We start from the raw sequence: 57,671 nt of genomic DNA, 5'->3' as shown, positions 1-57,671 counted from the left end.
CCCTTGCCGATGCGCCGAAGAAATGCGATCACCAGCGGAAAAAGTTCGCCGTAATCACTGAAGGACACGGTCTCCTTGAGGTAGCGGTCGTGGACGCCGCACCCCCCGAGGGCCATCAGCTCATCACAAGGTTTAGTTATCAGATCTTCCACATGCGAAGGATATCGTTCGCCGCTGACACGCCCGGCACCACTGCCGAGGCCGCAGGATCGTACGGACCACCGAGGCGGCGGTCCGGTGCATTTGGCGACAAACCCCGGCTCGCTCGCCGCCGGACGCCGCGCCCGGGGGCGGCGCCCGGCAGGTCGTCAGCAGTCGAACAACAGCAGCTGCTCCGGTTCCTCCTCCTCCGGATCATCCTCCAGACTGACCGCCTCCTGCCGGTCCGGGTCCGGATCCACGGCCCCGTCCCGCCCATCGTCCAACGGGTCAGGCGCGGTCTCCGCCTCCTCCAGTAGCGACTCCGCCGCTGCCCTGGTCGGCAGTACATACTCCTGCCCGAGCCCCGCCAAGTGCAGCGGCAACGGATGGGCGAGCGCCTGCGGATAGTCCGGCGGTTGACGCAGCAGATGGGCCGCGAGGGCCAACGCCTGCGGGTCGTCCCCGTCCTCCCGGTGGCAGCCGAGCACGGCGAGCTCCACCAACGCCGGCATCCAGCCGGGGATGCCGGTGTCGATCGTGGCCTCGCCCTTTCGCTTCCCCTGAGTCAGCGGCCGGGTCGCCAGCTTGTCGGCCTGGACTGCGGAGCTCTGGAACTGAACCGGCTTCGGCGTCGTGCTGTAGAAGACCCGGCCGGATGCTGAACCCTCCGGGATCCACAGGTGCGCGGCGATACCGTTGGGACCGTCGCCCGGGTTGACCCCCCACCATTGCGGGGTCTCTCGTCCCCTGCCGGTCCGCACGCGCACCAGCCGCAGGTCGGGGTGGAGAGGACGGGCTGGAGCATGGCCGTCGCGGATCCGATCCGGTTCCGTCCGTCCGTCCTGCCACCAGGTCCAGTGCGATCGGGCGTTGACCGCATCGACCAGCAGCACCGTCGGCTCCCGTCGTAGGGATGCTCGGACCTGCTGCAGCCACTCCTCCGCCTTCCGCCGCTGCTCGTCCCGGTTCACCCGCCAACTCGGCCGTCGGGCCGCGTCGCCCTCTTCCCGCGGCTCGGGCACGATCGGGGTGATCTCCGCCTGCCGGGTCAGTCGGATCAGCATCGTCGGATACGGGACCCAGTCCCCGACACCGCCATCGGCCTCCGGGTCCCATCCCTGAACCCTGGCGAGCCCACTGCCGGGGCGCTCCGGCGTGACCAACACCGCGACCGGTACGTGCGCCGGCCACTTCGTCCTCGACGAGCGGTTCTTGCGCACCATCCAGACCGCCGCCCACCGCATCCCGGCTGGTACCCCTTCGGCCAGGCCGTGCTCGGGATGCACGCGGGCACCCAGCTGTCGCAGTCCGTCATCCCAGGCCATCAGGGCTCGGTGCGGCAGGTTGGTTACCGAGTTGTAGCCCTTGACCTTCAGCGGCGAGGCGATGAACTGGGTGACGTAGCCCGCGTCCGCGCACCCGAGGCGCAGTGCGAACTTGGGGTCGCGGTCGCGGGCGAAGTCCTCGGGTCGCGCAATCTCGACCAGCGTGAGCCCGGCCTCCTTCCCCGTTCGATCCGCCGACAACCATTCGCCGGTCTGCCGACGACGCGCCCGGATCGCCGCGTCCACCGCTTCGCGGGTGTGCCGGCGCCCCTCCGGAAGATCCAGACCTGCGGTGAGCGAGATGCCGTTCCGCTCGTCGGTCCGGATCACCGGGCGAAGGCAACGGACCCGAACGACCAGCTCCGGGGCCTGCCACTCGTGGACCACGGGACTTCCCGGACCTGCCGCCTCGTACGAGGTCTCGCTGAACGAGCCCCCGTCACCCTTCAGGCCGAGCCGTAGGCACAGCGCCTTCAACGCCGCTTCCCGAAGGTCCGCCGACTGCCACAGCAACCGGGCCTCCAGTACCGGCCGGTCGTCCGCTCCCGCCCCGCCGAGACCGGCAACGGCGTACGCGACCGCCGTCCTCCGCTCCGTGCAGCGGCGGGCCTCTTCCTCCTCCTTGGCCGTCTTCCGCACAGCGGCGGGCGGGGCGTTCGTCGGCTTCGGCCCGGCCAGCGACGTGGGCACCAGCTGATGGGCGACCCTCAACTCCTCGGGTAGCGCCGCCACCGCCCACTCGGTGAGCTGGGAACACTGGTGAGGCATGAGCCCCGCCTTGACCTCGTGCCGCCCCATTCCGTTGCGGTAGACGACGGCCGCACGGGCGTCGCGGGTGAGCCAGCCCTCCGGGTCGGTCAGCAGCTGCTCGGGGCCGGGGAAGGGCTCGCCCACCGCGAGGCCCTCCAGCAGACGTGCCGGCCCACCGTTCGCCCAGCCGTCGACGTACTCCTCCCGCTCGCGATCGTATCCGCGCGCGAGCTGCGCGACCGCGAAGCGTTCGCTCAACGGCACTCCCGGCAGCACCGGGACCGTCGGCCGCAACAGGACGGTGGTGTTCGATCCGGACGGGATCCACAGTCGGCCGGTCGTCTGCGTGGTCCGGGTCGCCCAGCGGCGGATCGACCAGTGCAGGTGGAACCTCGGCAGCGGCTCGAACGGAATCGTCTGCAGGGTGATGTTCAGGACCACCGAGAACCACCAGGTGCCCTTGCCGGGCTCGGGCTCGAACGGGAGAGGCTGGGAGACCAGTTCGGCACCCTTGTCACGCGGGCCACGGGGCATGGCCCGGAACCGCAAGTGTCCGCCCTCGAAGGAGTACGGTTCGAGGGCCAGGACCCGCCGGGCCAGCCAGTCGGTGGTGAGGGTGAACTGATGGAAGTCGGGCGCCGCCGTGCCACCAGACGTGGCCCCGGTCGACAACAGCTCGCGGGTCACCGGCTCCCAGGTCGGCGGATGGGCACGCAGTTCGGCCCGGACGTCACGCAGTAGCGCCCGGTGTTCCGGCTCCGGTCGCAACTCGCCCAGCCATCGGTCGAGCAAGGTGGTCAGGACGGGAGCGGGCAGGGGGTCGGGGCTGTCCTCCACCGCGTACAACCAGCGGGCGGGAGTGCCCTCGGCCCGGTCGTGGAAGGGCCTCGGCATCGCCAGCACGTCCGGCGCGTACGCCTGCAGCACCTGCTCGAGTCGACGGGTCGGTACCGTGCGCCACGGCTCGGCATCGACGCCGCGGCCCGCGTTGCACAGGTCGAGGATCGCGTCGCGCCACTCCTCGGGGAAGGGCAACGCCCGGTAGCGGGCGATGTGGGAGACCTCGGTGTCGCGGGGCGCCCAGGCAGTGGTGTGCACCGCGCGGTAGTTGACCGGCATGGTGTGGTTCCTCTCGGAGGCTCGGTGGTTCAGTGGTGGGAGAGGCCGCACAAGGCTTTGTAGAACGGCTCGTACAACAGCCGCGCCAGTTCGGCGTCGGCCGGATCGGCGGTGGGAGAACCGGCGAAGTACGGGGCGAGGACGGCACCCAGTGCCTTCAGCAGGCCGTCCACCTCGGGCATGGTGATCGCCTGGTCTCCCGGCGACAGCGCACGTGCCAGCCTCGGTGCGAAGGCCGCGTCCACGAAGACCACCCGGGCCGGCACTCCGCCTCGCACCAGGCGGCCGATGACCTGCCACATGGTGACAAGCTGGTCCCAGGCGAAGGCCCGCTTCTCCCAGGCGGGCAGGAAGGAGTACACGTACCGGCGGGAGAGCAACCGCCGCCACTCCTCACGGCCTTCGTGCCGCAACAACTGCCCGGCTTCGGCCAACGAGGCCGCCTCTGCGACCAGCTTCGAGAAGGTGGCGGGCCCGCGACGGTTGTCCGACCTCGGCAGGTCCCGGACGAAGCGGGTGATCCAGTCGTTGATCGCGAAGATCGACAGGGCCAGGTCATCGGGGCGCGGGTGCGGGCGGACGAGGAACAACGTAGTTCCGAACGCGGCCTTGCCCTGCGAGTTGAGGATATTGTGACCGCGTTCCACTGCCAGTAGCGGTGCCACCAGGACCTCCGCCTCTGTGTCGTCGGCGAACAGCGACAAGTCCCCCCGACGCAACACGGCCGACTCCTCGCCTTCCGTGGCCAGGCCGGTTCCGTACAGGGAGAGGGCAAGGTCGGCGTCGTCCGGCACCAACACCCGAACTCGGCCACGCCACCGCTCCTCGGACTCCAGCGTGTCCGCGACCGCGTACGCCTCCCGGTAACTGCCGACCAGGAGCAGCGCCCTCTTGCGGAGGTTGTCGGGTACGCGAGCCAGCTCCTGGTCCAACGGACTGCCCAGGCCGGGGACATGCCCGGCGAGCTTCGCCGCCATGGCCCGTGCCTGCGCCAGGCGGTCCTTGGGCCGGGTGCCGGAGAGGCTCATGGGTTTGCCATCGTCGTACAGGAAGTGCGTGCTGAAGCGGCTCTCAGCCACGGCTGCCAACGACTTCGGGGACGGTTTGAGGACGGCACCCACCGGCGCGAGAACGTGGGCGCGCGTCGACTCACCGGCCCAACTGGTGCCCGACATCAGGATCACGTGGGGTCCGCCGCGGCCGACGGCGGGGTTCGCACCGAAGTCCTGGAGCCGCAGGAGCAGCTCACGGCCGACTCCGGCGCACCGGAAGAACCGCAGTGTCCCACCCGACCGTCCGTCGAGGTCCTGCTCCTGCTCATCGGGGAGGTACTGAAACCCCAGGACGTTGCCCATCGGGGCCTCGGGCACCACTGGCGCGTAGTCCAACGGAGCACGGCGGGCGAGTTCCTTGCCCTGGGCATCGAGCCGAAGAGCCGCCTCCACCTGCGGCCACAGGATGGTGAGGCGGTCCAGGCGTTGGTGCAGGGCGCTGAGCAGCAACATGAAGCCGACCCGGCGGCAGGTGGTGTCCCACCACTCCTCGTCGCGGTCACCCGGTGAGGAGGGTTCGGGTGTGTAGGCGAGAAGTCGACTCACGGTCACGCGAAGCCGGTCCCGGGTGTGCGTGGGCAACAGGCTGTGAAGGAGGTCCCGGGCGGTGTCGATCAGGGAGTCGGTGAGCGTGCCGTACGGCCCTCGGTCACCGAACGGGTCGTCACGGAAGGCGTCGAGGAGCGCGGTCAGTTCGGTGCGACGCGGGTCCGTGACGGACTCGGGTGCATCGCCCACACCGCCGGCCTCGCCCTCGACGTCGTCGTACCCCGCGTACAACTCCGTCTCATCGTCCTCGGCGTCGGCCGTCCCGACGCCGAACCACTCGTCCAGCAGCTTCTGCTGAAGCGTCCACGGACTGAAGTAGTCGATGTCGGCCCAATCCCGGATGTCGGTCTCGGTGATCAGCTGGCGGCAGAGCGGATCCACGGCCATGGTGACCCCACCGAGGGCCGTGTTCCACTGCTGGACCTGGCGGTCGGTCAACGGCAGCCGAGCCTTCCGGCACAACTCCTCGATCTTGTGGGTGTGCAGCCGATCGAGCCAGGACTCCAGGTCGGGCTGTACCAGGGTAGCCGACGGGGCGAAGATCTGGTCGAGTCGCATCTGCACGTTGTCGGCCTCGTCGACGAAGATGATGTCGCTCCGCAGACACGCCAGTTCCAGCTGCCGCAGGCGCTCGTCATTCAGGTGGGCAGCTACGGGACTCTGCACCAGGCTCGCCGGGTTCGCCACCCAGACCAGCGCGTCGACCTGTGCCCGTGCCGCGTTGTGGCGGGGACAACGTGCCCACACCGGACAACCGTTGGGGGTGCCGTGCGGCTCCTCCTCGGCCCTCGACGGAGCGGGGGCCACTGGCAGCGGCTCCCGCAGCACCTCCAGGAGGTCGATCGGGTCCTGCTCCGTCTCGGGGACGACGCGTTCAGGGAAGAGCGTGGTGCACGGCGCGTCCGCGAAGCGAAGGGGTTCCGCGCTCTCGACCCCCCGCAGGCCGCTCACCACGCACACGGTGCTCAGCTCGTCGAAGGCCCGGTCGTCATGGTCCAGCAGGTTGTCCAGGCCACGCGACGCGAGGCGCCGGTGCAACCGCTGCACGTGTGTTTCCCGGGTGCTGGTGCCCAGGAGCGGCACCACCGACACCCCGAGGCCGGCGAAGACCTCGCACAATCGGAGCTGTTCGGCCGCGTCGCCGACCACGATGGTCGTCCGCAACGGAGTGGGCCGCAGCGCCCCCCAGACCGCCGTGACCGTCATCAGGGTGCTCTTCCCAGCACCCACCATTCCGACCATGTGGAGCAGCCCGTCCAGGGGAAGCTCGTCGCGGTCCTCGAAGGCGGATCCGTCCGTGTCTCGCAGGGCAATCGTCAGTTCGGCCATCCTGCGTTCCCAGTTCCCCGGTCGAGCCGCCCCGCTGTCCCGCTCGGCCTCGTCCATCCACCGGGCGATCTGGAGCAGTTCCGCCTTGCTCACGGTTCTGGGCTCCGACCTGCCTGCACGGAGGGCGTCCAGGTCATGACCGACGGGCCGTTCGAACACCAGGTCTTCAGGGATCTCCACGGAGGACGCCCGTCGCTGCTCACGGAACGTGCTGCGGCCGGCCGGTGCCAGCGACAGCGGACGCCGGACGAAGTCGGGCAGCCGTGCCAGGGCATCGTCGTAGCAGGAGATCCTGTCAGGGGCCACAACGGACAACAACGACTGTGGTGCCCCGGCTTCGGACGGTTCCGGCAGCCGGTAGGCGCGAACGTGCTCCGGCACCTGCCGGTACGTTTCCAGCGCCTGCCGCCAGGCGTGACCGCGCCGGTACGTCCACAGCAGATGGCGGGTCGTGGCCAACAGGGCCTCGTCCTTTGCCGTCGCGAATCCGGCGGCGCGCGCGAACGGGTAGCCCCCGAAGAGCGTGTAGGCCCCCTCGGCTCGCTCCCCCGGCGCGACGCGCTCCAGCACCCTGAGGCCGAGCTCGACCTGGCACACATGGGCCGGGGTCACCCCTTCCGGGACGCCCGGCAGACCGCCCCAGACCCGCGCCAACTCCCGGCTCACCGGCCGGTGCCAGCTGTTCCGGTCACGCACCACGTGTTCCTTTCACTCCTCCGAGGCGCCGCGCGGCACGCGCGACCAGCTCGGTGTCGGTCAGTAGCACCAGTTCGGCGGTGCTCTCCGCGCGCCCCCGCTCGAATGCCGCGAGATAATCGGGACGCCTGTCGACTCGGTGTCGGGGGACCACCCAGAACGCCTTGTCGTAGGACGGTTCCTGAGGAACCGCTCGGGCTTCCCTGCCAAGGAAGAACGGATTGGCCCGGTCCTTCACACCCACCGCCCACCGATGCCCGTCCGGGAAGGTGATCAAGAGATCGTAGGCGTCGCACCCGGGCCACATCTCGACATCGAGCCCCAGCGCGCGCAGGTCCCGCTCCAGCTCTACCTCGGCCCTGCCCGGCCCGGTCACGAACTGGCGCAGCGACCGCTCCAACTGCAGCACGACACCCACGTCCGCGGCCTCGAGCACCTGCCCAGACGGTGGCGTGCCCAGCCCCCGGCACCGGTCCCGTTCGCACCACCACTCATCCGCTCCCAGCGGCACCAACAACGTCAGACAGCGCCCGCAGGCCCGGTAGGAACCGTCCCGCTGGTACGCCTCCGGAGCAGGTCGGTAGATGAGCCGGACGAGCTCGTGGACCGGCTCCAGAACCATGTTCCCGAGTACCTCGAACATCCCGGCAGCGGTCAGGACCGGCTGCCGCACCAGCAGGCTTCGGAAGGCGGTGTAGGCCTGCTCCTCGCCGTACTGCCGGCAGAGGCCCAACGCGGCGCCGATCACCTGGCGATCCCGATGCCGCAACGCCGGATCCGGCGCCCGGTCGACCCACTCGTGACAGAGCTCGCTGGGCCGCCCCGACTGCTCGTCCAGCAGGCGGTCCCCCGGACCCACCACGTCCGGTGGCAACCGCAACGGCCAGTCCTCCAGCGGGGTTTCACGGCAGCGCTCCACCAGTTCCGTGAGGGAGGCGGGCGGGACCTCGCCGTGCAACAGGCAGACGACGGCCGTGCGGTCCAGGGCGTGCTGAGCAACCGCCGGATAGGGCAGCTTGAAGCGGTCGAGATCCCCCTGACGCTCCAGCTCGCACATGGCACGGGCCAGTGTCCTCAGCAACGGCACACCGTCGTACGCGGTCCACGACAGGAGGGATTCCGGCAACGCTGCACCGGCACGGTCACTCATTCTCGGCCCCCTCGGTGCGAGCGCGGCCCGTGGCGCACCAGCGCAGCGCCTCGCACTCCCCACAGTCGAAGCCCGCACGCGGTGCCGCCGCGTAGGCGGTGTCCGCCGCCCAAGCAGCCGTGTAGGACTCCAGCACCGCACGCGCCGCCGAGACGTGTCCAGGATCGGCCGGGCTCAGCTCCTCCTCGGAGGCGCCGTCGGTCCGGAGGACCTCCAATTCCACGCGCGAGCGCCGCAGGTCGCCGCCGAGAGCTCCCGACTCCATCAGCAGGACTCCGAGGGCGAGCTGGGGGTAGCGTTCCAAGAGCGTCGGGCGGCCTCTAGGGGGCCGTGCCGAGGTCTTGGTCTCACGCAGCACCACACCGCCCCGTTCGGTGTGGAGGAGGTCGCAATCCGCGACCACGACGACATCGGCCTTCGGGTCGTACACCGTCAAACGCTTCTGCGGCACGCACCGCTCGCCCTGGTCGATCCGGTCGAACGGGCAGTGCCGCCGGTGCTGGCGGATCATCTCGCGGGCACCGTCCAGCTCGTGCTCGTCGAGCCCCGGCAGCGCGGTCGGCAGAGGGACACGGCGGCAGGGCACCCTGGCCGGGTCGGCATGCCGCTCGTTCAACCAGGCGTCCACCGCCCGGCCGCGCCGGATCGCCAGGCTCTCACGGCCTCCGGGACGGAGCTTGAGCACCCGGGTGAGGTAGTAGCGGGCCGGACAGTCGCGGTGGGTCCGGAGGTCGGAGACCGAGACCGTTCGCCGTTTACGGGGCTGGGCGGGCCTGCTCACACCCAGCAGACCGGGAGCTCGCCGCACGCTCGGGCAGGAGTGCAGCAGCTTGCACTTCACGCAGTCCTGGTTCGGACGGCGCCCCCGACCGTCCAACACCTCGGAGATGCGCGGACCGACATGCCGCTCGAACAGCCCACGGACCTCGTCGACGCTCCAGTCGGCAACGACGCCGGTGTCCCCGTCGCGAAGGAGGCGCACGCTTCCGTCCGCCAACCCCACGCCGAGCACCCGCACCCGGCCAGGCCGCCGGGGAATCGGCCGGCGAGGCCTCCACCTCTCGTAGTAGTAGTCGGCGTCCGTCGGGTCGCCCAGAGCCAGGACCGATGCCGCGGCCACGAGTTCGGACAACGGGCGGATGGGCCGGGCCGTGCCGAGGGACGGGATCCACAGCTCGCGAACGGCACCGTCGACGGACGCGTACTGCCTGCCCCATGCCGAGAGCTCGTACTGATCCACACCTCGGCCGTCAGGACGGTCACCACCGTTGAACGCGATCCAACGCGACATGACCGGGACCGTCTGCGGACAGGCCGCTGGATCGCGCCGGCGTTGCTCGGTCCCATGGGCGACCAGGTAGCCGGCGGCGGCCTCCACTGCCCACGCCCGGTGTGCCGGCAGACAGGACGCCAGTTGCCTTCCCGCGTATGTGCTCGCACCCGGCTCGACGCCCCCATGGAACTCAGCAGCGTCCACCAGGATCTCCCACGGCAGGAACGGGAAGTCCGGCAGCGGGCTGTGCGAACGCGGCGGCTTCGGGGATTCCGTCAGCAACACACGCGCCTGCAGGGCCCGTTGGGTCGGGCAGGCCTCGGCTTCATCCCGCAGCAGAGGCAACCCGAGACGGACAAGACCAGGGTCCCCGGCGACCCCGGGGGGATTCTCCCAAGACGACACGACCGCACCTCTCGTGACGACCAGTTATCTGACATCACAAGACTGGGGGAAGTTGTAAACGGAGTCAAGGCACGTGATGGAAGTGCCGCGCCTTCCAGTAGCCTGTGATCGGATGCGGACGCGAGACCGCGTCGAGGACGCGACGGCGGACAAAATGGAGGGTTCGGCGTGGAGCCGAGGGACGGGACACCCGAGGGGACAGCGTGGGTGTTGGACGACAGGTTCGAGATCAGCGGCTCCTCCCGCCGCGGCGGGATGGGCGCGGTCTACCGCGCGATCGACCGCGACACCGGCAAGGTCGTCGCGGTCAAGTTCCTCGCACCGGTCGACGAGGGCGACGCCGGGTTGACCCGTCGCAGGCCCACCATCAGCGAGCGGAAGCGCTTCCAGCGGGAGTGCACGATGTACGAGCTGTTGGGCGGTCAGGGTGTTCCCGCCCTGATCACCCAACAGCTGACTAGCCATCGGTCCTACCTGGCGACCGAGTTCATCGAGGGCGCCGATCTGAACCAGTTCCTCCAGACCAACCGCCCGCCCCTGGCCGCGACGGCCGCCATCGCCGTGCAGCTGCTGCGAGTGCTGGCACGTGTGCACTCCTGCGACGTGGTGCACCGCGACGTCAAGCCACACAACATCCTGATCGGCCACGACGGCAAGGTCTACCTCGTCGACTTCGGCATCGCCCTGCCCGTCGACCCGCTGGCGACTCGCCACACCGAAGGACGGACCCCGGGGAGCACCCACTACCAGGCACCGGAGATCATCCTGGGGGAACGCAATCCAGGGCCGGCCTCCGACGTGTACGGCGTGGGCTGCACCCTCTTCCAGCTCATCACCGGACACCTGGTCTTCGTCGGCAGCCAGGTCGACTACATCATCGAGCGCCACCACTGCGAGACACCCGCCCCGCTCGTTTCCAAGTTCGTCGACGGACTTCCCGACGAGGTGGTCAGGATCATCGCCCGGATGCTCGAGAAGGACCCGGCGCTGCGGCCTTCCCCCGAGGAGGCCGAGGCCGTCTTCGCCCCCCTGACCCCGCGCCCCGGCGATCCCGCGCCCAGTCCGTCCTGCCGCCCCGATCCCACTCTTCCGTTCCGCGACAACGGAGCCCCCGGCCCGGGACTCTCGGAACCAACCCGACGCGTTGGCAGGCCACGAGTGCGGCGCGCAGCGCCGAGCGGCCCGAGCCGCTCGGAGCTGCGCGAGCTCCACGCCCAGGCGGCCGAGGAGGTGGCACAGGGCACCCCAGGCACCCAGGTCAGGCGCCTCGCCCTGCTGCTTCCCGACGCCGAGCGGAAGTGGACGGAAACCGACCGCGACGTCCTGGCCGGCCGGATCATGTGTGCCAACGCGGCCCGGATCTCCGGCGACTGGATCACCGCGGGCACCCACTACCGGCGGGTCGCGCGACTGCTGGAGGCCGAGCCACCGCACACCCCCCTGTACGACCTCCTCGTCGAGGCGCGCCTCGGAGCCGCCGAATGCCTGCTCGAGGAGCGGCAGGACGACGCGGCCCTGAACCTCTGGGCCTGGGCGGCCGAGGTAGTCCTCCATAAACGCGCCACCGCACCGACCAGGCTTGTCGAGATGTGCCGCGAGGTCGGCGACTACCTCGCGGAGCTGGGGCACGTCGATGCGGTGAAGGACCTGCTCGTCCGGCTACCTGAGCACTGAGCCGAGGACGGCGTCCCGGATCAGGGGCGTCGCAGTCTTCCGTCAGCCAGAAGGGCGGCCAGAGTACCGCCCAGCTGCCGCCCCACCGAGCCCACGTCCTCCACAGCCTGCTCGAACTTCACCAGCTGCCGGTGCAGTTCACCCAATTGACGCTGCTCCTCCACGGGAAGGCGAAGCACGCGCAACCGCCGAACGTCGATGCGTGACGCGGTCGACGCATGGGTTCCGGCCCGGCGGGCGTTCGCACGCACCCTCAGGCACGCAGCGAGGAAGAACGGGTCGAGCAGGTTGCCGTCGACCCGCACGCGGTACAGGTGCTGTCCGAGGAGTCGCGGCGCGTCGGTCTCCACCCAGGCATCGAAGCCGAAGGCCGTTCCGACGACCACGACATCGCCGAACGCGGTCAGGACGGCCTCGCCTGCCCTCTCGAGCAGTTGGGCGGCGTCGAAGTCCACCCACTGCACCTCCCCCGACGGTTCGGCCGACGGGACGGCCACCACCACCTCGACGGCACCGTCGGGCCTCGTTCCACGGCGGACCTCCTCGGCCGGGGCTGCCACCCCGGCCGCCAGAGCAACCGCAGCGCTCTGTTCGAGCTCGGCGATGCTCACGTCGAGGGGCTCCGTCGGCCCGTTGGCCACGCCCAACGGGCGAAGCACGGCACCGCTGTCCCGCAGCGCCAGCAGGGCCGAGTCGAGGCCGGCCCAGCCCCGGCCGAGATCGACCGCGGTCGCGGCGGCCTCTGCCGGAACCTGACGGGCCGGCGTCAGATCCGTCTCGTCACCGATAAGATCGACCACCGGTACCACAGCCGTGCGCCTCACCGTAGCCCCACGCAGCGCGGACACCGTACGGTCACGCACGGAGTCCCAGTCAATGACCGTGCCTCGCGTACCCGAGGACGTGGTGCGACAGTCTGCCGCGTCCACGAACAGCACCGAGGACTCCGAAGAAGGCCGTCCCGGAGTACTCAGCATCCAGAGGTGCAGGCCCACCCCGTAGGGCGGAGCGGCGCCAGTGGGCAGTGCGACGACTCCTCGGACCAGTCCCGACCTCAGCAGCGCGGCCCTGATCCTGCGGCCAGCCCTTCGGGAGGCCACCGCCGGCGGCAACAATACGACTGCCACTCCGCCCTCCCCCAGCACGGACAGGATGTGCTGCACCCACGCCAACTCGGACTCGGTTCGCGGCGGCTGCCCGTGCTGCCAGCGGCGGTCGGTGGCGAGTTCCGCGTGCCCCCAGTCCCGCTCATTGGAGGGCGGGTTGCACAGGACCACGTCGGCGGGCCTGTCCAGCACCGGGTCTTCCCGCAGGGTGTCGGCCGTACGGACGGCGATGCGGGCGGCAGGGTGCTCCAACGTGAGCCTTGCCAGGGTCAACCGGGCCGAAACCGGGTCCGAGTCGACTGCGGTCAACCGCAGGTCTCCCCTTTCTTCCCAGCGTCGTGCGGCCGACTCGAGGAGATTGCCGACGCCACAAGCCGGGTCCACCACATGCCGGATTTCCGCTCCGTCACGCAGTTCGGCAGCGATCTCGACCATCGTGTCGGCGAGGGGGCGCGGCGTCGTGGTCACCTGACGCACGTGGGTAGACAGCCAGCGTTCGAGCAGGATCCGAAACCCCGCCCGGCCACTGTCCGGTTGCGCCAGTCGCAGCACCTCCGCCACCAGGCCCTGCTCGGTGTCCGTCAGCTCGACGTCGACGCGCCCGTCTCCTCGCGGCGTCCCCGCCAGCCGGAGACCACTCTCCGCCACGACGAAGCCCATGCGTTCGCGGTCGCCCAAGTCCTCGATCCTGGGCCACAACCGCTCCCAGCCGCCGGTGGATTCATCGACCTTTCCGTGCAGGCGCAACCAGCTCTCGATGTCGTCCAACGAGAACTGGGGGCTCGCGTCTGTCCCTCCGACGGGCACGGGGAAGTCCGCATTGCGGCGACGCCAGTTGCTGACCGCAGCCCGGCCCACACCAGCGAGCCGTGCGATCCCGGCAAGGGTGATTGTCACCGGATCGTCGCGCTCTGTCATTCTTCCTTCCCGAATGTGCGATTCGCCCGGCACGACCGGGTCATCGCGTCACAGTATTACGTCCTGCAGACACTTCGTGACCCGGGGCATGCCAAACATCGACTCAGTTCACAGTCACACCTTCACCGAACCGCGCCTCGGCTCCGAGCCTTCACTCAGGAGTCGTCACCGCTGGTCGGCAAACCCTTCCTTGGCAGATGACCAGTTGCTGTCACACCGTCACTCCCTGCCGATGACAGAACGTCGGACCCCACATCACCGACCACCAGAGCCACACACACCGCGGCGTCACTGTTCGTCCGAAGGCGGCTCGCCAACCCGATCAACTGTCATCCGACCGGCCGGATCCCGCAGATCGTCCCCACCGATGAGCAGCAGCTCGCCATTGGACTCCAACGGCTGCGCCCGGCCCGCTACTCCTCGGCGACCCGAGTACCCCTTTTGAACTGTTCCTCCTCCACCCACCACCAGGTATCCGCGACCGAGCAGAACCTGCTCCGATCGTGCTCGTCAGCAGTCCGCGCGGTCCACGGCGTGCGGCAGAGGAACTCGGCGCACGGAGTCGGCCACATGCTGCCGGCCCGGTCGGTCCCACGATTGAAGCGGGCCCCTAGCCCGTCCCTGTCCGAACTGTTCAGGCCGTGGACGATCAGCTCTGCATAGCGCCAACGACTCTCGTCGTCGAAGGCCTCGTACGACTCCGGACCCGGAAGCCACGCCAGCCGCCTGCCAACCGGCTGGCAGGTGACGGTCGATGACCGTACGTCGCTGCGGTTCCTCCAGCTCGCGACGGTGGCCCGCCAACGTCGGCGTGGCTCTGAAGTAGAAACGTAGGACCAGTATCGGGTGAAGCGATGTGGGGAGTTGAGCCGACCACCCCTGATACTCCCGTCGGTCCACCTACAGGCCGGACACAGACCTTGCCGAGCGCCCTGGTGTTTCCAGGAACCGCTGCAGGATCGACGGATCGAGATCGACACCTGCGCACAGCTCACCTGCCTACCGGACGCGTGCGTTCTCCGCCCGCTGAAGCAGGTGATCCAGTGGCCGGGTTCGGGCCAGGCAACAGACGAGCGTGGCATCGACTGTCGTGGTGCAGCCTCTCCGACCCGGGCCGAACACTGCCGACTTGGCCCCTGTCCAGCCTCCTCGGGCGAGTACCAGGAAAGCCGGGAGCCGCGGCCCACCGCCCCGTCCGGCCAGCAAGGCGGTACCGGCATGACAGGACCGGGTGGCCAGGGCGTTGCGGGCCCGACCGTGTACTGCGGCGTGGACACAGTGACACCTTCCACCTCGCGGTGGTCACCGACCGCGGCGACCACCTCGTCGGCGCCGGATTCCGCACCACCACCCCGGCCACAACACCGCGACCGCGTTCCTGAGCACCCCTGGCACCGTGACCACATCACCCGCCAGACCGGGGCCGACCGCACGAAGAAGGGAGATATCCGCCTCCTCAAGCGAGCCATCGCCCACGAGTTCCTCATTTGCCTGGCCACGACCGTCATGGCCCCCGAAATCGACGCCCTGAGACCGACACGCCAGGCCGAGATCATCACACTCACCGCCGTCGCCAACGGCTTCGGCGTCCGGCCCGCCGCCCTCCCGGCCCTCGAACGCGACGTCCGCCGAGACGACGACTTCGCCAATGCCTACCGCGCCTGGCTCACCGCTGCTTGACAGCCCAAAGGAGCATCGACCTGGTTTCGTGGCTCGGTTTCTCGGCTGCCTCGGGACGCCCCGAGTGCGGGCTGGTTGCCGGCACCCGAAGCGGCCCGAGCGGCTCCAGGGGCGACGACGCTCCGGGGCGTCACTGCTCAGCTGTGCGGGGGTCGGTCAGACGGCCGGCCCGGCCGTCATCAGCGCCGTGATCTCCTCGGCCAGCTCCGGGCCGAGCTCGCCCCAGCCTTCCTTGTAGCCGTACACGCCGGCCAGGGTGCGGGCCTCGTAGTCGCCGTTCAGGATCTCGATGTCGTCGGCGGTGATGAGCGCCGGGTGGGCGACGCCGACGGCCGACGAGACCTTCATCAGCTCCTTGCGCAGGGTGCGCAGGTAGGCGGCGGCCCGGTCGGCCTTCGACGTCGGGTCCAGGCCGCGGGCGAGCCACGCGTTCTGGGTCGCGATGCCGGTGGGGCACTTGTCGGTGTGGCACTTCTGCGCCTGGATGCAGCCGATCGACAGCATCGCCTCCCGGGCCACGTTGATCATGTCGGCGCCCAGGGCGAAGGCGACCGCGGCGTTCTCGGGCAGGCCGAGCTTGCCGGAGCCGATGAAGGTCAGGTCGTCGGTCAGCCCCAGCTCGGCGAAGGTGCCGTAGACCCGGGAGAAGCCCATCCGGAACGGCAGCGACACCGAGTCGGCGAACATCCGCGGCGCCGCGCCGGTGCCGCCCTCGCCGCCGTCGACCGTCACGAAGTCGACCCCGCGGTCGCCGCGGGCCATCAGCGTGGCGAGCTCCTGCCAGAAGCCCAGCTCCCCCACCGCGCTCTTGACCCCGACCGGCAGGCCGGTCTCGGTGGCGATCAGCTCGACGAAGTCCAGCATCGAGTCGACGTCGCCGAACGCGGTGTGCCGCGACGGGGAGGCGCAGTCCTGGCCGACCGGGATGCCGCGGATCCCGGCGATCTCCGGGGTCACCTTCGCGCCCGGCAGCATGCCGCCCAGCCCCGGCTTGGCGCCCTGGGAGAGCTTGATCTCTATCGCCTTGACGGGGGCGCCGGCGACCACCTCCTTGAGCTTGTCGAGGTTGAAGGCGCCGTTCTCGTCGCGGCAGCCGAAGTACGCCGTCCCGAGCTGGAGGACGAGGTCACCGCCGTTGCGGTGGTACGGCGAGAGGCCGCCCTCGCCGGTGTTGTGCATCGTGCCCGCCAGCGCCGCCCCCTTGTTGAGCGCCGTGACGGCCGCGCCGGAGAGCGATCCGAAGCTCATCGCCGAGATGTTCACCACGCTGGCCGGCCGGAAGGCCTTGGCGCGCCCGCGCGGCCCGCCCAGCACCTTGGCCGAGGGCAGCGGGGCCTGCGGGTCGTGGGCGTCGGGGAGGGCACCGGCGAAGGTGCGCTGCTTCAGGTAGGCGTGCCCCTGGACGTGCTCGACGTCGACCTCGGTGCCGAAGCCGAAGTAGTTGTTCTCCTCCTTCGCCGACGCGTAGATCCAGGTGCGCTGGTCACGGCTGAACGGGCGCTCCTCCTCGTTGGAGGTCACGATGTACTGCCGCAGCTCCGGCCCGATCGTCTCCAGGAGGTAGCGGGCGTGGCCGACGACCGGGAAGTTCCGGAGGAGCGCGTGCCTCTTCTGGACGAGGTCGCGGGCCGCCAGGACTGCCACCGCTGTCGCGGCGACCGCGCCGATCTTCCGGGCTTGCATGAACGTTCCTCCTAGATGCACGACTCCAGCGTCTGCGGTGGAGTCGTGGTGCCGTGTGGGTGTCGGACGGCGAGCCCCCCGGCCACAGCGGCCGAGCGGGCGGCACCGTCCGTCGGAGAATCCGACACGATGGTAAAAGGCCACCCGGACAGGCAAACGGCCAGGGGGTACGGCTGCCGCTCCGGCGGCGGGCCCACCGCCGGAGGTCGAGCGCCGCGGCGGAGCGAAGAACTCCGCCGCGAACGCCCCCGACTCCTCACCCGGACCTGCCGGTTCAGCCGGAGTCACACCGCCGGACACCCGCCGCGGCGGACGTCAGCCCGGACCCCGTACGGCACCCGGCAGGCGGTCTCAGTAGAACCAGACCGAGAGCCGGGCCGTGGTCGGGGCCACGTCGCAGAAGTAGCTGACCGCCTCCCCGCGGGCCACGTAGGCCCGGCCGGCGGCGTCGCACGCGGCGCCGCTCGGGTACATGCCGATGTAGGTGTATCCGGTCGTCCTCGTCGTGGACGCCTGGGCGGCGGGAGCGGCCGCCAGGCCACCCGCAACCGTCAGCAGTCCGGCCAGGGCCATGGTGGAAACCGCTGTGCGCAATGCCATCTCGGTGGATCCTCCCTCGGGCGAGAACGCCGGAGTCCGCTTCCCGGCGCTCGGCGGCGAGCCTTCCGGAATCCCGGATTCGGGGCAATGGTAGAGACCAATTTGGCAGAAAACAGCCCACCGGCACGGCCTGCACCGTCGCCGCTGCCGCACCACGACGGAGGGGCTGTCCCCGAGCGGGACAGCCCCCTCCGCGGGCACGGTCGTCAGCGGGCTGCTACCGGCCGGCCAGCGGGGCCAGAGAGCCGGGGTAGAGGTACTGCTGCGGGGGGATCGTCGTGCCGTGGGCCCAGGCGTCGAAGAAGCCCTTGAGGTCCTTGCCGGAGACCTTCGCGGCGAGGGCCTCGAACTGGGGGAAGGAGGCGTTGCCGTAGGCGTGGTCGGCGGTCCAGCGCTTGAGGGTGCCGAAGAACGCGTCGTCCCCGACGGTGCGCCGCAGGGCGTGCATCATCAGCGAGCCCTTGAAGTAGAGGGCCGGGGCGAGTTCCTTGCCCTGGCCCGGGTCGTACAGCTTGGTGGACCAGAACTCCGGCTTGTTCCGGTTCTCCTGGACGGTGGGGGCGTAGAAGCCGGTGTCGAGGTCGCTGCCCTGGTGTTCGTCCCACAGCTGGTTGGCGTACTGGGCGACGCATTCGGCGATGCAGCCGTCGCGCCAGTCGGTGAACGAGACGCTGTCGCCGAACCACTGGTGGGAGATCTCGTGGACCGCCGCGGCGTCCCAGAAGTAGTTGGTGTAGGTGGGCCGGCTCTGGGTCTCCAGGTCCGGCGCGCCGGTACCCGACTCCTTGGTCCAGCTGCGGACGATGGCGCCCGCGGAGGAGAACGGGTACGGGCCGAACCTGGAGGCCAGGAAGGCGATGATCTCCGGCTGCTGGGCCTCGGTCGCCTTGGCCACGTCGTCGATCGGCACGTCCGGGCCGTAGGCGGTGATGACCGGTGTCCCGTCGGCCAGTTCCGAGCGGTGGACGGTGAACTTGTCGATGGCGACGGTGCTGAGGTACGTCGCCATCGGCTTGTCCTCGCGCCAGCGGAAGGTCGTCGAGCCGTCCTTGCCGGTGGTCGGGCCGGGCCGGCCGTTGCCGATGGCCGTCCAGCCGTCGGGGACGGTCGCGGTGAGCGAGAAGGTGGCCTTGTCGGACGGGTGGTCGTTGGACGGGAACCAGGAGGTCGCGCCGTGCGGCTCGCCCATCGCGTTGACGCCGCCGGACACCAGCTGGTGCCAGCCCTCGGGGTCGGGCTTGCCCGCGTACACGACCCGTACGGCGAAGGTGGCACCGCCGGCCACCCGGCGGGCGGGCTCGATGTCCAGCTTGTGCTCGCCGGAGCGGGAGAACGACCTGGCCGGGGCGCCGTTCACGGTGACCGAGGCGACCTGGAAGCCCTTCAGGTCCAGGGAGAGGCGGTCGAGGGGGCGCAGGGCCCGGGCGGTGACGGTGGTGTCGCCGTCCAACCGGTCGGGGTGCGCCGGGTCGTAGGCGATCCGGACGTCGTAGTTCGCCACGTCGTAGCCGGTGTTGCCGTCCTCGGGGAAGTACGGGTCCCCGATGCCGGCCGCTCCCGCGGGGGCGGCGGTCAGGGCGACGCCGAGGGCGGCGGCAGCCGCGACCAGGGTGGCGGCCTTGCGGCGGTGGTGGCTCAGTGGTGCGCGCATCTGTGGCTCCTGGAGACGACGGGGAATCAGGGTCGGGCCGTGGCAGCGGAGGCGGCGTACTGCCACACCACGCCGATCAGCGCGTTGGTGCTGGTCGCCTGCGTCGCGGGGTCGACGTTGGCGAGGTCGTCGCACGCGCTGTGGAGGCAGTCCGAGACGCCGCTGCTGAAGCCGGACGTCGGGATGCCGGCCTTCCCGAACGACTCGGTGTCGGAGCTGTCCAGCGGGATGTCGAAGGTGGCGAAGCCCCGGCTGCCGAACCAGTTCTCGAAGGCCTTGAAGGCCGCGGCCCCGCCGTTCTTCTCGTCCTTCACCACGAGGTACTGCTGGAGGTTCTTGCTGCCCGCCTGGTCGAGGTTGAGGTACAGGTCGATGGCCTTGCGGTCGTCGGCGGACAGGTTCTTGACGTAGTCCGCCGAGCCGACCAGCCCCGCCTCCTCCGCTCCCCACCAGGCGAAGCGCAGGTGCCGTTCGGGCTTCAGCCCGGCCTTGGCGACCTGGAGGGCGGTGGTCAGGACGGCCGCCGAGCCGGAGCCGTTGTCGTTGATCCCCGGGCCCATCGGGACGCTGTCCAGGTGGGCGCCGGAGAGCAGCACGTGGTCCGGGTCGCCGCCCGGCCAGTCGGCGATCAGGTTGTAGCCGTCCTTGCCGTCGTGGGAGAAGCGGCGCAGCTGCGTCTGGAAGCCGGCCCGGTCCAGCGCCCGCTTCACGTACGCCACCGACTCCGCGTACCCCCGGGTGCCGTGCGCGCGGTTGCCGCCGTTGTGGTCCGCGATCCGTTGCAGGGCCTGGAGGTGCGGCATCACCTCCGCCGCCGTGACGGTCGGCGCGGCGGCGGGAACGGCCGTGGCGGCGACGGGGGAAGGCCCCTGGGTGGCGGCCGTCGCCGCGACGGCGGGGACGGTGGAGAGCAGCAGGGCCGCCCCGAGGGCGCGGGCGGTGAGGGACACCGGACGGGAGGAGGGCATCAGGCGGGCGCCTTTCGCAGCAGGGTCCGGGGCACGTGCCCCGGCGGATTCCCCTACCCTGGTCCGGAGATGTCAGGAACTTGTCGGGAGGCCGTCCCGAACCGGTGGGGGTGCCCTCCGACGGCGCTTTACGATCATGGTCATGTGCGCACACGTCGTGGTTGCCGAGGACGATCCCAAGCAGGCGGACCTGGTCCGGCTGTACCTGGAGCGGGAGGGTCATCACGTCGTCGTCGTCCACGACGGCCGCTCCGCGCTGGAGGAGGCCCGCCGAGGCCCGACCCAGCTCCTGGTCCTCGATGTGATGATGCCCGTCATGGACGGGCTCGACGTCTGCCGCGCCCTGCGCGTCGAATCCGCCGTCCCGGTGCTGATGCTGACCGCCCGCACCACCGAGGAGGACCTGCTGCTCGGCCTCGACCTCGGCGCCGACGACTACCTCACCAAGCCGTACAGCCCCCGGGAACTCGTCGCCCGGGTCCGCGCCCTGCTGCGCCGCGGCTCCCGGCCACTGCCCCAGTCCCTGCCCCCGGACTCCGCCACGCCCCCGGCCACGCCGACCGCGCCGCCGCCGGGCGTGCTGACCGCCGGGGCCCTCACCGTCGACCCGCTGCGCCACGAGATCACCGCCGACGGACGGCCCGTCAGCTGCACCCCCGGCGAGTTCCGGCTGCTGGAGGTGCTGGCCGCCCAGCCCGGCCGGGTCTTCACCCGCGCCCAGCTGCTGGAGCACCTGCACGGCATCGACCGGTACATCACCACCCGCACCGTCGACACCCACGTGATGAACCTGCGCCGCAAGATCGAGCCCCAACCACGCCGCCCCACCCGGCTCCTGACGGTCTACGGCATCGGCTACAAGCTCGCCGAGGAGCCGCACGGTGCGTCGTGACGCCCCTCCCCGCCGCACCCTGCTGCTCCGGCTGCTCGCCCTCTCCGCCCTGGTCTCCCTCTGTTCCATCGCCGCGACGGCCTGGCTGACGGCCCGCACCACGACGGGCGCGATCCGGCAGGAGCAGCACCAGGTCCTCACGGACCAGGTCCGGATCTACCACGAACTGCTCGGCTACGCCGCGACCCACCCCGACTGGACGGGCGCGGAGCCGACCGTCCGGAGGCTCGCGGCCGACACCGGGCAGCGCATCCTGCTGGCCACGCCGCGCTTCGAGCCGGTCGTCGACTCGGCGGCGGCCACACCCGCCGCTGCCCCCTCGGCCACCGCCGCCCCGGACACCGCCGCCCCGGACACCGCCACCGGCCGAACGAACCTGCCCCGTACGCCCACCACCACCGTCGACCCGCTCTCGGTCGACCTCGCGATGCTGCCCGACGCCCCCGCCGACCGGATCGACGCCCGCGCCGTGGGCCCGTTCCGGATGACGGCCGCCGAGCGCGCCGCCATGGAGGAGGCCGCCCGGGACCGCGCCGACTGCCTGCGGTCGGCCCTGGGCGTCGAGGCGACCGTCACCGACGACGCCGCCGGACACCCCGTGGTGAACGTCCCCGGCGGCCGGGCGGCCTCCGGTGTGCGCTGTGCGTCGCCGCAGGTGCTGGACGCCCCGACCGGAACCGAGAGCGCCGCTCTCGCCGACCTCACCGGGCTGGTCAACGCCTGCCTGGAGCGCCAGCGGATCCGGCCCGTCCAGCTGTCCCTGTCCCTGCGGTGGACCCCGTCCCTCGACCGGGAGCAGGAGCAGGTGGTCTCCGCCTGCCTCGCCAACTCCCGTCGCCAGCAGCTCGTCCGGTACGTGGCTCCGCCCGTGCTGCTGTTCGTCGGCGCGCCCTCCGGCACGGCGGAGCCGGCCCCCGTCCTGTCCGCGCCCCACCGCGGCCGGGTCGTGGAGGTCGCCGCGCTGGTGCTGGCCGTCACCGTGGCGATCACCACCGCGGTCGGCCTGCGGCTCTCCCGGCCGCTGAACGCCCTCACCCGGGCCGCCCGGCGGATGGCCGACGGGGACCTCTCCGCCCGGGTGACCGCGACCGGCCGGGACGAGATCGCCGGACTCGCCGCCGCCTTCAACGCCATGGCGGAGCGCCGCGAACAGCTGGAGGAGCTGCGCCGGGCGATGGTGGGCGACATCGCGCACGAGCTGCGGACCCCGCTGAGCAACATCCGCGGCTGGCTGGAGGCCGTCGAGGACGGCGTCGTCACCGCCGACGGCGCCCTGACGAGTTCGCTGCTGGAGGAGGCCCTGCTGCTCCAGCACCTGATCGACGACCTGCGGGACCTCGCCGCCGCCGACGCCGGCGAACTCGCCCTGCACCGCGAGCCCGTGGACGCCGAGGACCTGCTCACCCAGACCGCCACCGCGCACGGCGCCCTGGCGCAGGCGTCGGGTGTGACCCTGCTCGTCGACACGGACACCGCCACGGCCGGGTACGAGCTGTCCGCCGACCCGGTGCGCCTGCGCCAGATGGTCGGCAACCTGGTGGCCAACGCCGTCCGCCACACCCCGGCGGGCGGCACCGTCACCCTGCGGACCCGGCCGGAGGCCGACGCCCTGCTCATCGAGGTCGCCGACACCGGCAACGGCATCGCCCCGGCGGACCTGCCGCTGGTCTTCGAACGGTTCTGGCGGGCCGAGAAGTCCCGCAACCGCCAGAGCGGCGGCAGCGGCCTCGGCCTCGCCATCGTCCGCAAACTCGCCGAACTCCACGGCGGCGACGTCCACGCGGCCAGCACCCCCGGCACCGGCTCGGTGTTCACCGTACGCCTCCCCCTCACGGCGTCAGGGACGGGCAACGGCACGGTCTCCGAGGTCACCGGCCGCCCCGCCTGACGCCCCGCCCGGGTGGCGGCCGGCGGGTTCCGCTGTCCGGGTGACGATCGCCTTCGGACCCGTCGACCGCGCCTCCCCTGGTTGACCAGGCTCGACGGACGCACGCCAGGGGGTGACGCGGGAACACACCCGGTTGCGGCCGGCGTCCACCGGACCATCGCGCTCCGCGTGTGAATGAATACGGATCGTTCCGCTTCCTTCACCTCGGCTCCGATGAAAGGGCACAGCCATGCCTTCGGCCACGCGCAAGACGACGGGAACTCCAGTGGTACGGCGGCTGGTCGCCGCCGCGGCCGCGCTGGGCAGCTGCCTGGCGCTCGCCGGTCCGGCGGGCAGCGCCGGCGCGGCGTCCGCCGTCCCCGTACCGACCGTCTTCTTCGGCGACTCCTACACCGCCAACTACGGCATCGCCCCCCTGAACCACGAGGACAGCCCACAGGTCTTCTGCTTCCAGGCGAAGGAGAACTACCCCGCCGTCGCCACCAGGCGCCTCGCGGACAAGGGCGTCACGCTCGACGTCCAGTCGGACGTCTCCTGCGGAGGGGCCCTCGTCCGTCACTTCTGGGAGAAGCAGGAGCTGCCCTTCAACCTCGGCGAGGTCCCGCCGCAGCAGGACGCGCTCAAACCCGACACCCAGTTGGTCGTGGGCAGCCTGGGCGGCAACACGGTGGGCTTCAACCGCATCCTGAAGCAGTGTTCCGCCAAGCTCCGCGGCGATGAGGGGGTCCTGCTGCCGGGAACACCGGTGGACGAGGACGTGCCGGCCGCGACGTGCGGCGAGTTCTTCACGTCCGGGGACGGAAAGCAGTGGCTGGACCGGCAGTTCGAGGAAGTCGGGTGGGAGCTGGAGGAACTGCTCGACCGCATCGGCTACTTCTCCCCCGACGCGAAGCGCGTCCTGGTCGGCTACCCGAGGCTCGTGCCCGCGGACACCGCCAAGTGCCGGACCGCGGCACCCGGTCAGACGGAGCTGCCGTTCGCCGACATCCCGCAGGACGCCCTGCCGGTCCTGGACCAGATCCAGAAGCGGCTGGACGACGTCATGAAGAAGGCCGTCGCCGATGCTGAGGGCGGCGCCGACTTCGTGGACCTCTACGCCCACACCGGCGGCAACACGGCGTGCGACGGCGCCGACCGGGGCATCGGCGGCCTGCTGGAGCCCTCCCTGGTCAAGCTCGGCGACACGACGCTCCCGTGGTACCTGCACCCCAATGAGAAGGGCCGCGACATCCAGGCGACGCAGGTCGCCGACAAGGTCAAGGCGATCCTCAGCCGGTAAGGGGCACTCGACCCGAGGGCCTGGACGCACCGGTGGCGCCGGGAACCGTCATACCGGGGTAGCACAGCGGACTTGGCACCCCTGTATGACGGCGTCCGCCCCGCCTCGCCCGTACCGTCGCCCGTGTCGAAAGCGACGACGGAAACCGAACGAGGGGGAAACCACGATGAGCGGGCGAGGACGGGCCGTGGCGGCGGTGCTGCTGGCGGCGACGGTGACGTTGGGCGTGGTCGGCGCGCCGGGCGCGGTGGCGGCGCCGGGGCCGGGCACCGGGCAGCAGGCCAGGGCCTGGCTGCCGCAGCCCACCGGGCCGTACCCGGTCGGCACGACGTCCCTGCAGCTCACGGACGACCGCCGGGACGACCCCTGGAAGCCCGGGCAGCACCGCAAGCTGATGATCAGCCTCTGGTACCCGGCCACCCGGGCCGCCACCGGCGACGACCGCGCGCCGTACATGGTCCCCGCCGCCGCCGAGCACTTCGGCAGCGACGGGAGCGTCGGCCAGAGCGACTACCGCTTCGAGCCCGGCCGCACCGACTGGGCGGGCATCCGCACCCACGCCCGCGCCGACGCGCCCGCACTCCCCGGTGGCAAGCGGCCCGTCGTGCTGTACTCGGCGGGCTTCGGCGACCCGCGCACCTGGGGCACCGGCCTGGTGGAGGACCTCGCCTCGCGCGGCTACGTCGTCGTCACCGTCGACCACACCTACGAGGCCTCCGAGGTCGCCTTCCCCGACGGGGACCTCGCCACCTCCGTCTTCCCCGCGCTGCTGGCCCAGCCCGGCCTCGACATGAGCGCCCTCCTGCGCAGGATGCTGCAGAGCCGGGTCGACGACACCCGCTCCGTCCTGGACCGGCTCGCCGGGCTGCGCCACGACGAGCGGCTGCCGGCCGGCCTCGCCGCCTCCCTCGACCTCGACCGGATCGGCATGGTCGGCCACTCCGGTGGCGGCTCCGCGGCCCTCCAGACCATGCACGACGATCCGCGCCTCAAGGCCGGCGTCAACCTCGACGGCCAGCTGCACTTCTCCAACCCGGACGGCTCCGGGGTCCAACTGCCCCTGCCCACCGCCGCCGAGGACGGCCTCACCCGGCCCTTCCTGCTCATGGGCACCCAGGACCCCGAATCCGGCAGCTACCACCGGCAGCCCGGCTGGGACGCCCTGTGGCGGCACAGCACCGGCTGGCACGCCGACGTGACCCTCACCGGCTCCCGCCACGGCTCCTACACCGACGCGCAGTCCCTGCTGCCCCAGCTCGCCCGCCAGGGCGCGATCAGCGGGACGGACCTGACCGGCGCCGTCGGCGACGTTCCCCCGGACCGCGCGGTGCTGGCCACCCGCGCGTACGTCGCGTCGTTCTTCGACCGCTGGCTGCGCGGCCACGACGACCACCTCCTGGACGGCCCGTCGCCGCGCTTCCCCGAGATGGTCTACGAGCGGTAGCGGCCGCCCCGGGTGTCGGGGGCGGGCCGGTCAGAGCGCCTCCCGGAGCGCGGCCGCGAAGGCGGCGGCGTCCGGGAAGCCGATCGCCGGCTGCTCCCGCAGGGCCTGGTCGACCACCTCGGCGAGGCGGCGCGGGAGGTGCGGCGCCACCTCCCGCAGCGGGGTGGCCGGGGTCTGCAGGACGACCTGCCACGGGTCGGTGCCGGGCGGGAACGGGCGGGGGTAGCGGCCGGTCAGCATCCTGTAGAGGCAGGCGGCCAGCCCCCAGACGTCGACCTCCGGGGTGGCGTAGCGGAAGTTGACGATCTGTTGGCGGGGCATGCAGGAGGGCTTGCCGGCCGTGGTGCCGGTGCGGGTCAGGCCGCTGAGGCCCGCCTGGTCGAAGGCCTTGGCCAGGCCGAAGTCCGCCACCTTCGTCACCGGTCGGCCGTCCGGCCCGTGGTCGAGCAGCAGGTTGCCCGGGCTGAGGTCGCGGTGGACCACGCCGGCCGCGTGGGCGTGGGCCAGTCCGGCCAGCGCCTGGAGGGCGAGCGGTACTGCCTCGTCCGCCGGCAGTCGCCCGCCGCGTCGGCCCAGCAGGTCCTCCACGCTGCCGCCGCGGCAGTACTCGAGGGTGAAGAAGAAGGTGCCGCCGGCGAACCCGACCTCGTGCAGGGTGACGATGTTCGGGTGGTGCAGGGTCCGGGTGACGGCGACCTCGCGCAGGAACAGGGCCCGCGCCCGGGTGCTCGCCGCCACCTTGGGCAGCATCAGTTTCAGTGCCACCTCCCGGCCGGTCCCCCGGTGGCGGGCCAGGTGGACGGTGCCCATCCCGCCGCGGCCGAGCTGGGCCGACAGTTCGTAGTCGGCGAGCGAGGCGACGGCCCCGCCGCCCTGGCGGGCCAGCGCGAGCAGTTGCCGCAGCACCATGCCGGGCTCGGCGCGGCAGGTCGCGCAGACGTAGCTGCCGTCCCGGCCGTCGGTCTCGTCCGCCGTGTCCCGGCCGCAGGCGGCGCAGCGGGCCGGTCGCAGGCGCAGGGTGGGGGCGGACCGGCCGACCCGGAAGACGGTGTCGCCGATCCGGATCTCGTCGCCGTCGGCCAGGTCGTGCTCGGGGAGGTCGAGTGCCGCGCCCTCCTCCGGGCTCTGGTTCCGGGCGCGCTGGCCGATCTTCCTCCCGTTGACGTACGTCCCGTTGAGGCTGCCGAAGTCGCGGATCCGGATGTCGGGCGGGTTGATGTCGAGCAGGCAGTGGTGCCGGGAGACGGTGCGGTGGCGCTCGTCGTCCGGCAGCCGCGGCATGCACTCGGCGGCCCGGCCGAGCAGGCAGGTGGTGCGCTCGGTGAAGACGTGCTCGTCGCCGGTCCCAGGGCCGCCCACCTGGTGGAGGACGACCGTGGCCTCGCTCATGCGGGCCGCCCCGGGCCCTGCTCCGCCATGCGCGTCAGGTGCCGCTGCGCCTTCGCCGATCCCCGTCGGGCGGCCTGCCGGTACCACTCGGCGGCCCGCTCGGGCGAGCCGGCCTCCAGCAGTTCGCCGAGGTTGAGCATGCCCATCGGCTCGCCCGCCTCGGCCGAGCGACGGAACCACTCCTGGGCCTCGGCCACCCGGTCGCTGTAGCGCAGGACGGTGCCCAGGTTGTTCATCGCCTGCGGGTGCCCCTCGTCGGCGGCCCGCCGGTACCAGAGCTCGGCCTCGGGCTCGCGTCCGGCCTCCTGCACCAGGTACGCCAGCGAGTACATCGCCTCCGCGTTCCTCTTGTCGGCGGCGGCCCGCAGCCACCGCTCGGCCTCGGCGGTGCGGCCCGCCTCGGACAGCAGCACGCCCAGGATGTACGCGGCCTGGTCCTCGCCCTGGTCCGCCGCTCCGCGGAACCACCGCTCGGCGTCGGCCAGGCGGTTCTCGTCGACGGCGCGGAAGCCGGCGCCGACCATGGCGGGAGCGCAGTCGAGTTCGGCGGCGCGCTGCTGCCAGGACGCGGCCTCGGCGGCCCGGCCGGCCTTCCCCAGCACCACGGACAGGTTGTGCATGGCCAGCGGTTCGCCGAGCTCGGCGGCGCGGCGGAACTGCTGTTCGGCCTCGGCGTCACGGCCCTCGTCGAGCAGCCGGGCCCCCAGACGGATCAGGGCCTCGGCATCGCCGGACCGCGCCTGCCGTTCCTGCCGGGCGACCCGGCTGTCCAGCCCCGGGTCGCCGCTCAGCTCCATGATCGCCCGGGTCAGCGGCGCCAGGTCGCTCCCGGCCTTCCCGGACGCCTTCGCGGACGCCTTCTCGGACGCCTTCTTGTTGCGCTTACGGCCGAACCACACGACGGCCTCCCCTCTCTCCTCGACGCTCCCGTCATGATTGCCGACGGACCGCCAGCTCCCAGTCCAGGCACCAGAGTTGAACGGAACCGTCACCGCGGACGCACACCGCCGAGCCGCCGTCCGGGCCCGGTTCGACCCCGGAGAAGCCGGCCGGACGGCCGGCCAGCACCCGCAGGCAGCGGCCGGTGCCGAGCTCCCACACCCGCAGCGCGCCGTCGTCCTCGCCGAGCGACAGCACGAACCGCCCGTCCGGGCTCAGTCGGAGCGCCCCGGTGCCGCCCGGCTGGTCGTCGAGGACCCGCAGACAGGCCCCGGTGCGCAGGTCCCAGACCCGGATCGCGCGGTCCTGGCCGCAGCCGGAGAGCAGCAGTCCGCGGTCGGCGTCGACCAGCAGCTCGGTCACGGTGGCCGTGTGGCCGTGGAACTCCCGCAGGCGGCGGCCGGTGGGGACGTCCCAGAGCCCGATGGAGTGCTTCGGGCCCGCGGTGACGGCGGTGCGCCCGTGGGGGGAGAGCCAGAGCGCGGGCCCCCAGAGGTTGGGCCCCCGGCCGTGGTCGCCCTCCAGGGTCCGGCGGCGGGCGCCGGTGGCCGTCTCGAACAGCCGGATCCCGTCGTCGGCGCCACGGGCCAGGACGAACCGCCCGTCCGCGGTGAACGAGGCCGTCCCCGCGCCCAGGGCGAGCCGGGCCGAGCTGAGGCGGGCACCGGTCGCCGCGGACCAGGAGCCCAGGGTCCCGTCGCCGCCCGCGAACAGCACCGTCCGGCCGTCACCGGTGAAGCGGAGCCTGCCGTGCACCCGCGACAGGCCCTCGATCAGCGGCCCGCGCTCACCGGTCTCCGCAGCGAGCAGCTGGATGCCCCCGGACACCCGGACGGCCACCGTCCGGCCGTCCGGTGCCAGGGCCGGCGCGCCCCAGGCGCCGTCGTACAGCACCCGGGCGGGCCAGGCCGCCCGCAGTCCGGTGCGGGTCACCCGCCGGTCGCGGGCCAGCTCCTGCCAGGCGGTCAGCACCCGGGGATCGCGCTCGTGGCCGGGCAGGGCCCGGGCGCGGATGAGCAGGTCGAGGGCGGCGGCGCAGCGGCCGGCCGCGTGCTCCCGCCCGGCCCGCTCGACCAGCGCGGCCAGCCGGCTGCTCAGGTCGTCCAGTTCGGCGTGCCGACGGGGGCGGCTGAGCCGGGCCGCGGCCGGGTGGGGCTCGGGCAGCGGCCAGCGTCGGGCGGTGCCGTCCCGCCCGGCGGAGAGCAGGTGCCTGCCGTCGGCCAGGAACACCACGGCGTCGACGTGGCCCCGGTGCCCGCGGAAGGTGCGCAGGCACCGGCCGGTGTCCGGCTCCCAGAGGCGGACCGCGCCGTCCAGGCCCCCGCCGGCCAGCAGCCGCCCGTCGGGGCTCAGGGCGAGGCGGTGCCCGGCTCCGTGGCCGGCGGCGATCTCCGCGTCGGGGCCCGGGCCGTGCACCCGGAGCCCGTCGCCGACGGCGGCGGCCACGGTGCGGCCGTCCCGGCTGAGACAGCACGGTTCGTGCGCGTAGCGGCGTTCCAGCAGCGGGGTCTGTTCACCGGCGCCAGCTGGATCGCGCACCGCGACCACTCCCTCGGGGCCGTCGAAGACCAGCAGCCGGCCGTCCGCGGTCGCCTCTACGGTGCCGCCCGAGAAGCCGTCCAGGATGAAGCGGGCCCGGCCGGTCGTCAGCTCCCAGCCCAGGACCGTTCCGTCGCTGGTGCCGCCGACCACCAGGCCCGCCTCGGCGAGCAGCCGCAGCGAGCGGACGGTGGTGCTGCCGGACCGGTAGTACGGGGTGAAGACCCGCAGGCAGCGGCCGTCGCCGAGGTCGAACAGCCGGACCAGGCCGTCGGAGCCGACGCCCACGGCCCGCCGTGCCTCGGCGTCGAGGTCCACCGTGTGCCGCAGCTCGTCCAGCTCCCGCAGGCACCGGCCGGTGGCCACCTCCCAGAGCTTCACGGCGCCGTCGCAGGCCGTGAGCGCGAGCCGGCCGTCGGGGGTGGGCCGGATCTCGATGTCGGGTGCCGCCCGCCGGGTCCGGCCACCGTCCCAGGGCGAATCCGTCCAGCGCTCGTACTCGTACCAGGGCACGGTCCAGGTGGTCGGCTCGGCGGCGGGGCCGACGGCGCCGCGCTCGCGCTGCACCGCGTCGATCAGCGGCCCCAGCCGCGCGGCGCCGCCGTCCGCCCTGGCCGCGTCCAGGGCGGCGAGCAGGTCCTCGTCGGTGAGTCCGCCCTGCCGCCAGTGCATCAGCCCGGAGTTGTAGGTGGCCTCCGGGTGGCGCGGGTCGGCCGCGAGGGCCGCGCCGAAGGCGGCTTCGGCCTCCGGCACGCGGCCCAGGTCCAGCATCGAGACGGCCCGGTTGTTGAGCTCGTCGGCGCGCAGCTCGGCCTCGCGCGGCTCTCCGCGGTCGATCGCCCGGCCCGTCAACCGGTGGTGGATGTCGGCGAGTTCGTCGGCCACCTCGGCCATCGAGGCGGGCCGGTCGGCCGGCCGCTCGCGCAGGCAGCGGGCCAGCAGCTCGGCGACCGGCTCCGGCAGCGGCGGCGGGCCGTCCCCTTCCGGACGCCAGGTCGAGCCGGGCGTGAACCCGCGACCGCCACCCGACCGGTAGGAGGCCAGCGCCTCGCCGACCACCGGGCCCATCAGCCAGGTCACCTCGCCGGTGAACATCTCCACCACCGAGACCGCGAAGCTGTACAGGTCGGTGCGGTGGTCCAGCGGTTCGCGCCTGGCCTGCTCCGGCGAGGCGTACGCCATGGTCATCCCGCCGCCGGACACCCGTTCACCGCCCGTGGCCCGCGCCTGGGCCAGCCCGAAGTCGGTGACCTTGGCGGTGCCGTCCAGGTCCAGCAGGACGTTGGCGGGCTTGACGTCCTGGTGCACCAGGCCGCGTCCGTGCGCGTGCCGCAGCCCCCAGGCGGTCTCCACCGCCAGGCGCAGGATGCGGGCCGTGGACTCGGCGGGGCCGCCCGCGTAGAGCCGCCGGTCGTCGATCCACTCCCGCAGGCTGCCGCCCGGCAGGTACTCGGCGAAGACCCGTGGCAGCCCGTCCAGGACGCGGACGTAGTGGCAGCCGCAGACGTGCGGGTGCAGGCCGAGCGACACCCAGGTCTCGGCCTCGCGGACGAACCGCTCCTGCTGCTCCGGCGTGCCGAACAGCTCGGGGCGCGGGCACTTCACCGCCAGGTCGACGCCCCACTCCAGGTGCCGCACCCGGTAGACCACGCCCATGCCGCCCTCGGTGTGCACCCGCAGCACCCGGTACTGGTCGGCGACCACCTCGCCGACCGACCAGGGCGCCGGAACCCCGACGGCCGGTCCGGACACCTCAGGCGGCCCGGTACGGCGGCAGCGCGGCGAACGCCGGTGCCACCACGGCCGTCCGGCACACCGTCCGGGCCCAGGCCCGGGCCAGCGAGAGGGCGTGCCTCGGGAACATCGGGTCCCAGTCGGCGGCGTGGCTGCGCTCGTACGGCAGCTCCGGGTCGTACGGGTGGCCGCCGCTGTCCGTCCCCGCCGGGTCGAGCCTGAGGCGCACCATCGACTCGCGGACGCCGGTGACGCCCGACTCCTGGAACTGGCCGGTCAGGACGGCGGTGACGGTCGACCTGGCGATCAGGAACGAGCCCCGGAACCGGAAGCCGGTGCGGGAGCCGGGCAGCCGTTCGGACACCAGGGTGTAGAGCGCCGGAACACCGCCCAGCGACACCGCCGCCGCCTCCAGCAGCGAGCCGCCGGCCGCGGCGTGGCCGCGCGCCAGGGTCACCCGCAGCGCCTCGATCCCGTCCAGCCAGACGGGGGCGGGCGGCAGCGCCTCGCGCACGCTCAGCACCACCACGTCGTTCCAGGTGTCCGGGACGAACCACCGGCCCTCGTCGAACGGTTCGAGGCCGGCGGTGTCGAAGGCCAGCGGGAGCGGGAGCGGAGTTGATGGGGACACGATCGGAAGCTAACACGCGGCCCTGTCAACCGTCAGGCGTGCTCCGATTTCTGATACATCCTCAGATCCTCCCCGGTACGTATTCGTGACAGTGGCCCGATCCGGCACCGGACCTGGGCGAACCGCCCGCGCGCGGCCCTCCACGACCTATGATGCGAGCGATCCGGTTCGACACGTGTTGTCGCGTTGTCACGCCGTCGGGTACGTCGTGAACAAGCCAGGTGGGGGACGATGGTGGACATGTGGGAGGTGCTGGAGCCGGCCGTCGCCCGGGTCTGGCCGAAGGTGCCCGACAGCCTGTCCGAGGCCGAGCGCGAGCGTCTGGAGGCGGAGGTCCTGGTGGCGCTGCGCGCCCTGGAGAGCGCGCGCGGCGGTGCGCCGTCAGCCGGGACCGAAGGGGCCGACGGGGCCGATCCCGTCGAGGAGGCCGCCCAGGCGGTGGCCGCCGCCTTCGAGGCCTACCCGCCGCTGGGCGACCTCCTCGTCGCCGCGTTCGACGCGCTCGTCGAAGGCCAGGAGCGTTTCGGCCCGGACGCGCCCCCGCCCTCCTGGGGCACGGCGCTGCGCTCGCTGCTCGTCCCCGTCCTCTACGCCACCGACCGCGCACCGGCCGGCGGGAGCGGCACCAGCGCGGCCTACGGCGGCGACCGCGGCCAACTGTCGTACGGGGAAGCCGTGGTGAACGTCCCCGACGACCACCGCATCGGCGCCGTCGAGAAGCCCCGCTGGTGGCGGCTGCGGTTCCGCACCAACCCGGCCCGGGACACCCAGCTCGGCGACGTCAGCCCGCTCAGCGCCGCCGGGTTCGCCGAGCGCGCCCATGGCCACCACCTCCCCGGGGACGGCGAAACCCCCCGATCGGCACTGGTGTTCGTCCACGGCTACAACGTCTCCTTCGCGGACGCCGCCGTCCGCACCGCCCAGATCGCCTACGACCTGAACTTCACCGGCCTCCCCATGCTGTACAGCTGGCCGTCCAAGGCCTCCGTCACCGACTACGCGGCCGACGGCAACGCCGCCCGCCGGGCCGTCCCGTACTTCCAGGAGTTCCTGCGGCACGTGCTGACGGACACCGGCGTCGACGAACTGCACGTCGTCGCCCACAGCATGGGCAACCGGGTGGTCGTCGACGCGCTGGCCGACCTGGACACCACCGCGCTCCCCGAGGGCGCGGGCCGGCTCGGGCAGGTCGTCTTCACCGCGCCCGACGTCGACGCCGAGGTGTTCCGCCAGCTCGTGCCCCGGATCGTCAACCAGGCGCGCGGCTGCACCCTCTACGTCTCCGCCAACGACCGCGCGCTCGCCGCCTCCCGCCTCCTCGCCGAACACCCCCGGGCGGGCCAGGCCGGCCCGGGCGTGGTGGTCGCGCCCGGCCTGGACACCGTCGACGTCTCCGAGCTCGACACCGGCCTGACGGGCCACTCCTACCCGGGCGACCACCGGTCCGTCCTCTCCGACCTGTACGGGCTGCTGCGCCACGGCCACCGGCCGTCCCAGCGCTACGGGCTGGCCCGGGTCCCGCACCCGGACGGCGCGTACTGGGCCTTCCAGCCGTAACGATCCTCGCAGCACGACTTCCCCCTCTCCGACGAGCGAGCACACAGGGCATGGCGACGACGAACCCCGCACCGCGAACGACCCACTTCCTGGACAGCTACCCCTTCCGGTGGACCGACCCCGGTGCCGTCGAACTCCGCGACCTGCTCGCCTCCGTCCACTTCCGGGTCAACCCGGTGCTGGAGCTGGCCCAGCAGGCGGGCATCGCCCCGGCCGAGGTCAACTGGGACCAGCCGATGTCCCTCGTCTGGTTCGACCTCATCACCGTCGCCCGGAAACAGGAGAAGCTCCGACCGCTGCTCGACCGGATCGCCGCGGGCCCCGACCAGGCGCTCGCCGCCCGCGTCCGCGAACTGCTCGCCGCCCGGCCGGTGCTCCCCGCCCCCGAACCGGAGCTCCCGGCGAGCACCTGGGCCGCCTTCCGGGACCCGGACGAGCAGGAACGCCAGATCTTCCGCGCCTCCGGGTTCCAGGACGTCGCGTTCCTGCGCCGCGGCGCCGAACTCGCCACCGCCGTCTGCCGCCTGCTGGTCACCCACGCCGACGGCCAGGCCTGCTACGGCACCGCCTTCCGGATCGGGCCCGACCTCCTGCTGACCAACCACCACGTCCTGTACTCCGACGACCGGCCCGCCGAGGCGGTCGAGGCCTGGTTCGGCTACGAGCAGGACCTCGACGGGCGGGAGCTCAGGTACCGCACCGTCCGCTGCGACCCCGCCACCGCCGTCGGCCGGCCCGAGGGCGACTGGGCCGTGGTCCGCGCCGCCGAGCCCCTGCCCGAGGACGCCCTGGTGGTGCCGATCCCCGACCGGGCCACCGTCGCCGAGGGCGACCGGGTCTGCATCATCCAGCACCCGCACGGCCTGGTGAAGAAGCTCGCCGCCCGGCACAACGTCGTCCGGCACGTGGACGAGCAGGTCGTGCAGTACTGGACGGACACCGAGTACGGCTCCTCCGGCGCCCCCGTCTTCGACGAGCGCTGGCGGCTGGTCGCCCTGCACCGGGGCCACGTCCGCATCGGGCAGCGGCTCAGTGCCTCGGAGTTCCGCAACGAGGGCCTCCGGATCGAGCGGGTGGCCGAGGGCCTGGCCGCCGCCGGGGTGAGGTGAGCCGGTGGCACTGCTGGACCTGCGCGCGTTCCCGAACGAGGACCCCAGAGCCGGGGAACTGCTCAGGGCCCTCATGTACACGTACGGCCTCCCGCAGCCGGCCCGGCAGGTCGTCGCCCGCGCCGGCATCGCCGAGGCCGAGATCGCCTGGCAGGGGGCGATGCTCGACGTCTGGCCGGACATCGTCGAGAAGGCCGCGGCGACCGGACGGCTGCGCAGGCTCGTCGAGGTCGTCGCCGAGGACCCGAACTCCCGGGCCGCCTCACCGGTGTTCGCGTACCTGCTCGCCGAGCAGCGCACCTCGCAACCCGCCGAACAGACCACCGACCCGTTCGGCCACGGGCTGATCAACGACCGGCAGCGCGCCTTCTTCGACCGGACATCCCTCCGCTCCCGGCTGCGGGAGATGGTCCTCGACCGCGGCCACCGCGTGCTCACCGTCGAAGGCGGTCCGCGGACCGGCCGGACCTTCACCTGGTTCCTCATCCACCACGTGCTCGCGAGCCAGGGGATCCACCCGTGCCGGATCCGGATGAGCGAGTACACCGAGCCGGTCCGGGTGGCCGAACTCACCGGATTCCTCAACGACGAGTTCCGGGAGTGGAGCGTGCAGATCGACCACCACTCCTCCGAGGACCAGCAGGCCGACCGGCTGGTCAGCCAGCTCAGGGGCCGGATGCGGGAGGAGCGGCGGTCCGTCCCGGCGCAGCCCCGGCACTGGCTCGTCTTCGACGACTCGGAGTCCGTCCGCTTCACCGAACCCGCCCTGCGCGCCGTCGTCCGGCTGGTGCAGGCGGTGGTCGAGGAGGAGATGGCGGACCGGCTGCGGATCGTGCTGCTCGCCTACGACGGCTGGCTGCCGCCGGACGTCGAGGGGTACACCGCCCGGGAGCAGCTGGACCCGATCGGCATCGAGGACCTCCACGACTTCTTCCGGACGGTCGCGGCGGAAGCCGGCCGCCCGATCGACGCCGACACCGCCCGCGGCCTCGCCGCCAAGGTGCTGAGCGAGACCGGCCACGACGGCTGCCTCCCCGACGGCCCGCTCCCCCTGACCACCGCGATCCAGCACACGGCCGCCGGCCTCGGCCGAAGCCTCTACCAGGGATGTTGACGACGGTGACCGAGACCCTCGCCCCGATGCCCGACGCCGTCTACCGTGAACGGACCGTCCTGCTGGGCGCGTTCACCGCCGAGAGCCTGGCGGCCACCACCCCGGGCGCGGACGCGGCCGAACCCGGCGCGCTCCTGCGGGACTTCCTCACCCAGGACTGCGAACGGGTCACCACCCGGGACGGCCGCCGCTGGCGGCTCGCCCCCGAGGTCCGCAGCCACACCATCGAGACCCTGGGCCGTCCGGAACGCCTGCTGGCCACCCTCACCGCCGCCCCGCGTACGGAGGGCGACGCCGCACGCGACTGGGCCGAACGGTTCCTCGCCGCGCGGAACCCGCCGCTGGAGGCACAGGACTTCGACGAGCTGTACGCGGCCCTCACCGTGGTCGGCTGGTTCCGCGACGCCCCCCGCGCCCGGGCCGCCCTCGCCGACCACGGACTCGACCTGCCGTCCGCCGACGAGGTGCAGCACCACCTCAAGCGGGCCCGGCTGCTGCAACCGCTCCAGGCCCTCGCCGACGAGAGCTTCACCGGACGGGAGGACGAACTCGGCACGCTGACCGACTACGTCGACGCCAGGAACGGCTACTCCCCCTGGCTCCTGGTGCACGGGCCGGGCGGCGTCGGCAAGTCCACCCTGCTGTCGCGCTTCCTCCTGGACCGCGCCGGAGCGGAGTCGGTCGCCCATGTCTACCTGACCTTCGAGCGACCCGAGCTGGCGCCGGAACGCCCGCTCACCGTCCTGGCCGAAGCCGTCCGCCAGGTCGCCCTGCTGGCACCGGCCATGCGCGAGCCGGCCGACGCCCTGGAGCACTCCCTCCGCCGCACCGTCGCCGCCGACCTCCGGTCGGAGCGGGACCGCAGCTCCTCCTCCGGGCGCCGGACCTCACGCCGCCACGACACCGACGTACTGCTCCACCGGGTCGGCACCTTCCTGGCGGCCTTCGGGACCGACCACGGCGGCCGGGCGCCGCTGCTCGTCCTCGACACCTTCGAGCGGGTGCAGCGGCGCGGCCAGTACGCCCAGCGCCGCCTGCTACAGGCCCTGGACGACCTGCGGTGGAGCTGCCCGAACCTGCGCGTCATCGCCGCCGGCCGCGCACCCGTCGACGACCCCCGCTTCCGCTCCCTCCCGCTGGAAGGCTTCGACCCGCCGACGGCCCGCCGCTACCTGCGCCGCCAGGTCGCCGAACTCGCCGGGCGCACCGACGAGGAACTCGACTTGGTCACCGACACCGTCGGCCGGAGCCCGCTCAACCTCAAGCTGGCCGCCGCCCTGCTCCGCCGCGAGGCCGACGCCCTGCGGGACCCGGCGCTGCACGACCAGCTCCGGCGGAAACTGGAGGCCGAGACCGTCCAGGGCGTGCTGTACCGGCGCATCCTCGACCACCTGGAGGACCCGGACCTGCGCCGCATCGCCAGCCCCGGCCTGATCGTCCGGAAGGTCACACCGGAGGTCATCCGCCACGTCCTGGCCGAACCGTGCGGGCTCGGCGCCGTGGACGAGGATCGCGCGTGGGGCCTGTTCCACCGCTTCCGGGACGAGGTCTCCCTCGTCGAGGAGGTGCCGGGGCAGGACGCGGTCCTCCACCGGGCCGACGTGCGCGCCGTCATGCTGCCACTGCTCCGCCGCGACCACGCCGAGGTCGTGGAGCTGATCCACCGCCGGGCGGCCGCCCACTACGAGGACGCCGGCGACCGGGTCGAGGAGCTGTACCACCGGCTCGCCCTGGGCGAGCCGACCGCCACCCTGGACGCCCGGTGGGAGGAGGAGGCGGGCCGGCTCCTGGAGCCGGCCAACGACGAGCTGCCGCCCTGTTCGCAGGTGTACCTCGCCGAGCGGATGGGGAACATCGTCTCCGCGGAGCTCCGGGCGCAGGCCGACGACGAGACGTGGGCCCGGCAGGCAAGGCGCGCCGGAGACCAGTTCCTCCTGGACGACCGCCCGGAGGACGTGCTGACACTCCTCGGAGAGCGCCCTCACATCCGGATCGTCGGTCTGCGCATCTCGGCCCTCGCCACCCTGCAGCGTTGGGACGAGGTGGATGCCCTGGCCGACGACGTTCTCACCACCGAGCCCGACCCGACCACCGCGACGGGCATGTTCATGGCCCGCGCCCAAAGCGCCAGGAGTCAAGGAGACTTCGCCTCGGCCCACGAGCTGCTCAACCGGGCCCTCCTCGCGGCCGAGGCCATCGAGGACAGGGTGATCACTCTCGGAATCATGTCGGCACTCCTGCGCCTGCACCGGGACAGCGGGTCGCTCGACTCACCCGACGCCCGAAAGCTCCGCGCCCGTACACTCGCGCTCGTCAGTGATCTGGACCAGCGCGATGTCACCCAGAACCCCGAGATCATCCGACTCATCGCCGCCGAACTCGGCGACGGTGCGCCCGAGTTGGTCTCCTATACCACCCAGCATTCCGGCCTCGACCTCTCCGACGGAGGTGATGCCGCCCTGCTCGATTCCCTCACCCCGGAGGAGCTGCGCGACTTCACCAGGGCCACCGGCGTCAGCGTTCCACTGCCCGCGACCGACACCGACCCCTCAGGCCCCGCCCCCACCAGCGTGGACTTCGGCGACGCCGTCAACACCTACCTCGGCGCAGGAGGCAAGCACGCCGAGGCCCTGAACAACGCCGTGGTGGAGAACCTCCGGCACGAGGTGGACTTCGCCGCCCCCTCCGCCCCCGCCCGCGACACCACCCACGACGCCGTCGTCCTCCTCCCCGGCCACATGGGCAGTTCGCTCCTCGACACCGAGACCGGCCGCCACGTCTGGGGCGACCTCAGACCCACCACCCTCCTCCGGCTGAGCCTCACCGACGACTCCTCGCTGCGCGTCACCCCCGACGAGCGGGCGGGCCGGACCGGCCGCCTGCGCCCCGACGGCCTGCTGCGCGCCCCGGCCTGGCTCTCGGCGCTCGGCGGCCTGGAGACCTACCAGCCCCTGCTGGACGCCCTGCACGCCACCGTCCTCCACGAGGACGCCGTCCTGCCGTTCCCCTACGACTGGCGGCTCTCCGCCGAGGTGAACGCGCGTCTGCTGGCCGAGGCCGCCCACCGCCACCTGGCGGCCTGGCGCGCGAGCCCGCACCGCCGTCGGGCGGGGGTGCCCGACGAGGAACCCCGGCTGGTCTTCGTCGCCCACTCCACCGGCGGACTCGTCGCCCGGGCGGCGCTGGCGGCCGATTCCCGGCTGGCGGCGCTCACCCGCGACCTGGTCACCATCGCCACGCCCTTCCACGGCACCCCCGCGGTCGCCGAGATGCTGGGCGGCCGCCGCCGGTTTCTCCCGCGCCCGCTGTCCGGGCTGGCCGCCTCCCTGCCGGGGGTGTACGACCTGCTGCCGACCTTCCGCTGCGTCGAGACCGACGACGCGCTGCGCCGGCTGGACCTCGACGACGTCCGCCGCCTCGGCGGCGATCCGGAGCTCGCCGCCGCCGCCATGGCGGCGCGGGCGGCGGAGTCCCGCGCGGCCTTCCTCCCCCGCACCCGCGCCGTGGTCGGCATCGGCCAACCGACCGTGCAGGGCCTGCGGTTGGCCGGGGAAGGCCTCGAACCGGTGCTGACGGCACCGCGCGCCCACGACGACGGCCGCCCGTACCGGAGCGAGTCCGGTGAGGCCGTCCGCTGGGACCGCGGCGGGGACGGCCTCGTCCCGCGCGACGCCGCCGCGCCCTCCGTCTCGAACGCCGTGCTGTTCGTGTCCGGCCGGCACGGCACCCTCTGCTCCGATCCGCACGTCCTGGAACTCGTCCGGTCCGTCCTGACCGACCGGCGGCCGGCCGCCGTGCGGCCCCGCCCGGTCAGCCACGCCCTCCAGCGCCCGGGCCTCGGCCTGTCCCTTCCCGAGACGACCGTCCCGGGCCAGCCCTGGCCGCTCATGGTGCACGGCGCGTCACCGGACGACGCCGCCTGCCGCATCACCGACGAGGCCACCGGGGCGACCGTCGCCACACCCCGGCTGCTCCTCAGCGACGTGACCCTGGTCGCCGCCGTCACCCTCCCCCGCCCGGGCCTCTACCGGGTCACCGTCACCTCCGGCCCCGACCGCGTCAGCGACCTCCTCCTCACCACCGGCCCCGACTGACCCCACCACCGGACAGGCGGCCGGAGCCCGCAGCTCCAGCCGCCCGCTCCGCCGTTCCGCCTCCGACGGACGTCAGCCCGTCGAGGGGCGGCGGTCGGAGCGCAGGCGCTCGGCGCCGTCCGAGCCGGGGTCCTGGAGCGTGTCGTCGGTGCCCATGACCTCGGGCACGGCGACCAGGAGCTCGTAGAGGAAGTCGTGGAAGCCCTCCGGCGTCGGCGCCGTGTGGGTCAGCGGGTAGACCCCGAACTGCAGGTAGTGCAGGGTCTTGCGCATCATCTGGGCCGGCGAGCAGACCGAGACGAGCGTGCCGAACCCGCCGTCCCTGAAGTACGAGGCGGCGACGAAGCACTCGTCGGCGGAGCCGTAGACGCCGGCCTCGCCCTTGTACCGCTCGTTGAGGTCGTCGCCGCGCACGGCCGGGGCCGGCACGCCGAGCTTCTCCAGGAACTCCCCGCCGGCCCGGCTGAGGCTGTTCTCGTCCTCCACCCCGAGGTGCCGGTGGCGACTGCCCGGCACGTAGACCTCCACCGGCCGCCCGGCCTCCAGGTAGCCCCGGTAGAGCTCGTGGCCGCGCCGCAGCCGGGCCTCGAACTCCTCGCCCGGCACGGCCCGGTCGGCCAGCGGGTGCTGGGCCGCCACCTCGATCAGCACGCCCGGCAGGTGGCGCCGTGCCCGCATGAAGGCCTGGGCCGTGGAGAGCCGCTCGCGCCACCGCCCCGCTGTAGCAGGGGACAGGGCCGCCGTGTCACGTAAGTCCATCGCAGACCGCCTCACGATATCGTCCTCACTTCGCCGCGCTCCTCGACGATGGCCCAGGTCCGGTCGAAGTGCTTCCAGCAGGCGTCGATCAGACCGAAGTCCCGGGTCCCGCGCAGTTCCAGGGACGGGGTCTCCGGGGCCCGCGCCGGCGGCAGGGTCAGCGTGACCCATCCCCAGGTCCGGTCGCAGAGAATCATCGTGGACCGCAGGTGCGTGGTGAAGAACCCGATCTCGATCGATCCGGCGGCCGTGCTGCGCGCCCCGGCCTCGCGCACGATCGACCGCAGCCGGGCCTCCACCTCGCGCACCTCGGCCGCGATCGGCGAGCGCTGGTCCCACAGCGACTCGGACTCGTCGACGTCGGCGAGGAACTGCCCGTCGGGCGTCGGCACCAGGACGCGGATCCGGGAGCCGGCCGCGAGCGCCTTCGTCAGGTAGGGCGTCTGGATCTCGATCAGCCGCTTTCCGCTGGTGGACATGATCCCGATCGACGAGGCCTTCCCGAGGTTCTCGCTCAGGGCGTTGCCGGCCTGCCCGTCCACGCTGATCCGGGCCACACCGATCTGCGTCCCCGGGGCCACCAGGTTCTGCCATTCGGCGGAGAAGGTGTGCGCGATCGAATTGCCCTTGACCCAGCCGGGCTGGGGAGTGTGCCGGACCGCCAGCCGCAGCGCCCTGGTGACGTCGTTGCGCAGGTCGGCGACGGTGCGCCAGGACCTCCAGAGCCGCTCGCGCCGCACCTTCTCGCGGAAGACGGCCAGCCGCTGCGCGTCCTCCGGCGTCGGCTGCCAGCTGTCGGTGTGCAGTTCGACGGGGTCGGCGTGGACGAACACCAGGATGGGCTTGTCCAGCGAGCGGGCGTGGTCGTACTCCCGTTCCGTGAAGCTGACGGTCCCCGCGCCGACGTCCCCGTACCGCGCTCCGAGGATGAGGACGAGGTAGTCGCAGTCGTTGATCACCCGCTCGACGACCTCCCAGGCGCCCTCCGCCCGCGCGTCGAACAGTTCCATGCCGGAGGGGATGTACCCCTCCTTGACCAGCTCGTCGATGACGGCCTCGCGGTGCTGCTTCAGGTCCAGGCTGGTCGAGCTCACGAACACCTGGTAGCGGCGCTCGTCAGGGGCGGTGCCGGCCGGCGGCGCGGTGCCCGACGACGCCGGGGCGCCGGGGTGGGCGTCGGACTCCGCCGGCCCGTAGTAGTTGAAGTTGTTCGTCACCGAGCTGCGCGGGCCGATGGCGTTGCCGGCGACGTCGGCCCCGGCACCGACCCCGCCGCCCCGCACCTCCACGTGCTCGGCCGGCCGCTCGGGCTCTCCCGGGTCCTGCGGCCTGCGCCGCCGGAAGCGCGACCCCGGCATCAGCCGGCCACCTCGCCGCCCTCGCCCAGCGCGTTCCCGGCGACATCGCCCCCCGCGGCCACCGCTCCCTCGCCCTCGGCCGACACGGCCCGCCCCGGCCCGGACACCCCGCGCGGGGTCGGCAGCGCCCCCGTGACCCTGCTGTCGGCGCCGATCGCGTTGCCCGTCACGCTCCCCCCGGCGGCGACGGCACCGCGTCCGCCGGCCCGGACGGCGCCGCCGTCGTCCTGCCCGCCGCGACGCAGCGCGTACACCGAGGCGACGAGCCCGGCGAGTCCGACGACCGCCCCGACGACGGCGCTGGCCCGCTCGGCCCCGGCGGCGTCCCCGAGCACCGCCCACAGCGCGAGCGCGACCGCAACACCCGTACAGGCCGAGGCCGTTGACCAAAACAGCAGGCGCATGTGCGATGCCCTCCATCACAGCGACAACCCGGTGAGACCGTAGTACCCGGCCCCCGCTCGCACCACGCTCCGGAAGAGCCCCGAACCGGGTCGCGCATCCGGCGACGGATACCGCCGCGCCGTCGGGACCGGCTCCCGGTGCGCCGGGTGGCCCGTACGGGGTGCCCGGAAAGGAGGGTGCGCCGGGCGGCCGGGATCGGCGCGCCCGGCGTCTTCACACCATTCGGTCCGCCCCGCTCGCCGACGACTGGTACACCCAGTGGAAGGACACCACGGCCGATCCCGACGCGCCGGTGAAAGAGACACGACCGAAACTGACCTGGTGTTCGGACCAGGACGTCCTCTGGCGGGGGTCCATCCGGACCCCCGAGATCATCCTCGCCGACGGGCTGCGACCACAGGGGGAGAAGACATCCGAGGACCAGCGCCAGTACAACTGGGTAAGCCCGAACGGCTCGGCCTGACGGCACTCCGTGGACACCGCGCTGCCCGGGGGACCACGTTCGACGGTCCCCCGGGCAGCGCGGTGTCAGCGGCCCGTAAAGTTAGCTTAGGCACACCTAATATCGAGGGCGCTTCGCCCTCGGCGCGGACAGCGGCGGTACGGACCTCACATCCCGACGCGCGCGGCCCGCTCCGGTGCGCCTGCCGGAGAGCTGCGAGAACGGGAGTGGAGATGCTGGGTGGCGGTCGGGACGCCAGACGTCCGCACGGGGAGCTGGTCGCGGACGTGCTGGCGGTGCTCTGGGCGGCCGGGGAGCCGCTGACCGCCCAGCAGGTCAAGGAGACCCTGAACCAGGGGCTGGCCCGCACCACCGTGGCGACGATCCTCACCCGCCTGCACGAGAAGGGCACCCTGGTCCGCTCCCGCCCCGGGCGGTCCTTCGCCTACGCCCCGGTGGAGGACGCCGCCGGACTGGCCGCCGGGCGGATGCGCCGGGAGCTGGAGAAGGAGCCCCAGCGCGACCTGGTGCTGAAGCGGTTCGTCTCCTCGCTGTCCGAGGACGACGAGGACGTCCTGCGCCGCCTGCTCCTCGACACCCGCCCCGAGGCCGAGGCCACTGCTGGAGCCGCCGCCGAACCCGAGGACCGCGCATGAGCCTGGTCCTGGTGCTCGTCGCCCTGGCGCTGCTGGTCCCCTGGGCCGCGGTGCCGGCGGCCCGCCGCCTGGCCGTCCTGCTGCCGCCGCGCGAGGCCTCGTTCACCCTCGCCGGCGCGGCCGTCCTGCTGGCGGGCGGCACCGCCGCGGCCCTCGTCGGCCTGTTCCACGTCCCGTTCCTGGCGGGCCTGGAGCACCTGCCGCTGTCGCGCGTCCTCGCCCGGTGGCCCGCCGTGGTGCCGGTGTCCGGCGCCGCCGGGGCGCTGCTTGCCGTCCAGGCCGTACGGCTGGGGCGGCGGTGGCGGAGGCAGCGCGCGCTGCTGGCCCGCGCCTGGGAGCTGACCGGCGGCGCGACCAGCGACGGCGACCTGCTCGTGGTGGCGGGCGAGGAGGCGGAGGCCTTCGCCCTGCCCGCCCACCGGGGGCGTCCCGGCCGGGTCGTCGTCTCGGCCGGCATGCTCCGCGCGCTGGGGCCGACGGAGCGGGCGGTGCTGCTCGCCCACGAGCGCGCCCACCTGCGCGGGCGCCACCACCTGCTCTCGGCCGCGGCGGACCTCGCCGCCGCCGTCCACCCGGCGCTGGGCCGGCTGCGGGCCGACCTCGACTTCCACCTGGAGCGGTGGGCCGACGAGCAGGCCGCCCGCGCGGTCGCCGACCGGCGTACCGCCGCGACGGCCATCGCCCGGGCGGCCCTGGCCGGGTCGCCGTCCGTCCGCCACGCCACGGGCCCGCTGCTGTCGGTGAGCTCCGGTCCGGTGCCCCAGCGCGTCCAGGCGCTCCTGGGCCCCGCGCCCGCCCGGCCGACCGGGCAGCGGGCGCGGGCCGCCGTCGCCCTGCTCGCGGCCGTCGCGGTCGCGGCCCTGCTCGGCGTGGGCCTGGCCTACGGGCTGCACGAGTACGTCGAGTACGCGGCCCGGGCCCTGCTGGCGCACGGCGCCGTTTGACGACATCGATGTAGACCAACTGTTCGGGCCCGGGTATGGTGAGCCTCGGCTTGCGCGCGCGGGCCGTGCCGCCGTCGTCCGTCGACGGTCAGCCGTCCGTCGGGGACCGTGTCCACCCGGTCCCGGGGCCCGGCGCTCCCGTGCGGATGCCACCCCTGTGGCCCCCGGCCCGAGAACACGGCGGCCTTCCCGGACGATTGGACCTGCTGTGTACGACGGGAGGACGGGGTCGACGAGCCCCTTCGAACAGACCGTCTACCTCCTGTCGACGGCCGGCCGGGCGGCCGACCGCCTGCTGGCCGACCGCCTCGACTCGCGCGGGATGGGCCGCGCCCACCAGACGCTGCTGTCCGCGCTCGCCCAGCTGGGGCCGCACGGGCGCCACGACCTCGTCGAGCGCGCCGCCGTGACCGGGACCGACGCCGACCAGGCGCTGGACGACCTGCTGTCGGCGGGCCTGGTGCACTCCATGGTCGTCCACATCGGCGGACGGCAGGAAGTGCTGACGATCACCCCGGCCGGACAGGCGGCGCTGGACGTGCTGCACGAGGACGCCTCCGCCGTCCAGGAGGACCTGCTCGCCCCGTTGACGAAGGGCCAGCGCGCCGAGCTCAACTCCCTGCTGCGGCGGGTGTGCGCGGCGGCCGGCCGCGGCGCGGGACGCCGTACGCCCGCGCGGCCGGGCCCCCGCTGGGTGCTGACCGGCGGACAGCGCCGGAGGTGGGTCGTCGAGCAGGACGCCGCCGCCGGTGCGGCCGCGCGCCCGGACAGGGCCGCGCCCGGCCGGTGAGCACGGCGCCGCGACCGGCGGGGCTCCCGTAGCCGGTGCGGCGCCGGGTCAGCGCACGCTGCCCGCGGGCTGTTTGGTCACGGACGGTGCGGACAACGGCCCCCCGAGCGGCAGGACGTGGTCGGCGCGGCCGGTGACCAGGGGACGGTCGTGGCTGACCAGGACGACCGCCAGGCCCCGGCCGGTGCGCAGGCCGTCGAGGAGGTCCATGAGCGCGGCGGCGGTGTCGGTGTCGAGGGCGGAGGTGACCTCGTCGCAGAGCAGCACGTCGGGTTCGGCGGCCAGGGCGCGGGCCAGCGAGACCCGCTGGCGCTGCCCGCCGGAGAGCTCGTGGGGGTGGCGGGCCGCGTAGTGCGCGGGCAACCCGACGGCGTCGAGCAGTTCGGCGACGCGCTCCTCGCACCGGGCGGCGGGCAGGGCGAAGTGCAGCTTCAGCGGCCGGGTGAGGGTGGCGCCGACGGTGCGGGCGGGGTTGAGGGCGCCGAGGGGGTTCTGCGGGACGAGCTGGATGCGGCGGCGCTGGTCGCGAGTGCGGCGCCGGTAGGAGGCGGCCAGCGGCTGGTCGTGGAGCGTGAGGGTGCCGGTGTCGGGCGTGTGGAGTCCGGCGAGGGTGCGGACCAGGGTGGTCTTGCCGCAGCCTGACGGGCCGACAATTCCGGTGAGGGTGCCCGGGGTCAGGTCGAGGTCGACGTCCGCGAGGACGGTGCGCCGGGTGCGGCCGCTGCCCGTGTGGGCGCCGAGTGCCCGCACGCTCAGCACGGGGCCGCCGCCCTCGGCAGGCCGGGGCCCGCTCTCGGCCACCACCGTCGCCGGGCGGGCCGGCGCGGCCAGCGCGGACGGCGCGGACGGCGGGGCCTGCGCGGGCCACAGGGCGAGGGCGTCGTCGGCGCAGCGGGCGACGAAGTCGGGGTCGTGGCTGGTGAAGGCGATGGCGATGCCGTCGCGCTCGGCGATGGAGCGCAGCAGCTCGGCGATGTCGTCGCGCAGGGCGGCGTCGAGGCCCGCGGTGGGTTCGTCGAGCAGGAGGATCTCCGGCCGCCGGGCGAGGGCCCGGGCGAGGGCGACCCGGCGCTGCTGGCCGCCGGACAGCCCCGCGGTGCGGCGGTGTTCGAGGCGCTCGTCGGCGGGCAGCCGGACGGTGCGCAGCAGTTCGGGTACGGAGGTGCGGCGGCGGTCGGCGGCGGTCTCGGTGACGAGGCGCTCGACGCGCATCCGCGGGTTGAGGCCGGAGCCCGGGTCCTGGCCGACGAAGGCGAGCCGGTGGCGGCGGAGGCGGCGCAGTTCCTCGGGCGGCAGGGCGAGGATGTCCTGGCCGAGGACGTCGACGCCGCCGGCGCTGACGCGGGCGCCGGGCGGGAGGGCGCCGACGAGGGCGCGCAGCAGGGTGGTCTTGCCGGCGCCGGAGGGGCCGGTGATGGCGTGGACCCGGCCCGGGACGAGGGCGAGGTCGGCGTCGGTGAGCAGGGGCGTGTCCCCGAGCATGACGGTCAGGCCGGTGGCGCGGGCGGCGGGGTCGGGGGCGCTCACAACGGGGTTGCTCACAGCGGGGGTGCTCACAGCGGGGTCTCCGGGGTGGGCCGGGCGGGGGCGAGGGCTTCGGCGGCGAGGTTGACGCTGATGGCGAGCAGGCCGATGGCCAGGCAGGGCGCGCCGACGGCCCAGGGGTTGAGGGTGATGCCCGCCGCGTTCTCGCGGATCATCAGCGCCCAGTCGGCCTCGGGTGGTTGGGGGCCGAGCTGGAGGAACGCGGCGACGGAGACGATGTAGACGCCTTCGACGAAGCGCAGGCCGAACAGCGCCAGCAGGGTGGAGCGCAGGTTGGGCAGGACCTCGCGGAGCATCAGGTGCCCCAGCCGTTCGCCGCCCGCGGCCGCCGCCTCGATGTAGCCGGTGGCGGCGATGGGGGCGGCCGCGGCGGCGACGATGCGCACCGCGTACGGGATGCCCAGGAGGACGGCGGCGGCCGCGACGGCCAGGCGTCCCCCGGCGGGCCAGGCCAGGGCGATGAGCATGATGGCGAGGACGGAGGGCAGGAGGATCGTCAGGTCGGCGAGGCGTTCGATCCACCGGCCCAGCCGGGGCCGCAGGGCGGCGAGGATGCCGAGGGCGGTGGCGGCGGCGGTGACGACGAGGGCGATGGCCAGGGCGGTGGCGATCAGGGGCGCGCCGCCGGTCAGCAGGCGGCTGAGGACGTCGCGGCCGAGCTGGTCGCCGCCGAGCGGCGCGTCGGCGCCGGCCCCGGCGTACGGGAAGGTGACCGGGGTGTCGATCGGGTGGGGCGCCAGGAGCGGCCCCACGAGGGCGAGGAGGACGAGGAGCAGCGCGGGGACGGCGCGGACGAGGGCGCGCGCCGTGCGCCGGGTGGCGGGCGCGGGGGCCGCTGCTGTCGGGGCGTCGGCGGTCATCGGCGCTCCTCTCCGAGGGCGGTGGTGCGGACGAGGTCGGCCAGCAGCAGGAGCAGGCTGATGGCGGCGCCGGCCGCGGCCACGACGCCGGCGATGAGCGGGGTGTCGCGGTCGGTGATGGCTCCGGCCAGGACGGCGCCGATGCCGGGGTAGTTGAAGAGGGTCTCGACGACGACGGTGCCGCCCAGCAGCATGCCGGCGGAGGTGGCGATACCGACGGCGATGGCGGGCAGCGCGCCGGGGAGTATGTGGTGGCCGAGGACGCGCCGGCGCGGCAGGCCGTCGAGGACGGCGGCCTGGACGTGCGGCAGCGCGGCCTGGTCGGCGAGGGCGCCGCGCACGATGCGGGTGTTCCAGCCGATCTGGGGGACGGCCAGGGAGAGCAGTGGCAGGACGAGCATGGTCCAGGATTCGGGGGCGCCGTCGGGGCCGGTGAGGGTGACGGCGGGCAGCCAGCCGGTCCACTGGGAGAGCAGGAGCAGCAGGGCGACGGAGACGACGAACTCCGGCAGGGCGAAGGCGGCGGTGGAGAGCGCGTCGACGGCGCGGTCGGTGCGCCCGCCGGGGCGCAGCGCGGCCCAACTCCCCAGGGCGAGGGCGCCGATGGTGCTCAGGGCGAGGGCCAGGGTGCCGAGCAGCAGGGTGTTGGGGAAGGGGCCGGCGAGGACGTCGGTGACGTGCTGGCCGCGCGCGGTGGTGCCGAGGTCGCCGGTGGGCAGGCCGGTCATCCAGTCCCAGAAGCGTTCCGCGACCGGGCGGTCGAGTCCGAGGGCGGTGCGGCGGGCGGCGAGGTCGGCGGCGGTGACGCCGCGGTCGGAGGTCGCGCCGGCGGCGTCGCCGGGGAGGAGCTCGACGGCGGCGAAGACGCCGGCGAGCAGGACGACGAGCATGGCCAGGCGCCGGGCGGCCTGCCGGGCGACCCGGCCCGCACCGGGGAGGATGCGGGCCGGGACGCTGTGCGGCTGAAGGGTGGTCAACGGGACAGCCAGGTCTTCTCGAGCTGGACGCGGCCGTAGCCGGGGAGCTTGGGCAGGTCGCGCACGGCGGCACCGGCGAGGTCGATGCCGTCGGCCATGCCCCACAGCAGGTAGCCGGACCTGGCGAACTCGATCTCCTGGAGCTGGTGCAGCAGCGTGCCGCGCGCGGCGGCGTCGGCGGTGCCCATGGCGGTGCGGTAGGCCTCGTCGAAGGCGGGGTCCTTGAAGCCGGACTCGTTCTGGCCGGCGTCGGAGAGCATCGTCTTGGCGGCGAAGAAGACGACCGAGTCGTTGGTGCCCCAGTACGTCGTGTAGAGCGTGCCCTTGAGCCAGGTGGCGTCCCAGAACACCTTGGAGTCCTGCTTGACGACGTTGATCTTCACGCCGGCCTCGCGGACCTGGGTGGCGAACAGGGTCGCGGACTCGGCCAGGCCGGAGATGTCCTCGGTGGTGATGAGGTCGTAGGTCCGGGAGGTGTCGAATCCGGCGTCCGCGAGGAGCTGCTTGGCCTTGGCGAGGTCGCGGGTGCGCTGGGGGATGTCCTTGGCGAGGGCGGGGTCGCCGGTGCCGAGGATGTCGTTGGCGACGCTGCCGTAGCCGGAGAGGACCTGCTTGACCATCGCGTCGCGGTCGACCGCCAGCTTCAGCGCCTCGCGCACCCGGGGGTCGGCGAAGGGGCCGTCGGCGGTGCGCATGACGATCGGCATCGCCATGTCGTTGGGGCGGCGCAGGATCTGAACGTCCTTGCGGGCCTCGGCGGTGCGGGCGGCGACGGCGCCGACGTTGGAGGCGACGTCGATCTGCCCGGCGAGCAGGGCGTTCGCCATGGCCTGGGGGCTCTCGAAGAGGCGGACCTCGACGGCGTCGAGGAGGACCTTGCCGCCGTACCAGTGGTCGTTGCGCACCAGGCGGGCGTTGCCGTCGCGGTACCAGTCGAGCTTGAACGGGCCGGTGCCGGGGGCTCCGGCGATCGCGTCGTCCTTGGTGTCCTTCTTGAGGACGAAGGTGGTGAGGCGGGTCTGCAGCGGCAGGTCCGCGTTGGGGTAGTCGGAGACCAGGACGACGGTCTTCGGGTCCTCGGCCCTGATGCCCTCGGGCTGGATGCCGGGCAGGCGGCTCTTTCCGGCCGGGGTGTCGCGCAGGCGCCGCAACGACCAGATGACGTCGTCGGCGGTGACGGGGGTGCCGTCGTGGAAGACGGCGCCGTCGGCGATCGTGAAGCGCCAGGTCGTCAGGTCCTCCGACGGCTTCCAGGAGGCGGCCAGGCGCGGGACGGTGTTGGCGGTGTCCCCGGGTATCGCGAGGGTGTCGTAGAGCAGGCTGATGATCAGGTAGTCGCTCTCGTTGGCCTGGGTGCCGTGCGGGTCACGGGTGATCGCCGAGGCCTTGCCGAGGGCGCCGACCTTCAGCGTTCCCCCGGCGCGGGGCTGCGCGGACGCCGTACCGGCCGGTGCGGCGTCCTTGGATCCGCCCGTGCCGCTGCCGCAGGCTGCCAGCGCACCGGCCGCCCCGATACCGGCACCGGCCCACAGCAACTGTCGTCGGGTGACGCGCACGTTCGTTCCTCGATTCGGATTGCGCTCGATTTGCTTAGGCTTACCTACCCTAAGTTCGAGGCCGCCCGCAAGCCGCCCGGCGGAGCGCACCCTCGTTCCGGCCGTGCGCCCCTCGCTCCCAAAACGCCGCGTGAGCAGCAGAATTGACCCTGAGCGGCCTGTGCGCCGCCGCCGGAAGCCGAGACTACGTAAATGTAGACATCCGATTTGGGTAAGGCTTGCCTTACTTCGAAGTCGTTGTTACGTTCATGTCGTCCGGCCGTTCGAGCCGCCCCGGACCCACGCCCCACGCGCTGCTCCCGCCCGTCCCACACCGGTGCGGTGATGCCGCGTGCTCGCACACCTCTCCCGTCCCGCCCCCGGAAGGTCCCGCCGTGCCCACCTGCCCTGCCCCGGTACGCCGCCTCGACACCGCCACCGCCACGGAACTGACCGACACCGCCGCCGAGTTGCTGGCCCGCCACGGCTCCGCCACCAGCCCCGACCTGCTGGCCGACCTGCCCGCGACCCGCACCCGGCTCAGCGCGGAACTCCGGCACGCGCTGCGCCCGGTGGACACCGCCGACGGCCTGTTCGTGCTGCGCGGCCTGCGCCCCGACGACACCGAACTCGGCCCCACCCCCGGCCACTGGTCGACCGTCGGCGACGCCGGCGCGCTGTGGGACGTGACGCTGCTGCTGGTCTCCGCCCTGATGGGCACCCCGATCGCCTGGGACGGCCAGCAGGACGGCCGGTTCGTGCACAACATCGTGCCCTCGCCCGGCCGCGAGAGCGAGCAGACCGGCGCCTCCAGCTCCGTCCTGCTCACCCCGCACACCGAGGACGCCTTCCACCCCGGCCGCGCCCACCTGCTGCTGCTCTGCTGCATGCGCAACCACGACCGGATCGCCACCACCGCGGCCGGCGTACGGCTGACCGCGCTCGCCCAGGCCGACCTGGACCAGCTGAAGCGGCCCGTCGCGCCGATCCTGCCCGACGACGCCTACGAGCAGGCCCAGCAGTTCCCCGGACGGCCCGCCCCGGTGCCCACCCTCTTCGACTCCCCCGACGGCCTGACCATGCGCTACGACCCCGCCTACACCCCGCTGGAGGGGACGGACGAGGCCTGGCGCGGCGCCTACGAGCGCCTGGGCGAAGAGCTGGCCCGGGTGTCCGTCGCGGTGAGCCTGGAGCCGGGCGACGTCCTGGTCGTCGACAACGACCTCGTCGTCCACGGCCGCGTCCCCTTCCGGGCCCGCTACGACGGCACCGACCGCTGGCTCAAGCGCGCCTCCGTCCGGGTCCAGGACCGCCCCACCCGCCCGCTCGCCGAGCACGACGAGCACGGCTACGGCCAGGCCGCCCTCACCGCCTGGGCCTCCTGACCGCCCGCTCTCCCCCCTGCTTTCCAGACGCCGCCTCACCGAACCGAAAGGGCACCCGCGTGGACCGGGACGACACCACCCTGCGCGTACTCTCCACCAGCGACCTCGCCGGCCTGGACATCACCCTGGCCGACGTCGTCGACACCGTCGAACAGGCCTACCGCACCCTGGCCGCCGGCCGGTCCGACAACCCCCGCAAGCTCACCGTCCAGCCCGCCGACGGCCACTCCGTCTCCTACGCCATGCTCGGCCGCGACGGGGTGCGCAACGTCGTCGCGTTCAAGACCTCGTACAAGCACGGCCTGGACAAGGGCCGCGACGAGCAGCACTACTACACGACGCTGACCGTCTACGACGACGTCACCGGCCTGCCGGTCGCCATGATGGACTGCTCCCGCATCGGCTCGCTGCGCACCCCGGCCGTCTCCGCCCTGCTGGCCCGCGAGTGCGCCTCCCCCGACGCCGCCACCGCGCTGGTGATCGGCACCGGCACCCAGGGCCGCCTCGCGCTGCCGTTCCTGCTCACCACGCTGCCCGGGCTGAAGCGCCTGCTGCTCTCCGGCACCCACCCCGACGGCATCGCCGCCGTCCGCCAGGAGCTGGAGCGCCACTTCCCCAGCCGCGAGCTGGAGTTGGTCACCGACCTCGAAGCGGCCGCCCGGGACGCGGACGTCATCGTCGCCACCGCCGGCGGCCACACCCCCGCCGCCGTCGAGGCCGACTGGCTGAAGCCCGGCGCGACCGCGATCCTCGTCGGCCACGGCCTCGCCCCGTCCACGCTGCACCGCGCGGACCGGGTGATCGCCACCAGCGAGGCCCAGATGCGCGTCACCGGCACCGACATGGCCGACGCCGACGGCACCCTGCCCGCCGTCGACCTGGAACTGCCCGCCGCCGTCTCCGGCGCCTCCAACGCCCGTACCGCACCCGACCAGCGGATCTTCGCCTACAACAGCGGCCTGGTCGTCACCGACATCGCGCTCGGCCACCGCTTCGCCCAACTCGCCGCCGACCAGGGCCTGGGCACCGAGGTGGACCTGTGGCGCTGACCCTGCCCGCCCACCCCGACCCACTCGCCGAGCGCCTCCACGCGAGCGGCCTGCTCCACGAACTCGCCCACGGCCTCGGCGGAGGGTTCCACTACCTGCTGCCCGAGCGCTTCGACGCCAACCTCGCCGCGTTCCGCGCCGTCCTCGCCGACACCGGCGTGGACGGGCGGGTCTACTACGCCAAGAAGGCCAACAAGGCCGCCGCGTTCGTCGAACGCTGCGCCGCCACCGGGGCCGGGGTCGACGTCGCCTCGCTCGGCGAACTGCGCGAGGCGCTCGGCCACGGCGTGCGCGGCGAGGACCTCGTCGTCACCGGCCCCGCCAAGTCCGAGGCCCTGCTGCGCATCGCGGCCCTCCAGGGCGCGCTGATCGCCGTCGACGCCCTCGACGAACTGGAGCGCGTCCTGCACCTGGACGTCCCCCGGCCCGTCCGCCTCCTGCTGCGCCGTCACCCGCCCGCCCAGCCCCGCAGCCGCTTCGGCCTCGACGACGACCAGCTGGACGCCGCGCTGTCGCGCTGCGCCGCGGCCGGTGGGCGGGTCCGGATGGAGGGCTTCAGCTTCCACCTGTCCGGCTACGAGGTGCGGCCGCGCACCGACCTCGCGGGCGAACTCGTCGACCTGTGCCTCAAGGCCCGGACGATGGGCCTGCCGGCGGACCGGATCAGCATCGGCGGCGGCTTCGCCGTCGACTACGTGCCCGCCGACGCCTGGGAGCTGTTCCTCGCCGAGCAGGAGCCCGGGCACTACCACGGCGGCCGGACGTTCACCACGGGCGACTTCTACCCCTACCACTCCCCCGTCGCCGGGGCCGACGCGCTGCGCTCGATCCTCACCGGCCGCCCGGGCGGCCAGGGGCCAGACCTGGCCGAGCGGCTGCGGGAGGCCGGCGTGACGCTGCTGCTGGAACCCGGACGCGCGCTGCTCGACCGGGCCGGCTCCTCCGTCTTCGTCGTCCAGGGCGTCAAGGACCGGGCCGGATACGGCATCGTCACCGTCGACGGCACCAGCCTGAGCCTGTCCGAGCAGTGGTTCAACAGCGAGTACCTGCCCGAGCCCGTACTCCTTCCCCGCTCTCCCGGCCAGCCGGCCGAGGAGTACCGGGCGTGCGTCGGCGGCGCCAGCTGCCTCGACTCCGACCTCCTGACCTGGCGCAAGATCCCCTTCCCCGCCCGGCCCCGGGTCGGCGACCTCCTCGTCTACCCCAACACCGCCGGCTACCAGATGGACTCCAACGAGTCCCCCTTCCACGACCTCCCCCTGCCGGCCAAGGTCGTCGTCCAGCACGAGGACGGCCGACCGCGCTGGCGCCTCGACCGCCGCCCCGCCCTCTGATCCCACTGATCCGACGCCGCCCACCGCGCTCACCAGGAAGCCCCCCGCCATGACCGACGCCCTGCACCGCCCCCCGGTGGTCACCCGGATCTCCGACCTCATCGGCTACACCCCGCTGTTCGAACTCGCCCGCGCCGACAACGGCGCCCGCCTGTTCCTCAAACTGGAGATGTTCAACCCCACCGGCAGCGCCAAGATCCGCATGGCCCGGCAGATGGTCCTCGACGCCGAGGAGCGCGGACAGCTGCGCGAGGGCGGCCACATCATCGAGTCCACCTCCGGCAACACCGGCCTCGGGCTGGCCGTGGTCGCCGCCGAACGCGGCTACCGCTTCACCGCCGTCGTCGACAACCACGCCGCCGCCGACAAGCTGCGCGGCATGAAGGCCATGGGCACCGAGCTGGTGTACGTCGACGCGGACACCGACGGCGAGGAGCTGCACACCGCCGCCCGCGAGGAGCTCGCCGAGGAGATGGCCCGCGGCAAGGACAACACCTTCTTCACCGAGCAGCACAACAACCCCAGCAACGCGGTCGGTTACCACGCGGTCGGCCGGGAGATCGCCCAGGCCCTGGACAACCGGGTCGACGTGCTGGTCGGCGCCGTCGGCACCGGCGGCGGGCTGTGCGGCACCGCCCGCGAGCTCAAGGCGTACGTGCCGGACGTGACGGTCGTCGGCGTCGAGCCGAAGGGCTCCATCGCCTTCGGCCCGCCCGCCCACGACTACTACCAGTCCGGCACCGGCACCCCCGAGGGCGCCACCATCGGCCTGCTCGTCGACTACGACCTCATCGACGAGGGCGTCAAGGTCGGCGACATCGAGGCCTTCGCCACCGCCCGCGTCGTCGCCCGCCGCACCGGGCTGCTCATCGGCGGCTCCGCCGGCGGCGTCGTCCACGACGCCCTGGCCCGCCTGACGACCCTGCCGCCGGACGCCGTTATGGTCGCGTTCATCAACGACGGCGGGGAGAAGTACCTGGACACCGTCTTCAACGACGACTGGATGACGGCCCGCGACCTCCTCGACGAGGCCGTCGAGACCAACATCGACGAATCCCTCGCCAAACTCCGCAGGCCCTGACACCTCCAGAGACGTGACACCCAGAGACGTGACACCCACCATGCAGCAGCTGACCACCCTGGCGCGCGACAGCCGCGCGCTCGCCGCCCTCGCCGTACCGCTCGCCCTCACCCAGCTCGCCCAGGTCGCCCTCACCACCACCGACACGATCATGATGGGCGTCCTGGGCACCGAGGCCCTCGCGGCCGGCGGCCTCGCCCTGGTGATCTTCAACCAGCTCCGCACCATGGGCGTCGGGCTGGTCACCTCCGTCGGCAACCAGGTGGCGGCCGCGGCGGCCCGGGCCGAACGCGCCGGAACCGCCGAGCCCACTGGAACCGACGCCGACACCGACACCGCCGACCAGGAAGTCCGGGGCCTGGTGCGGGCCGCGATGGCCGTCGCCACCCTCGCCGGACTGGCCGGCGCCGTCCTGATGGTCCTCATCGGCCAGGCCGCCACCTGGCTCGGCCAGGACGCGGAGGTCGCCCACCGCGCCCAGGGCATGCTCGCCGCCCTCGCCCCCGGCCTCGTGCCCTGCCTCTGGTTCCAGGCGATCCGCCAGTTCACCGTCGGCATGCGCCGCCCCCAGGCCCTGCTGCGGATCACCCTCGCCTCCGTCGCCGTCAACGCCGCCCTCAACTGGGCCTTCATCCATGGCACCTGGGGCCTGCCCCGGCTCGGCCTCACCGGCATCGGCGTCGCCACCAGCAGCGTCTACCTGCTGTCCTTCCTCGCCCTCTACGCCTCCGCCCGCCGCGACGACCGGCTGGCGCCGCTGCTGAGCCTGGACTTCTGGCGCGCCGACGCCGCGACCGTCCGCCGCCTGCTCGGCCTCGGCACGCCGATCGCCGCCACCTACGGCTCCGAGGCCGGGTTCTTCTCCGTCACCGCGCTGCTCGCCGGCAGCTTCGGCCCCGCCGCGCTCGCCGCCCACACCGCCGTCAACCAGCTGATCTACATCGTCTTCCAGGTCGCCGTCGGCCTCTCGCACGCCGCGTCCATCAACGTCAGCCGCGAACTCGCCCTCGGCGAGTACGCCGCCGCCCGCCGCATCAAGAACACCGCGCTCGCCTGCGGCGCCGTGGTGATGACGGTCGTCGGCACCCTCTACCTCGCGCTCCCGGACCTCGTCCTGCGCCCCTACTTCGACCCGAACGCGCCCACCGACCAGCAGGGCCTGGAGATCGCCACCGGCCTGCTCGTCGTCGTCGCCGTCCTGCAGTTCTTCGACTGCGCCCAGAACATCGGCGTCGGCCTGCTGCGCGGCCTCGACGACACCAGGAGCGGCTTCCGCATCACCCTCGTCGGCTACTGGGCCGTCGGCCTGCCCGCCTCCTGGCTCCTCGCCTACCCCCTCGGCGGCGAGACCCGCGGCCTCTGGTTCGGCCTGCTGATCGGCCTCGCCACCACCGCGGTCCTCCTCCTCCGCCGCTACGGCCGCGCCCTCACCGCCAGGGCCGCCGCAGCACCCGACGCCGTCGCCGCCGGTGCCTGACAGCCCGTCGGCGGTGCCGGAGGGCGGGCGCCACCCCGCCCGCCCTCCGGCGCACCACCCTGCTCCGCATCCACCCACCACCACGTGAGACTCCCCCATGCACGCTGCCTCGCTCGCCGCCACCGCCACCCCGTACGTCCTGCCCCCGCTGTGGCGCGTCCTGACCAAGGCCGGCTACTTCCTCGGCCTCAGCGCGGCCATCGGCACCACCGTCACCTACGCCACCACCGTCCGCCCCGCCCTGCGCGGCGCGGACCCCGACGACTCCAGGGTCCTGCGCGCCAGGGCCGCGACCTACCTGGCCGTGTCCGGCGTGGTCCTCCTGGTCGCCGGCTACTTCCAGCTCGCCGCCCGCCTCGCCCGCGCCGGCAAGGGCATGCCCTTCGGTGACGCCCTCGCCCCCGGCAGGCTCTGGGACTACCTCCAGGCGCCGGCCGCCAAGGGCGCCTGGATCGCCCAGGGCACCGTCTACCTCGTCCAGAACGCCGTCCTGGCCGCGACGGCCGTCCTGCTGGCCGCCCTGTTCGTCCCGGCCGTACGCCGCCACGTCGACGCGATAGCGCTCACCGCGCTGCCGGCCGCCCTCGCCGTCACCCTGATCGCCGCCGTCCCGACCAGCACCCCCGCCGGACTCGACCGCTGGCTCGACCTCCTCCTCGACCAGGCGCACATCGTCTCGGGCACCGTCTGGCTCGGCGGCCTCGCCCTGCTCGTCGCCCTCGCCGGCACCCGCGGCCGGCTCGGCACGGGCGCCGGCCTGGTGTGGGCGGACCTGTGGCGCCGCTTCAGCCTGGTCGCCATGGTCTGCGTCGCCGCCGTCACCGTCTCCGGCCTCTGGCTCAGCTGGAAGCACGTCGGCGCGGTCTCCCAGCTGTGGACCACCGGCTACGGCCTCGCCCTGCTCGTCAAGGTCCTCCTCGTCCTCGGCCTCGTCACCGCCGGCGCCTTCAACCAGTTCTGGCTGATGCCCCGCATCGCCCACGCCCGGCGCACCGACGACACCTCCTCCCTGCTCCACCTCACGCTGCGGCACTTCCCGAAGGTCGTGTGGGGAGAGGTCGCCCTCGGCGTCGCCGTCCTGGCGGTCGTCCCGTTCATCACCGGATCGGCGCGCGCCGAGGCCGCGGACGCCAAGGCCGTCTCCTCCGGCACCGTCTTCGCGGCCGGCGCCGCCCTCGTGCTGGCCCTCGGCGTCTCCCTCTACGCCACCGCCAAGGCCTCCGACGCCCTGGCCCGCCGTCAGGGCGCCACCGCCTGACGACGGACGTGGGGCCGCCGCCCCCGGGCGGCGGCCCCCCCGGTGCCGCCCCCGCGGCCGGCGGCACAAACCGCGCCCCCCCACCCCCCGCGGGGGGGGCCGGGCCGGGGCCGGGCGGGGCTTAGCCCCCCCCACACC

General features: G+C 73.2%; 41 protein-coding genes (1 of these 41 only partly in view). 20 read left to right on the top strand and 21 right to left on the bottom strand.

Annotated features, from left to right (window positions below):
* The 5 genes from ACFVXH_RS18905 to ACFVXH_RS18885 form a co-directional block, all read right to left on the bottom strand.
* Positions 1–152, bottom strand: partial view of a restriction endonuclease gene (locus ACFVXH_RS18905; protein WP_387825130.1) — the 5' end (the start) only. It extends 841 nt beyond the left edge of the window; 152 of the gene's 993 nt are visible here — the first part of the coding sequence; its start codon is at positions 150–152; its stop codon lies beyond the left edge, outside the window.
* Between the two features lie 156 nt (positions 153–308).
* Positions 309–3,335 carry a pPIWI_RE module domain-containing protein gene (locus ACFVXH_RS18900; protein WP_387825127.1) on the bottom strand — a complete coding sequence of 1,009 codons (3,027 nt, stop codon included), beginning with the start codon at positions 3,333–3,335 and terminating at the stop codon, positions 309–311.
* A 29-nt stretch (positions 3,336–3,364) separates the two neighbouring features.
* The gene (locus ACFVXH_RS18895) at positions 3,365–6,961 is read right to left on the bottom strand and encodes a hypothetical protein (RefSeq protein WP_387825124.1); all 3,597 of its coding nucleotides are present in this window, start codon (positions 6,959–6,961) and stop codon (positions 3,365–3,367) included.
* Complete coding sequence (locus ACFVXH_RS18890) at positions 6,954–8,111, bottom strand: hypothetical protein (protein WP_387825121.1); 1,158 nt, start codon at positions 8,109–8,111, stop codon at positions 6,954–6,956. The genes ACFVXH_RS18895 and ACFVXH_RS18890 overlap by 8 nt, the downstream gene beginning before the upstream one ends.
* A complete protein-coding gene (locus ACFVXH_RS18885) occupies positions 8,104–9,666 on the bottom strand; it encodes a PD-(D/E)XK nuclease family protein (RefSeq protein ID WP_387825118.1) in 1,563 nt (520 codons plus the stop codon). The genes ACFVXH_RS18890 and ACFVXH_RS18885 overlap by 8 nt, the downstream gene beginning before the upstream one ends.
* Positions 9,667–9,996: 330 nt before the next feature.
* On the opposite strand from ACFVXH_RS18885, the gene ACFVXH_RS18880 reads away from it, so the two are divergent.
* Positions 9,997–11,463, top strand: coding sequence for a serine/threonine-protein kinase (locus ACFVXH_RS18880; protein ID WP_387825115.1), 1,467 nt, complete (start codon positions 9,997–9,999; stop codon positions 11,461–11,463).
* A gap of 20 nt (positions 11,464–11,483) precedes the next feature.
* Here ACFVXH_RS18880 and ACFVXH_RS18875 read toward each other — a convergent pair whose 3' ends face one another.
* Positions 11,484–13,487, bottom strand: coding sequence for an N-6 DNA methylase (locus ACFVXH_RS18875; protein ID WP_387825112.1), 2,004 nt, complete (start codon positions 13,485–13,487; stop codon positions 11,484–11,486).
* A 1,506-nt stretch (positions 13,488–14,993) separates the two neighbouring features.
* Here ACFVXH_RS18875 and ACFVXH_RS18870 point away from each other — a divergent pair.
* A complete protein-coding gene (locus ACFVXH_RS18870) occupies positions 14,994–15,167 on the top strand; it encodes an XRE family transcriptional regulator (RefSeq protein WP_387825109.1) in 174 nt (57 codons plus the stop codon).
* A gap of 156 nt (positions 15,168–15,323) precedes the next feature.
* On the opposite strand, the gene ACFVXH_RS18865 is transcribed toward ACFVXH_RS18870, so the two are convergent.
* From ACFVXH_RS18865 to ACFVXH_RS18850, 4 genes are all read right to left on the bottom strand, one after another.
* Positions 15,324–16,850, bottom strand: a complete 1,527-nt coding sequence (locus ACFVXH_RS18865) for an FMN-binding glutamate synthase family protein (RefSeq protein ID WP_375873046.1) — start codon at positions 16,848–16,850, stop codon at positions 15,324–15,326.
* 351 nt (positions 16,851–17,201) lie between these two features.
* Positions 17,202–17,450 carry a hypothetical protein gene (locus ACFVXH_RS18860; RefSeq protein WP_049651741.1) on the bottom strand — a complete coding sequence of 83 codons (249 nt, stop codon included), beginning with the start codon at positions 17,448–17,450 and terminating at the stop codon, positions 17,202–17,204.
* 217 nt (positions 17,451–17,667) lie between these two features.
* Positions 17,668–19,101, bottom strand: coding sequence for a M1 family metallopeptidase (locus ACFVXH_RS18855; protein ID WP_387825105.1), 1,434 nt, complete (start codon positions 19,099–19,101; stop codon positions 17,668–17,670).
* Between the two features lie 26 nt (positions 19,102–19,127).
* A complete protein-coding gene (locus ACFVXH_RS18850; RefSeq protein ID WP_387825102.1) occupies positions 19,128–20,069 on the bottom strand; it encodes a M20/M25/M40 family metallo-hydrolase in 942 nt (313 codons plus the stop codon).
* A gap of 142 nt (positions 20,070–20,211) precedes the next feature.
* On the opposite strand from ACFVXH_RS18850, the gene ACFVXH_RS18845 reads away from it, so the two are divergent.
* From ACFVXH_RS18845 to ACFVXH_RS18830, 4 genes are all read left to right on the top strand, one after another.
* Positions 20,212–20,961, top strand: coding sequence for a response regulator transcription factor (locus ACFVXH_RS18845; protein WP_387825099.1), 750 nt, complete (start codon positions 20,212–20,214; stop codon positions 20,959–20,961).
* The gene (locus ACFVXH_RS18840; RefSeq protein WP_387825096.1) at positions 20,951–22,849 is read left to right on the top strand and encodes a sensor histidine kinase; all 1,899 of its coding nucleotides are present in this window, start codon (positions 20,951–20,953) and stop codon (positions 22,847–22,849) included. The genes ACFVXH_RS18845 and ACFVXH_RS18840 overlap by 11 nt, the downstream gene beginning before the upstream one ends.
* A gap of 229 nt (positions 22,850–23,078) precedes the next feature.
* Positions 23,079–24,128: an SGNH/GDSL hydrolase family protein gene (locus ACFVXH_RS18835; protein ID WP_387825093.1), complete on the top strand. Its 1,050-nt coding sequence runs from the start codon at positions 23,079–23,081 to the stop codon at positions 24,126–24,128.
* Positions 24,129–24,294: 166 nt separating this feature from the next.
* Positions 24,295–25,572, top strand: a complete 1,278-nt coding sequence (locus ACFVXH_RS18830; protein WP_387825090.1) for an alpha/beta hydrolase family protein — start codon at positions 24,295–24,297, stop codon at positions 25,570–25,572.
* A 30-nt stretch (positions 25,573–25,602) separates the two neighbouring features.
* Here ACFVXH_RS18830 and ACFVXH_RS18825 read toward each other — a convergent pair whose 3' ends face one another.
* Genes ACFVXH_RS18825 through ACFVXH_RS18810 form a run of 4 tightly spaced genes read right to left on the bottom strand, consistent with a single transcriptional unit; the run spans position 25,603 to position 31,804 of the window.
* Positions 25,603–26,961, bottom strand: a complete 1,359-nt coding sequence (locus ACFVXH_RS18825; protein ID WP_387825087.1) for a protein kinase — start codon at positions 26,959–26,961, stop codon at positions 25,603–25,605.
* The gene (locus ACFVXH_RS18820) at positions 26,958–27,860 is read right to left on the bottom strand and encodes a tetratricopeptide repeat protein (RefSeq protein WP_387825084.1); all 903 of its coding nucleotides are present in this window, start codon (positions 27,858–27,860) and stop codon (positions 26,958–26,960) included. The genes ACFVXH_RS18825 and ACFVXH_RS18820 overlap by 4 nt, the downstream gene beginning before the upstream one ends.
* 31 nt (positions 27,861–27,891) lie before the next feature.
* Positions 27,892–31,191: a serine/threonine-protein kinase gene (locus ACFVXH_RS18815; RefSeq protein ID WP_387825081.1), complete on the bottom strand. Its 3,300-nt coding sequence runs from the start codon at positions 31,189–31,191 to the stop codon at positions 27,892–27,894.
* 1 nt (position 31,192) lies between these two features.
* Positions 31,193–31,804 (bottom strand): hypothetical protein, encoded by a 612-nt coding sequence (locus ACFVXH_RS18810; RefSeq protein WP_387825078.1) that lies wholly within the window; start codon positions 31,802–31,804, stop codon positions 31,193–31,195.
* Between the two features lie 231 nt (positions 31,805–32,035).
* On the opposite strand from ACFVXH_RS18810, the gene ACFVXH_RS18805 reads away from it, so the two are divergent.
* The 4 genes from ACFVXH_RS18805 to ACFVXH_RS18790 are packed head-to-tail and all read left to right on the top strand — an operon-like array spanning position 32,036 to position 39,678.
* Positions 32,036–33,361 (top strand): alpha/beta hydrolase, encoded by a 1,326-nt coding sequence (locus tag ACFVXH_RS18805; RefSeq protein WP_387825075.1) that lies wholly within the window; start codon positions 32,036–32,038, stop codon positions 33,359–33,361.
* 50 nt (positions 33,362–33,411) lie between these two features.
* A complete protein-coding gene (locus tag ACFVXH_RS18800) occupies positions 33,412–34,470 on the top strand; it encodes a trypsin-like peptidase domain-containing protein (protein ID WP_387825072.1) in 1,059 nt (352 codons plus the stop codon).
* A gap of 4 nt (positions 34,471–34,474) precedes the next feature.
* The gene (locus ACFVXH_RS18795; RefSeq protein ID WP_387825069.1) at positions 34,475–35,584 is read left to right on the top strand and encodes an effector-associated domain EAD1-containing protein; all 1,110 of its coding nucleotides are present in this window, start codon (positions 34,475–34,477) and stop codon (positions 35,582–35,584) included.
* A gap of 5 nt (positions 35,585–35,589) precedes the next feature.
* On the top strand, positions 35,590–39,678 hold the full coding sequence (locus ACFVXH_RS18790; RefSeq protein WP_387825066.1) for an AAA family ATPase: 4,089 nt from the start codon (positions 35,590–35,592) through the stop codon (positions 39,676–39,678).
* Between the two features lie 72 nt (positions 39,679–39,750).
* Here ACFVXH_RS18790 and ACFVXH_RS18785 read toward each other — a convergent pair whose 3' ends face one another.
* The 3 genes from ACFVXH_RS18785 to ACFVXH_RS18775 are packed head-to-tail and all read right to left on the bottom strand — an operon-like array spanning position 39,751 to position 42,199.
* Complete coding sequence (locus ACFVXH_RS18785; RefSeq protein WP_387825063.1) at positions 39,751–40,437, bottom strand: hypothetical protein; 687 nt, start codon at positions 40,435–40,437, stop codon at positions 39,751–39,753.
* An 11-nt stretch (positions 40,438–40,448) separates the two neighbouring features.
* Positions 40,449–41,795, bottom strand: a complete 1,347-nt coding sequence (locus tag ACFVXH_RS18780) for a DUF4062 domain-containing protein (protein ID WP_375873031.1) — start codon at positions 41,793–41,795, stop codon at positions 40,449–40,451.
* The gene (locus tag ACFVXH_RS18775; protein ID WP_387825060.1) at positions 41,795–42,199 is read right to left on the bottom strand and encodes a hypothetical protein; all 405 of its coding nucleotides are present in this window, start codon (positions 42,197–42,199) and stop codon (positions 41,795–41,797) included. Before ACFVXH_RS18775 ends, ACFVXH_RS18780 begins: the two co-directional genes overlap by 1 nt.
* A 161-nt stretch (positions 42,200–42,360) precedes the next feature.
* Between ACFVXH_RS18775 and ACFVXH_RS18770 the strand changes: the two genes are divergently transcribed.
* From ACFVXH_RS18770 to ACFVXH_RS18755, 4 genes are all read left to right on the top strand, one after another.
* A complete protein-coding gene (locus ACFVXH_RS18770) occupies positions 42,361–42,663 on the top strand; it encodes a hypothetical protein (protein WP_387825057.1) in 303 nt (100 codons plus the stop codon).
* A 212-nt stretch (positions 42,664–42,875) separates the two neighbouring features.
* On the top strand, positions 42,876–43,298 hold the full coding sequence (locus ACFVXH_RS18765; RefSeq protein WP_380744587.1) for a BlaI/MecI/CopY family transcriptional regulator: 423 nt from the start codon (positions 42,876–42,878) through the stop codon (positions 43,296–43,298).
* On the top strand, positions 43,295–44,242 hold the full coding sequence (locus ACFVXH_RS18760; RefSeq protein ID WP_387825054.1) for a M48 family metalloprotease: 948 nt from the start codon (positions 43,295–43,297) through the stop codon (positions 44,240–44,242). The genes ACFVXH_RS18765 and ACFVXH_RS18760 overlap by 4 nt, the downstream gene beginning before the upstream one ends.
* Before the next feature lie 208 nt (positions 44,243–44,450).
* Positions 44,451–45,032, top strand: a complete 582-nt coding sequence (locus ACFVXH_RS18755; protein ID WP_380782507.1) for a MarR family winged helix-turn-helix transcriptional regulator — start codon at positions 44,451–44,453, stop codon at positions 45,030–45,032.
* Positions 45,033–45,080: 48 nt separating this feature from the next.
* Here ACFVXH_RS18755 and ACFVXH_RS18750 read toward each other — a convergent pair whose 3' ends face one another.
* The 4 genes from ACFVXH_RS18750 to ACFVXH_RS18735 are packed head-to-tail and all read right to left on the bottom strand — an operon-like array spanning position 45,081 to position 49,970.
* Positions 45,081–46,574 carry an ABC transporter ATP-binding protein gene (locus tag ACFVXH_RS18750; protein ID WP_380782505.1) on the bottom strand — a complete coding sequence of 498 codons (1,494 nt, stop codon included), beginning with the start codon at positions 46,572–46,574 and terminating at the stop codon, positions 45,081–45,083.
* An 11-nt stretch (positions 46,575–46,585) separates the two neighbouring features.
* On the bottom strand, positions 46,586–47,437 hold the full coding sequence (locus ACFVXH_RS18745) for an ABC transporter permease subunit (RefSeq protein ID WP_375873026.1): 852 nt from the start codon (positions 47,435–47,437) through the stop codon (positions 46,586–46,588).
* On the bottom strand, positions 47,434–48,414 hold the full coding sequence (locus tag ACFVXH_RS18740) for an ABC transporter permease (protein WP_387825049.1): 981 nt from the start codon (positions 48,412–48,414) through the stop codon (positions 47,434–47,436). Before ACFVXH_RS18740 ends, ACFVXH_RS18745 begins: the two co-directional genes overlap by 4 nt.
* Entirely contained in the window at positions 48,411–49,970 is a 1,560-nt protein-coding gene (locus ACFVXH_RS18735; protein ID WP_387825046.1) for an ABC transporter substrate-binding protein, read from the bottom strand. The genes ACFVXH_RS18740 and ACFVXH_RS18735 overlap by 4 nt, the downstream gene beginning before the upstream one ends.
* 374 nt (positions 49,971–50,344) lie before the next feature.
* Between ACFVXH_RS18735 and ACFVXH_RS18730 the strand changes: the two genes are divergently transcribed.
* The 6 genes from ACFVXH_RS18730 (at position 50,345) to ACFVXH_RS18705 (ending at position 57,533) form a co-directional block, all read left to right on the top strand.
* On the top strand, positions 50,345–51,334 hold the full coding sequence (locus ACFVXH_RS18730) for a TauD/TfdA family dioxygenase (RefSeq protein ID WP_387825044.1): 990 nt from the start codon (positions 50,345–50,347) through the stop codon (positions 51,332–51,334).
* Positions 51,335–51,393: 59 nt separating this feature from the next.
* Positions 51,394–52,383 carry an ornithine cyclodeaminase family protein gene (locus tag ACFVXH_RS18725; RefSeq protein ID WP_387825041.1) on the top strand — a complete coding sequence of 330 codons (990 nt, stop codon included), beginning with the start codon at positions 51,394–51,396 and terminating at the stop codon, positions 52,381–52,383.
* Positions 52,374–53,717 carry a Y4yA family PLP-dependent enzyme gene (locus tag ACFVXH_RS18720; protein ID WP_380744606.1) on the top strand — a complete coding sequence of 448 codons (1,344 nt, stop codon included), beginning with the start codon at positions 52,374–52,376 and terminating at the stop codon, positions 53,715–53,717. The genes ACFVXH_RS18725 and ACFVXH_RS18720 overlap by 10 nt, the downstream gene beginning before the upstream one ends.
* Before the next feature lie 49 nt (positions 53,718–53,766).
* Positions 53,767–54,798, top strand: coding sequence for a cysteine synthase family protein (locus ACFVXH_RS18715; RefSeq protein ID WP_387825038.1), 1,032 nt, complete (start codon positions 53,767–53,769; stop codon positions 54,796–54,798).
* 40 nt (positions 54,799–54,838) lie between these two features.
* Positions 54,839–56,275: an MATE family efflux transporter gene (locus tag ACFVXH_RS18710; RefSeq protein WP_387825642.1), complete on the top strand. Its 1,437-nt coding sequence runs from the start codon at positions 54,839–54,841 to the stop codon at positions 56,273–56,275.
* 97 nt (positions 56,276–56,372) lie between these two features.
* Positions 56,373–57,533, top strand: a complete 1,161-nt coding sequence (locus ACFVXH_RS18705) for a CopD family protein (RefSeq protein WP_387825035.1) — start codon at positions 56,373–56,375, stop codon at positions 57,531–57,533.
* The last annotated feature ends 138 nt before the right edge of the window (positions 57,534–57,671 follow it).

The organism is Kitasatospora sp. NPDC058184, assembly GCF_042883725.1.
Taxonomy (GTDB): domain Bacteria; phylum Actinomycetota; class Actinomycetes; order Streptomycetales; family Streptomycetaceae; genus Kitasatospora.
This window is presented reverse-complemented; position numbering and strand designations above follow the sequence as displayed.

Bases quoted from the DNA above. Each gene is read 5' to 3' on its own strand.
- ACFVXH_RS18900 (WP_387825127.1), bottom strand. From the start codon at position 3,335: ATGCCGGTCAACTACCGCGCGGTGCACACCACTGCCTGGGCGCCCCGC.
- ACFVXH_RS18890 (WP_387825121.1), bottom strand. From the start codon at position 8,111: ATGAGTGACCGTGCCGGTGCAGCGTTGCCGGAATCCCTCCTGTCGTGG.
- ACFVXH_RS18875 (WP_387825112.1), bottom strand. From the start codon at position 13,487: ATGACAGAGCGCGACGATCCGGTGACAATCACCCTTGCCGGGATCGCA.
- ACFVXH_RS18870 (WP_387825109.1), top strand. From the start codon at position 14,994: ATGGCCCCCGAAATCGACGCCCTGAGACCGACACGCCAGGCCGAGATC.
- ACFVXH_RS18865 (WP_375873046.1), bottom strand. From the start codon at position 16,850: ATGCAAGCCCGGAAGATCGGCGCGGTCGCCGCGACAGCGGTGGCAGTC.
- ACFVXH_RS18860 (WP_049651741.1), bottom strand. From the start codon at position 17,450: ATGGCATTGCGCACAGCGGTTTCCACCATGGCCCTGGCCGGACTGCTG.
- ACFVXH_RS18855 (WP_387825105.1), bottom strand. From the start codon at position 19,101: ATGCGCGCACCACTGAGCCACCACCGCCGCAAGGCCGCCACCCTGGTC.
- ACFVXH_RS18850 (WP_387825102.1), bottom strand. From the start codon at position 20,069: ATGCCCTCCTCCCGTCCGGTGTCCCTCACCGCCCGCGCCCTCGGGGCG.
- ACFVXH_RS18845 (WP_387825099.1), top strand. From the start codon at position 20,212: ATGTGCGCACACGTCGTGGTTGCCGAGGACGATCCCAAGCAGGCGGAC.
- ACFVXH_RS18835 (WP_387825093.1), top strand. From the start codon at position 23,079: ATGCCTTCGGCCACGCGCAAGACGACGGGAACTCCAGTGGTACGGCGG.
- ACFVXH_RS18830 (WP_387825090.1), top strand. From the start codon at position 24,295: ATGAGCGGGCGAGGACGGGCCGTGGCGGCGGTGCTGCTGGCGGCGACG.
- ACFVXH_RS18825 (WP_387825087.1), bottom strand. From the start codon at position 26,961: ATGAGCGAGGCCACGGTCGTCCTCCACCAGGTGGGCGGCCCTGGGACC.
- ACFVXH_RS18805 (WP_387825075.1), top strand. From the start codon at position 32,036: ATGGTGGACATGTGGGAGGTGCTGGAGCCGGCCGTCGCCCGGGTCTGG.
- ACFVXH_RS18800 (WP_387825072.1), top strand. From the start codon at position 33,412: ATGGCGACGACGAACCCCGCACCGCGAACGACCCACTTCCTGGACAGC.
- ACFVXH_RS18785 (WP_387825063.1), bottom strand. From the start codon at position 40,437: ATGGACTTACGTGACACGGCGGCCCTGTCCCCTGCTACAGCGGGGCGG.
- ACFVXH_RS18780 (WP_375873031.1), bottom strand. From the start codon at position 41,795: ATGCCGGGGTCGCGCTTCCGGCGGCGCAGGCCGCAGGACCCGGGAGAG.
- ACFVXH_RS18775 (WP_387825060.1), bottom strand. From the start codon at position 42,199: ATGCGCCTGCTGTTTTGGTCAACGGCCTCGGCCTGTACGGGTGTTGCG.
- ACFVXH_RS18765 (WP_380744587.1), top strand. From the start codon at position 42,876: ATGCTGGGTGGCGGTCGGGACGCCAGACGTCCGCACGGGGAGCTGGTC.
- ACFVXH_RS18760 (WP_387825054.1), top strand. From the start codon at position 43,295: ATGAGCCTGGTCCTGGTGCTCGTCGCCCTGGCGCTGCTGGTCCCCTGG.
- ACFVXH_RS18745 (WP_375873026.1), bottom strand. From the start codon at position 47,437: ATGACCGCCGACGCCCCGACAGCAGCGGCCCCCGCGCCCGCCACCCGG.
- ACFVXH_RS18715 (WP_387825038.1), top strand. From the start codon at position 53,767: ATGACCGACGCCCTGCACCGCCCCCCGGTGGTCACCCGGATCTCCGAC.
- ACFVXH_RS18710 (WP_387825642.1), top strand. From the start codon at position 54,839: ATGCAGCAGCTGACCACCCTGGCGCGCGACAGCCGCGCGCTCGCCGCC.
- ACFVXH_RS18705 (WP_387825035.1), top strand. From the start codon at position 56,373: ATGCACGCTGCCTCGCTCGCCGCCACCGCCACCCCGTACGTCCTGCCC.